A 42822-nucleotide genomic window follows, 5' to 3' on the forward strand; every position below is an offset into this window, starting at 1 on the left:
GGGGAAACACCCGGTCCCATTCCGAACCCGGTAGTTAAGCCCTCCTGCGCCGATGGTACTGCACTGGTGACGGTGTGGGAGAGTAGGTCGCTGCGGGACAATTTTTCCCTCAGGGGGAGTTCCTTTAAGGGACTCCCCCTGAGGGCTTAGTGCGTTCGGCGGGGCGGGGGTCGCCTGGTGGTGAGGGCCCCCCGATTCACAAGTTAGCGGAGGGGTCCGACAGTTTTCGGCTGGTGGTCGTGACGGTCGGTGGTGGGGTGTTGTCGCGGCTGTAGTGGTGGCTTTGCGGCTGGTCGGGTCGTGGGGGAGTAGTCCGTTCGGTCGTCTACCGTTTCGGCATGGAGAGCGAACACCCCGACCCCCGCACGGCTCGTCGGTCCGGTGCTGTGGGCACGTCGCCCGCCGACCTGACGTCCAGCCCGTTCCGGGCGGACCGGGATCGGGTGGCCAGTTCGCCGTTCTTCGCCCGCCTCGGTGGGGTGACGCAGGTCGTCAGCTCGACCGGGTCGGGGTTGTTGGTGCACAACCGGCTCACCCACAGCCTGAAGGTGGCGCAGGCGGCTCGTGCCATCGCGGAGCGGTTGTGCGCTCGGCCCGAGCTGGTCGGGGTGTTGGACAAGCTCGGTGGGTGCGACCCGGACGTGGTGGAGGCCGCGGCTCTGGCGCACGACCTGGGGCACCCGCCGTTCGGGCACCTCGGGGAGCAGGTGCTGGACCGGATCGCGCGGCACCGGCTCGGGCTCGCCGACGGGTTCGAGGGGAACGCGCAGTCGTTCCGGATCGTGACGACCACCGACGTGCGCGGACCCGCCGCCGTGGGGTTGGACCTGACCGTCGCCGTGCGGGCGGCGATGCTGAAGTACCCGTGGACCCGCCTGTCGCACCCGGAGGCGCACCCGCGGGACATGGCTGCCCCGCCGCGCGGCGCGGCCGAACCGTCGGACGGGCCGGGGACCGGGGCGGCGAAGTTCTCCGCCTACGTGACCGAGCTGGAGGACCTGGTGCAGGCCCGCGCCCCCTACGAGGGGCGGGTCGAGGGGTGGCAGCAGACCGTCGAGGCGTCGGTCATGGACACGGCGGACGACATCGCCTACGCCATCCACGACCTGGAGGACTTCCACCGCGTCGGTGTGCTCCAGCACGCGACCGTCGCGGCCGAACTGGGGACGTGGCTGAACGAGGGCCTCGAACTGGCGGGCCTGTCACGGGCCGAGCTGGACCAGCAGCAGCGGAGGCCGGGGCGGTCGCTGGAAGCGCTGCGGCGCAGGCTGCACGCGAAGGACTCGTGGGCGGTCGACGACGACGCGTTCGCGTCCGCCGTGGCGAAGGTCCGGACCGAACTCGTGGACGGACTGCTGTCCGTGCCGTTCGACGGCTCGGTCGAAGCGGAACAGGCCGTGGCCGGGTTCTCCGCGCGGTGGACCCGGCGACTGGTCGACGCGGTCGGCGTCGTCGAGGAACCGACGACCCGGTCCGGGCACGTGGTGCTCGCGGTCCCGCAGTGGCACGAGGTGCAGGTGCTGAAGTTCGTGCACCGGCGGTTCGTCCTGCTGCGTCCGGACCTGGCGCTGCACCAGCGCGGCCAAGCCCGGCTGATCACGGCGCTCGTGGAGGCGCTGGAGCAGTGGGTGACCGACCGGCACGAGTCCGACCGGCTGCCGAGGCGCCTGCACGACCTCGTCGAACTCGCCGAGACCGAGTACGCGACGCTCGCCCGCACCCAGCCCCGCGCCCTCATCGGCGCGACCGGTGAGGCGCCGACCGGGAAGGACGCGGTGCGCGCGCTCGCCCGCGGCCGGGCGGTCGTGGACTTCGTGGCGTCGTTGACCGACAACCAGGCCGCGGCACTGCTCGAAGCGCTGTCCGGCCGGACGGGTCAGCTGTGGACGGACGCCTTCGTCCTGTGAACGGGGAGAACCACCCGGCACACCAGCGGTGAAGTCCCCGTGGGAATTCCCCGTGACGGCGCAAGGCGAACGACCGCGTGCGCCCACTCGTCCGAACGAGCACCGCCGTTCGGGTGCGGCGACGCGCGTCCATCGCGCGGCAATCCACTGTGAACGGTCAACTCTTGGGTGCCCCGCGTACTGAGACGTCCTCCAAACGGACGCTGACCGTATCCGGGCGGGCACAATACGTTGACGCGGCCGGTTCGATCCGGATCACAGGCCGCGTGCGTCGGGGCACGCTCAACTTCGGGGGAGACGCCCGTGCGCTCACCACTGCACCGTTCGCGAAGAAGATCCCTCATCGCCGCAGGGACGGCGATGCTGTTGGCCACGTTGGGTTCCATCACCCCCGCCCAGGCCGCTCCGGCCAAGGCGGGCAAGGACTTCTCCGACGTGACGGCGAAGCAGATCGCCGCACTCCAGGAGATCAAGAAGTCCACCACCAAAGCCGAGTCCAAAGTGGACAGCGCGCTCGTCGTCGAGCAGCGCCGCCGCTCCTCGGTCGGCACGATGTCGGCGCTGCCGGACCTCAAGACCGGGGTCGAGGTGCAGTCCGGTGACACCGTCCTGGTCGACATCCGCGCCGAGAAGGTCGGCGACGAACTGCTGAACGCCATCCGCGGCGGCGGGGGTGGCATCCGGTCGTTCTCCGTCGAAGGCGCCACCGTGCGCGCGCAGATCCCGCTGTCCCAGATCGGCGCGCTCGCCGAGCGCGGCGACGTCAAGCGGGTCGAGACGGCCGTGGGCGCGATGACCGCGCACCTCGACAAGACCAAGACCACCAAGAGCAAGAAGCCGCGCGCCGAGCTGTCCAAGGAGGCCAAGGCCAAGCAGGTCGAGGCCAAGGCGCGCCAGGCGCTCATCTCCGTGCAGGCCGTGAAGACCGGTGAGGGCGACCGCGCCCACGCCGCCGACACCGCCCGCGCGCAGTTCCACGTCACCGGCACCGGCGTGAAGCTCTGCGCCCTGTCCGACGGCATCGGCTCGCTCACCGCCTCGCAGGCCGCGGGCGAACTGCCCGCCGTCGACGTGCTCACCGGCCAGGCGGGCTCCGGCGACGAGGGCACCGCGATGCTGGAGATCCTCCACGACATCGCGCCCAACGCCGAGCTGGGCTTCGCCACCGCGTTCAACGGCGACGCCAGCTTCGCCGACAACATCAAGGGCCTGCGCTTCCAGCTCGGCTGCGACGTCATCGTCGACGACGTCCTGTACTTCAACGAGTCGCCGTTCCAGGACGGCATCATCGCCCGCGCGGTCGACGCGGTCACCGCCGACGGCGCGGTGTACTTCTCCTCCGCGGGCAACGAGGGCAACGTCGCCGAGGGCACCTCCGGCCACTGGGAGGGCAACTTCGTCGACTCCGGCGTCAGCATCGGGAAGTTCGCGGGCTCGGCCCACGACTTCGACCCGAACCCCAACGCCAAGCAGGTGTTCAACCCGCTGTCGAACAACTCGGGCAACGTGCCGGTCACGCTGTTCTGGTCCGACCCGCTCGGCCAGTCCGCCAACGACTACGACCTCTACGTGACCAACGCGCAGGGTGCGGTCGTGGCGTTCAGCCAGAACCCGCAGGAGGGCACGCACGACCCGTACGAGCGGGTCAACACCCCCGCCACCGGCACCGGTCTGCGCCTGGCCGTGGTGAAGTTCCGCGGTGAGGACCGCTACCTCGCGCTGTCCGCGCTGGGCGGCCGGTTCAAGGACTCCTCCGACGGCCTCAAGAAGTTCGCCACCCCCGGCGTGACCCGCGGCCACTCGGCCGCCAAGGGCGCCATCAGCGTCGCCGCGGCCCCGGCCGCCTCCGCGCTCCCGTTCGACCTGGAGCCCGGTGACCCGGCGAACCCGAAGGGCCCGTACCCCGGCACCTTCACCGCCGACTCGAAGCTGGAGCGGTTCACCTCCGACGGCCCGCGCAAGGTGTTCTTCAAGGCCGACGGCACCCCCGGCGCCGAGACCCGGCAGAAGCCGGACCTCACCGCCGCCGACGGCGTCGCCACCAGCGTGAGCGGCTTCAACCCGTTCTTCGGCACCTCGGCCGCCGCGCCGAACGCCGCCGCCATCGCCGGTCTGATCCTGTCCGGCAACCCGACCCTCACCCCGGCCGAGGTCAAGGAAGCCCTCACGGCGACCGCGATCGACATCGCCGAGCCGGGCACGGACAACCGCTCGGGCGTCGGCGTCGTGCTCGCCGACCGCGCGCTGGCCTACACGGGTGCCAGCCCGCAGGCCCTCGCCACGGCCCAGAAGCCGACGATCGTCAACGACGCCGACGGCAGCCAGTACCTGAAGCCGGGCACCACCTCCACGGTCACCGTGCCGGTGCTCAACTCCGGTGACGGCACCGCCGCGTCCACCAGCGTCGTGCTCACCACGCCCACCGCGGGCGTGACGATCGCGCCGAGGTCGAAGTCCTACGGCAACATCGAGGTCGGCCAGACCGTCACCAACACCTTCAAGGTGACCGTGCCGGGCACGTTCGTCCCCGGTGACCAGGTGAAGCTCGACGCCCGCGTCACGTTCGCCGGTTCCACCTCGCCGACGACCAAGTCGTTCCAGATCGGCGTCGGCGAGCCGTCGCGCGAGTTCAAGCACTTCGCCTACAGCGGTGCCCCCATCGCGATCCCGGACAACAGCACCGTCGGTGCCGGCGTCCAGTTCCCGGTGACCGGCGTCGGCCGGGCGTCGAAGGTGACGTTCTCCGTCGACGGCGACACCTGCTCCACCGCCGACGCGTCGCCCACGGTCGGCATCGACCACACGTTCGTCGGTGACCTGGTCGGCACGCTGACCTCGCCGACGGGCGCGACGGCCACGCTGTTCTCGCGCTCCGGCGCGGCGGGCAACAACCTCTGCAAGGTCGTCTTCGACGACAGCGCGGCGGCGTCGTTCTCCACCGTGACGTCGGCCCTGGCGCCGTTCACCGGCTCCTGGAAGCCCGCCTCGGGGACGCTGGGCTCGCTGACCGCCGGTTCGGCGGACGGCACCTGGACGTTCAAGGTCGTCGACGCCGCGGGCACCGACGTCGGCTCCCTGCGCGCCGTGTCGCTGCACCTCGCGGGGTACGTGTCCTAGTTCGCCCGGTGGTGGCCCCTGACGCGTCGGGGGCCACCACACCACCCCTTCACACGTGAACGGCCCCCGCTGCTCAGCGGGGGCCGTTCACGTGTGAAGGGGGACCGGGTTACTTGGGCCACTCCCAGCGGACGCCGAACACGCCGGGACCGAAGCCCAGCGCCACGGCGTGCACGCCACCGGCGTTGTCCAGCGTGAGGTTCCGGCGCCGCGACGGCGTCTCGTCACCCGCGGGCAGGCTGTACTGCTGGCAGCGCGCGGGCAGGTTCGACTGGTCGAACCTGACCTCGATCACGTACTCGCGCACGGGCAGGCGGAACTTGCGCGCGAAGGTGTTGTTGCCCGCGGGGTAGTGCCCCTCGGGGAAGACCAGTTCGTACTCCATGATGATGGTCTCGCCCCGCGCGAGGGGGCGGTCGAACATCATCTCGGCGACCATGATGTTGGCGTCGGTGTCCTCGGCGACCCTGCCGAGGTGGCAGTTGCGGAGGTTCGCGACCTCCGGCAGCACGTCGGACTCCTCGGTCTCGAACACCAGCGCCCAGCGGTCAGGGCCGTCCTGCTCGGCGCGCAGGATCTGCCGCACCCAGATGGAGCGCTGGCCGCCGTCGGCGGCGATGTCGATGCGGTCGTGCTGGCTGATCCGCCCGAGCTTGACGTCGGAGGTCGTGTCCACCTTGCTGAGCAGGTCGGCGACCCGCTCGCGCCGCGCCCAGAGCGCGTCGATGGGCATCATCGTGGTGGGGCGGCAGCGCCGTCCGCGCGGACGAGGTGGCCCGAGGAGGGCCGACAGACCCGCCTGCGGGACGCCCAGGACGGATTCGAGGTGTCGCAGCGCCTCCAGCGACTCCGGCCGCTCGGGTCGACGACGACCCGACTGCCAGTAACTGAGCGTAGCGACGCTGATGGTGACCCCGCGCAGGCCCAATCGGTGCTGGATGCGGTCCAGGCTGAGCCGACTCGCTTTGATCGCGGCTCTCAGGGCCTCGGGAAACGGTCCCGTGGTCAGGAGCTGCGCCAGACTGCCGTGGCCCGTCGAATCGATGTCTTCGACAGACAGAGTAGGTCGACCGGCAGCGTTGGTCATGGTGACTCCCCGCTGTCATTAGATCACGCCCAAGTGACCCTACCCGCCAACGATTGGTGTTGGTGGCGACCGGATGGAGTCAATGGTTGGTCCGTACGGGTTACACGTTTTCTCTGTTGACGCCTATCTGTCAAGTGGTGATCGTTGGTCCTTCGCCCAGTGTGAACCCGTCGGTAACATTGTGCACGAGGCGCTGGATGTGCGGGAAAACCCCCTTCGGTGTCGGTTGTGCCGTCGTGGTGGTCCGGTGCCGACCGTGCCGGGCCACCAGCGACCGCACACCTACTGGCGACGCCTGATCGGGTGGCTCTACTGTGTCCACGGTGACTTCGGGCCAGGACTACGCCACCGGACCCCACGAGCCGGAGGACGTGCTCGTCGAGGTCGCGCGGGCCGTCCTCGGCCCCGGTGACCACCGCATCATCGACCTGATGGACGTCACGCGACAGCCCTACGGCCGCGTGGTGGACGTGGTGCGCGCCAGCGACGACCTGGTGCCGAGGCTCGCCCACGAGGGTGCCCTCGACCAGGCCTTCCTCCTGGCCCGCAAGTGCCTCCGGCCCGGCGGGATCCTCGTCGCCGCCGTTCCCGAGCTGGACCGGCTCAGCAGGCTCCGCCCGATCACGGCACCGCCGAAGGTCCTCGGCCGCGGCGAGAGCCGCCAGGTGACGGTGCAGCTGTGGGACTGGTCCAACGACGGCGAGTCCTACGAGCTGGAGGTCGTGCAGCTGGAGCGCGCGCTGGGGACGTGGCAGATCGCGTCCTCGGTCGCGACCAGGCACCGCGTCCTGACCCCCGAGCAGATGGCCGAGCAGTTCGCGCTCGCGGGGTTCGGCGCCGTGCAGCGGCTCCTGCCCGGTGAGAGCGGCCACCCGCTGCCGGTGTGGGTCGCGGTGGCCCCCGCTTGAGCCGCGTCCGCGCGGTCGCGGGCGGCGGCCGGGCGGTCGAGGTCGAGCCGGAGCGCCTCGCGGGCTGGTTCGAGCGGTTCGCCGCGCGGCACGGCGGGCTGTCCCGCACGGCGGGCGACGGTGACCGGCTGGTGGTCCACGCGGTCGACGGGACGCGCGCCGAGGTGGACGTGCCGTTCCCCCCGCTCGCCACCCCCACCGTCGCCTGCCTGGTCGAGCACGCGCTGCTCCCGCGGCGGATCGGTCTGCTGCTGGTCCGGCTCGGCGGGCACAGCGTCGGGATCGCGGTGAACGGCGTCGTGGAGGTCTCGACCACCGGCAGCCGCCAGGTGCACGGCCGCTCCAGCGCGGGCGGGTGGTCGCAGCGGCGGTTCGCGCGCCGCCGGGAGGGGCAGTCGCGGGTCGCCCTGGAGGCCGCGGCCTCGGACGCGGTCCGCGTGCTGGCCCCGGCCGTGGACTCGCTGGACGCGGTGGTGCTGGGCGGTGACCGGCAGGCGCTGGACGTGCTGCGCGCCGACCGGCGGCTGGCCGCGGTGTTCGCCAGGGCGGGGGAGCGGGTGCTCGACGTCGCCGAACCCCGCCGCGCCGTGCTCGACGAGGCCGCCGTGCGGGCGCGGGCGGTGGAGGTCGTCGTCCGACCGCCCGAGCGGCATGGCCTGTGACCCGTGTCACCGGAGGGTGGATGGAGGGCGGTTCGATCGGGTTCGGGCCCGGTGACCTGGTCGAACGGCCTGGGCCCCGTTCGGTGGGGCCGGAAGAAGTCGGTGCAACCCGCACGGCGGCCCATCGCATGGATAGGGGTGAGGGCGGCGAACGAGCCGCCCGCCCAACCCCCTAGGAGCAGCAAGTGCGCAAACGACTCGTTGTGGTGGCCGCCGTGGCGCTCGGCGGGATCGGCATCGCCGTCCCCACGATCGCGCTGGCGTCCGGTGGCGGTGACAAGGCGCCTGCGCCCACCTCGACCTCCCGCCCGGTGGTCTCGACGTCCCCGCAGAGCTCGATCCCCACGACGCCGAGCGCGACGTCGTCGTCCGCTCCGGTCGAGGTGACGCCGATGCCGTCGACGCCGGTGGAGGTCACGCCCGCGCCGTCCGCTCCGGTCGAGGTGACGCCGATGCCGACCGTGACCACCAGCCCCGGCGCGTCGGTGCCGCCGGTAGCGTCCACGCCCCCGGCCCCGACGACCACGACCACCACCTCCCCCGGCGTCTCCTACCCCGTGACCACGGCTCCGTCCACCACCAACCGCTGAGCGGGAGAGCACGACACGCGTGACCGACCCGACCTGGAACGCCGAGTTCACCCGGCACTTCGACCTCACCGCCGATTCGATGCGCTTCACGGCCTACCTGCTGTGCGGCAACTGGCACGAGGCCGAGGACGTGGTGCAGGCCGCCTTCCTGAAGCTGTACCTCGCGGGGCCCAAGCTGGCCAGGAGGGACGGCTTGGCCGCCTACACCCGCAAGATCGTGGTGCGCACGTTCATCGGCGAACGCAGGCGGATGAGGTGGCGGCGCGAGAAGCTGACGGATTCCCCGCCGGAGATGCCCTCCGGCGGGGAGCACGTCGAGGACCGGCTCGTCGTGTGGCAGGCGATGTCGGTCCTCGGCGCCCGGCAGCGGGCCGTGCTGGTGCTGCGGTTCTGGCACGACCTGAGCGTCGAGGAGACCGCCTCGGCGCTCGGGTGCTCGACGGGGACGGTCAAGAGCCAGAGCGCCCGAGGCGTGGCGACGCTCCGCCACCGCCTCGGACCCCAGTACGCCGACCTGTGGCAGGAGGTGTCTCGCCGTGCGTGAGGACGACCTGAAGAGCACCTTCGAGCAGTTGCGCGCGGCGCCGATGCCGGTGCGGGGGCTCACGGCCGACGACATCATCAGCAGTGGCGAGGCGGTCAGGAAGCGGCGGCGCACGATGGCCGTCGTCGGCAGCGGCGTCGGCACGACCGCGGTCGTGGTGGCCGCCGTGCTCGCGCTGGCGCTCAAGCCGGGGGACGTGCCGAGCGGTCCCGTCGACCCCGCCGGGCCGTCGAGCACCACGTCGGTGTCCGAGCCCGTCGAGGTCCCGCCGTCCACGACCCCGCCGCCCGAGTCCTCGGTCGTGTCCTCGGCCCCGGAGACGTCGCGACCGCCCTCCACGTCCACGACCTCCACCTCTCCCACCGCGTCCCCCAGCAGCACGTCCGTCCCCGAGGAACCGGTGGTGACGACGACCACCGGCACCGAGGTCACGCCGATGGGCAGCACGTCGATCCAGGTGACCCGGACCCCGTAGTCGCCCCGCTCCTCCCCGGTGTTTGCCGCACGCCCGAAATCCGGATACCGTCATCATCCAGATGATCTGATCATCTGGATTCGACGTCCTCGCACCGGGAGAACCCCCATGACCACCACCCCCGAGATCGACCTCAGCGACCCCGACGTCGTGCGCGACCCGTTCACCTCCTACGGGGACGCGCGGGAGGCCTCGCCGCTGGCCAGGATCCTGATCCCCGGCATGAACCCGCTGTGGGCGCTGACCCGGCACGCCGACGCCCGCGCCGTGCTCGGCGACCCGAGGTTCGAGATCAACGCCGACAGCTTCATCCGCCCGCCCGGCATCCCCGAGCACTGCCTGAGGTACATGCGGACCATGTCCGAGATGGACGGCCCCGAGCACACGAGGCTGCGCAGGCTGGTGTCGCCCGCGTTCACCGCGCGCCGCGCCGCCGAGTTCCGCGGGCGGATCGAGCCGATCGTCGACGGCCTGCTCGACGACCTGCCGTCGCACGTCGAGGACGGGTCGGTGGACCTGCTGCGGCACTTCGCGTGGCTGCTGCCGATCGACGTGATCTGCGAGCTGGTCGGCATCCCGGCGGAGGACCGGCCCGCGTGGCGCGAGCACGCGGCGACCATCGCGGCGGGCCACGGCCAGGGGTTCGCCGACGCCATCCCCGCGATCATGGCGGGTGCCGAGGCCGCCGTGGCGAGCCGTCGCGACGCACCGGACGGCGACCTGCTCGCAGACCTCGTCCGGGTGCGCGACGCCGACGGCGACCGGTTGAGCGAGACCGAGCTGGTCACGCTGGTGTGGCACCTGGTGCTCGCCGGGCAGACGCCCGCGAACCTGGTGCCGAACGCCGTGCTCGCCCTGCACGAGCACCCGGACCAGCTGGCGGCGCTGCGGGCCGACGACTCGCTGATGCCGCGCGCCGTGGAGGAGCTGATCCGCTGGTCCGGCCCGACCCTGCTGGCGATCCCGCGCTACGCCACCGAGGACGTCGAGCTGTTCGGCACCCTCGTGCACCAGGGCGACGCCGTCACGGCCGCCGTCGCGGCGGCCAACCACGACCCCCGCGCGTTCACGGCGCCCGAGGAGCTGGACATCACCCGCCCGTCCGGCGCAGGTCACCTCGGCTTCGGCCACGGCCCGCACTTCTGCCTCGGTGCCTCGCTGGCCAAGGTGCAGACCGAGGCGGCGCTCTCCGCGCTGCTGCGCCGCTTCCCCGCGCTCGCGGTCACGTCGGCGCGGCGCGCGCCCGACCCCGGCACCTGGCGCCTGTCGTCCCTGCGCGTCTCGCTCTGACCGGCGGACGCCGAACCTCCGGACGACGGGGGCCGGGGGTTCGGCGCGCGGTCAGCCGAGGGTGCCGGTGGCCAGCAGCCCGCCGTCCACGCGGACGGTCTCGCCGGTGATCCACGCGGCGGCGTCGGAGGCGAGGAACGCCACCAGCCGGGCGACGTCCTCCGGCGTGCCGAGGCGCTTGAGCGGGTACTGCCGGGACGCCTCCTCCTCGCGGCCGGTGTAGAGCGCTTCGGCGAAGCGGGTCTTCACCACGGCGGGCGCGACGGCGTTGACCCGCACGTCCGGGCCGAGCTGCCACGCCAGCTCCTCGGTCAGCCGGATCAGCGCCGCCTTGCTCGCCCCGTACGCGGCGATCACGCCGGTGGACCGGAGCCCGCCCACCGACGCGACGTTCACGATCGAGCCGCCGTGCTCGGCCATCCACGCCTTCCACACGAGCTGGGTGAAACCCAGTGCCGCCACCACGTTCACGTCGAAGATCTTCCGCACGGCCCCGAGGTCGGCCTCCACGAGCGGACCGAAGACCGGGTTGATGCCGGTGTTGTTGACCAGCACGTCGACCCGCCCGAACCGCTCCAGGACCGCGGCCACGGCCGACGCGCGGTCGTCGTCGTCGCCCGCGTTGCTCGCCAGCGCGAGCACCCGGTCCGGCGGCACCCCGGTGTCCTGCGCGAGCGTCCGCGCGGCCCCGGTGATCGCGTCCGGTTTGCGCCCGGTGATCGCGACCGACGCCCCGAGCGTCAGCAGTTCGTGGGCGATGCCGAGACCGATTCCCCGGCTCGCGCCCGTGACCAGCGCCGTCTTCCCTGCGAACGTGTCCGTCATGCGCGCAAATGTATGCCGGTGCCCACATGTGGCGAATTCGTTGGCGCGCAGCCCGTAGACTGGTGCCGTGGTCATCCTGATCGAGTAGGTCCAGCGCGTGTTCCTCCGCCGACCCCTCTGTTCCGCATGACCACCCCACCTGGAGTTCCGCTGTGATCACGGCTACCAACATCGAGCTGCGCGCGGGTTCGCGCATCCTGCTCTCGGAGGCCAACCTCCGCGTCCAGCCCGGCGACCGCATCGGCCTCGTCGGCCGCAACGGCGCGGGCAAGACGACGTCGCTGCGCGTGCTGGCGGGCGAGGGCCTGCCCTACGGCGGCGACGTGCGCCGCACCGGCGAACTCGGCTACCTGCCCCAGGACCCGCGCGAGGGCGACCTCTCGGTGATCGCGAAGGACCGCGTGCTCTCCGCGCGCGGCCTCGACCAGATCCTGCGGGACATGGAGAAGACGCAGTCCGCGATGGCGGAACTGGTCGACGCCAAGGAGTTGGACAAGGCCGTCACCCGCTACGGCAAGCTGGAGGACCGCTTCTCCGCGCTCGGCGGGTACGCGGCCGAGAGCGAGGCCGCGCGCATCTGCGCGAACCTCGGCCTGGCGGACCGGATCCTGGCGCAGCCGCTGAGCACGCTGTCCGGCGGTCAGCGCCGCCGCGTCGAGCTGGCGCGCATCCTGTTCGCCGCCTCCGAGGCCGGTGTGGGCGCGAAGTCCAGCACGATCCTGCTCATCGACGAGCCCACGAACCACCTCGACGCCGACTCGATCTCCTGGCTGCGCGGCTTCCTCAAGTCGCACGAGGGCGGCCTCGTCGTGATCAGCCACGACGTGGAGCTGCTCGACGACGTGGTGAACAAGGTCTGGTTCCTCGACGCCACGCGCGGCGAGGTCGACCTGTACAACATGGGCTGGAAGAAGTACCTCGAAGCCCGCGCCGCCGACGAGAAGCGCCGCCGCCGCGAACGCGCGAACGCGGAGAAGAAGGCGGGCGTCCTCCTGGCGCAGGCCGACAAGATGCGCGCGAAGGCCACGAAGGCCGTCGCCGCGCAGAACATGGCCAAGCGCGCCGAGAAGATGCTCGCGGGCTTGGACGAGACGCGGGTGGCCGACAAGGTCGCGAAGATCCGCTTCCCCGAGCCCGCCTCGTGCGGCAAGACCCCGCTGATGGCGGAGGGCCTGAGCAAGTCCTACGGCTCGCTGGAGATCTTCACCGGCGTCGACCTCGCCATCGACAAGGGCTCGCGCGTCGTGATCCTCGGGCTCAACGGCGCGGGCAAGACGACGCTGCTGCGCCTGCTCGGCCAGATGGAGCGCCCCGACGCGGGCTCGCTGATCCCCGGCCACGGCCTGAAGGTCGGCTACTTCGCGCAGGAGCACGAGACGCTCGACCACGGCGCCAGCGTGTGGGAGAACATCCGCCACGCCGCCCCGGACACCCAGGAGCAGCAGCTCCGGCAGCTCCTCGGCACGTTCCTGTTCAGCGGCGAGCAGCTCGACCAGCCCGCGGGCACCCTGTCCGGTGGCGAGAAGACCCGGCTCGCGCTCGCGGGCCTGGTGTCCAGCGCGGCGAACGTGCTGCTGCTCGACGAGCCGACGAACAACCTCGACCCGGCCAGCCGCGAGCAGGTCCTGGACGCGCTGCGCCGCTACCAGGGGGCCGTCGTCCTGGTCACGCACGACCCCGGAGCGGTCGAGGCCCTTGAGCCCGAGCGGGTGATCCTTCTCCCCGACGGGACCGAGGACCACTGGTCCGCGGACTACCTGGAACTCGTGCAGTTGGCCTGAGCCAAGGGAAGCAGCCCTTTTCGGCAAGCGTGATCAAAGGGGTGGCTGTCCGTGATCATGTGGTCACGGACAGATCATTTTGCATGATCGCCTGGCGTTCTGCCCCGTCGTGTTCGATCATTGCGACGACAGGGGCCCGAAAGCGGCCCGACCTGCTCGGACGGAAGGCGGGACATGGTGGCTGACCTGAAGAAGGGCGCCCGGATCACCGGCGCCACACGGGACAAGCTGGCCGCTGACCTGAAGAAGAAGTACGAAAAGGGCGCGAGCATCCGGGCGTTGGCTGAGTCGACCGGGCGCTCCTATGGCTTCGTCCACCGGGTTCTGTCCGAGTCCGGTGTCACGCTGCGCGGTCGAGGTGGCGCCACCCGAACCAAGAAGAAGTAAGCTACCCTCCGGTAACAACAGGGCGCTGAACACTGGGTGGCGCCTGCCCGGACCCGGAGGTTCCAGCATGTCGGCCACACCCATCGATGCCGGTCTGCTGGAACGTGGCGGTGTGCGGCTCGTCGTGGACGGGCCGCGCGCGACCATCACCCTCGACCGCCCCGATGTGCTCAACGCGCAGACGCCTTCCACCTGGCAGGCGTTGCGGGCGATCGGTGCAGGCCTGGACCCGGACGTCCTCGTGGTGGTCGTCCGGGGTTCTGGTCGTGCGTTCTCCGCCGGACTGGACCGGCGGATGTTCGCGGGCGGGGTGCCGGGGGAGCCGGGGCTCTCGGAGATCGTGGCGCGCGGGCCCGAGGCCGGTGCGGCGCTGATCGCCGAGTTCCAGGAGGGTTTCCGCTGGCTGCGCGACCCGTCCAGGCTGACGGTGGCCGCCGTGGCGGGCCACTCGATCGGGGCCGGGTTCCAGCTGGCCCTGGCGTGCGACGTGCGGATCGTGGCCGAGGACGTCTCGTTCTCCATGGCGGAGACGTCGCTGGGCCTCGTGCCCGACCTCGGTGGGACGCTGCCCCTGGTCAGGGCGGTGGGGTACTCGCGCGCCGCCGAGATCTGCGTGACCGGGCGCCGGGTGGGCGCCGAGGAAGCGCTGCGGATCGGCCTCGCGAACGCGGTCGTGCCCGTCGACGGCCTGGACGCCGCGGTGGACGAGTTCACCGCCCCGGTGCTGCGGGCGATGCCGGGTGCCGTGCGGGAGACGCTCGCGTTGATCGCCGCCGCCGCGGGTGGCGCGTCGGCGGGGGAGCAGTTGGCGCTGGAGCGCGAGGCGCAGCTGCGCAGGCTCGCGGAGTTCGCCGCCCTCGCCCAGTAGCCCCACCGGCGGTTCGCCTGTCGGCGAACAGGGAAGCACGCTGTTCCACGTGGTGTTGACTCACGACGTGGACAGTGGATTCGGTGGTTGGGGCCTGATGATGAGCGCGATGCGCGCGGCCGACGCGCCCAAGGGCGTTCGAGCGGGCACGTTGCGCAGAGTGCTCACGTTCGCCCGGCCGCACCGGGCGAAGTTGATCGCGTTCCTGCTGCTCACCGTCGTGTCGTCGGTGCTGGCGGTGAGCACGCCGCTGCTGGCGGGCCGGGTCGTCGACGCCATCGTGCAGGGCCGCGCGGTCTCGGTCGTCGTGTGGCTGGCCGTCGCCATCGCGGTGATCGCCGTGGTCGACGCCGCGCTCGGCCTGGCCGAGCGGTGGCAGTCGACCCGCATCGGCGAGGGCCTGATCTACGACCTGCGCCGCGCCGTCTTCGAGCACGTGCAGAGGATGCCGGTCGCGTTCTTCACCCGCACCCGCACCGGCGCGCTGGTCAGCAGGCTCAACAACGACGTGATCGGCGCCCAGCGCGCGTTCACCTCGACCCTGTCGGGCGTGGTCACCAACGTCATCCAGCTGTCGCTGACCCTGGTCGTGATGCTCACCCTGTCGTGGCAGGTCACCGTGCTCGCGCTCCTGCTGCTGCCGGTGTTCGTGCTGCCCGCGCGCCGCATGGGCAACCGGATGGCCGACCTCCAGCGCGAGGCGGCGAACCTGAACGCGGGCATGACGACGCAGATGACCGAGCGGTTCTCCGCACCCGGCGCGACGCTGGTGAAGCTGTTCGGGCGCCCGCGCGAGGAGGCCGAGGAGTTCGGCGACCGCGCCCTGCGCGTGCGCGACATCGGCGTGAAGACCGCGATGGCCACCCGGTGGTTCATGACCGGCCTGACGCTGGTGTCCGCGCTGGCCCAGGCGCTGGTCTACGGGCTCGGCGGGTACCTGGCGCTGACCGGGCACCTCGCGGCGGGCACCGTGGTGTCGCTGGCGCTGCTGCTGTCGCGGCTCTACGCGCCGCTGACCGCGCTGGCCAACGCGCGGGTCGACGTGATGACCGCGCTGGTGTCGTTCGAGCGGGTCTTCGAGGTGCTCGACCTCAAGCCGATGGTCGCGGAGGCCGACGAGCCCAAGCGCGTGCCCGACGGCCCGGTCTCGGTGGAGTTCGCCGACGTCCGGTTCGGCTACCCGTCGGCGGACAAGGTGTCGCTGGCCTCGCTGGAGTCGGTGAGCACGCTCGACACCCGCGGCGGCCAGGAGGTGCTGCACGGCATCAGCTTCACGGCCGAGCCCGGCCAGCTGGTGGCGCTGGTGGGGTCGTCCGGGGCGGGCAAGTCGACGATCGCCTCGCTCGTCCCCCGGCTGTACGACGTGGAGTCCGGCTCCGTCCGGCTGTCCGGTGTGGACGTCCGCGAACTCGGGTTCGACGACATCCGCGGCGCCGTCGGCGTCGTGACGCAGGACGGGCACCTGTTCCACGACACGATCCGGGCGAACCTGCTCTACGCGCGCCCGTCGGCGAGCGACGAGGAGCTGCGGGACGCCGTCGCGCGCGCCCGGCTGGAGACGCTGGTCGAGTCGCTGCCGGACGGGCTGGAGACCGTCGTCGGCGAGCGCGGGTACCGGCTGTCCGGTGGCGAGCGGCAGCGGTTGACCATCGCGCGCCTGCTGCTGGCCCGGCCCCGCGTGGTCATCCTGGACGAGGCGACGGCGCACCTGGACTCGGAGTCCGAGTCGGCGGTGCAGGCCGCGCTGACCGAGGCGCTGCGGGGCCGGACCGCGCTGGTGATCGCGCACCGGCTGTCCACGATCCGCGCGGCCGACCAGATCCTGGTGGTGGAGGACGGGGAGGTCGTGGAGCGCGGCAGCCACCAGGACCTCCTCGCCGCCGACGGCCGCTACGCCGAGCTCCACCACACCCAGTTCGACGAGAATCCCCAGGTCAGCGTGGTGACGACGCCGAAGTTCTCCCTCGTCACAGAGCGCCCAGGAACGCCCCTGTGACGGCGACCGCCGCTGTCGACGAGCCGCCGTCCACCACCAGCACCGCGAACGCGACCGTGCCCCGGTAGCCGACGAACCAGCCGTGCGAGCCGGTGCCGTCGCCGAACTGGGCGGTGCCGGTCTTGCCGAACACCTGGCCGTACGGGGCGAGCGCCGTCGCGGTGCCGCTGGTGACGACCTCGCGCATCATCGGCCGCAGGGCCTGGGCGACCCCCGCGGGCAGACCGGTGGGGGCGGTGTTGACGACCGTGGGGATCTCGCGGATCAGCGTCGGCGTCGGGGTCCGCCCGGTCGCCACGGTCGCGGCGGCCAGCGCCATGCCGAACGGCGTGGTCTGCACCGTGCCCTGGCCGATGCCGTTCTCCACCCGCGACGCGACGTCCTGGGCCGGGGGGACCTTGCCGGTGTTGGTGGTGAGGCCCGCGACGGTGAAGTCGGCGCCGATCCCGAACCCCAGCGCCGCGTCCGTCAGCGCCGTGGCGGGCAGGCCTGCCGACAGCGTGCCGAACGTGGTGTTGCAGGACCGGGCGAACGCCGTGCGCAGCGGGACCTCGCCCAGGTCGAACCTCCCCTCGTTGGGGATGCGCCGGGTGCCGATGGTGGCCTCGCCGGGGCACTCGACGGGCGTGTCGACGGTGACGCCGCCGTTCGCCATGGCCGCCGCGGCGGTGACCACCTTGAACGTCGACCCCGGTTCGTGCAGGTAGCCGAGCGCGATCGGTCCGGTGGCGGTCGCGGCCGCGTTCTGCGCCACGGCCAGGACCTCGCCGTTGGTCGTGTCGAGGGCGACGACCGCCGCCTGCCGCGGGACGCCGTCGACGGCCGCCTGGGCCGCGTTCTGCACGGAGGGGTCGAGGGTGAGGGTCGCGGACTTCGTGACGACCGCCGCCTTCTCCTCCAGGGTGGTCACGGGCGCGCCCGCCGCGTCGACCGCCACGACCTGCCAGCCCGGCGTGCCGCCGAGGCCGCCCACGGCGGTGCGGACGCCCGGCATGATCGCGGAGGCGTAGGCGCCGGTGTCCGCGGGGACCGGTTGGCCGTCGCGGTCCAGCAGCGCGCCGTCACCGGACAGCGGGAGGAACTTCAGCGACTGGTCCTCGGCCAGCCGCGGGTGCAGCACCGCCCGCGTCCAGTGCACGCGCCACCGCGTGGCGTCCCGCTCGAGGTCCACCGTCGTCCGGTACGACCACGGGGCACCGCCGGGCAGCGTCCACGCGAGGTCCACCGCGACCGTGGCCGCGGTGTCGTCCGCGGTCGCGGTGGACGCCGAGCCCACCACGGCCGCGACCGTCGCGGGCCCCATCCCGGCCTTGACGCTGTCGAGCACCGGCACCGCGGCCTGCTCGGCATCCGTCTGCGCCGCCGCCGTCGCCGTGTCCCCGGCGGCGAGGGCCACGAAGAAGTCCTTGGCGACCGCGGCGGGCCCGGCCACCGCCGGGGTGGACGCGGTCACCTTGGAGCCCGGTCCACCCGCGGTGTCGGGCCCGGCGCCCGCCAGGACCACGGCACCGCCGACCCCGATCACCGCCGCCGCCGTCAGGCCTCCGGTGACCAGCACGATCCGGCGCGTTCTCGCGTTCATCTACCCGATACCCCCCACGTGCGGCCAACCCCTGCCCCGCAACGTAGCGAGCGGGTGTGGAGGTTCGGTGGCGATTCGGCGGTGAAGTGCCGGATCCCGTCAGCCCAGCTGCGGGATCCGGGTCTGGTAGTGCCGCAGCAGGTCGGCGTTCGCCGCGTCGCCGCCCTCGACGTTGGCGCTCCGCCACAGCGGCAGCTCCACCTTCTGCTCGGCGGCCTTGTCGTGGAGCCGCACCATCAGCAGGTTCCACAGGAACGCCGTGGCGACCGTGGAGATCGCCGCCGTCACGGGCTTGTCGGCGGGGTAGGTGGCGTCGCCGGGCGGCACCACGTTGTCCAGCACCACGGTCGCGACCTCGGCGAGGGTGGTGCCCGCGCGGCGCGGGGCCAGTGCGCTGGCCGCGACCGAGGTGACCGCGACGACCGGGCAGCCCGCGTCGACGGCCTGGATCGCCAGCTCGACGGGGTAGGGGTTCACGCCGGAGGTGGAGAACACGAACAGCACGTCGTGGGCGGCGAGACCGGTGTCGCGCAGCACCTCCGCGGCCAGGCCGGAGCGGCGCTCGGCGGCGGTGCTGCTGATCGCGCCGTGCATCGGCAGCAGCTCGGGGTGGTAGACGGGGCGCACGCACGCGAGGCCACCCGCCCGGTAGAACGTCTCCGCCACCGCGGCCAGCGAGTGGCCCGCGCCCGCCGTGAGGAGCATGCCGTCGGCGAGCACGCTCGCCAGGACCAGCTCGGCCACGTCGTCGAGCGCGGACGCGTTCTGCTGCTCCACCCTCAGCAGGTGGTCGCGCACCACGTTGCCATAGTCGGATCCGGTCACGGTCTCGCTCGTCATGCGGTGATCCTCCATCGTCGCGGGGCGGCAGTGGTCCACACCACTGGGCACGGGTAGTCCTACCTGATGGATGGTCTTCGCGAAAGCCTTGTGGTTCGAACAAGTCATGTGTTCGTATGAACACGTGGAAAGTGCGAAGCGGCATGAGCTGATCCTCCAGAGCCTCCGCCACGGTGAACGGGTGACCGTGGCGGCCCTCGCGGAGCTGATCGGCTGCTCGGAGATGACCGTCCGGCGGGACCTCGACACGCTGGAGCGCGACGACCTGCTGCGCCGGGTGCGCGGTGCCGCCGTGGGGATGCTGACCGGCGAGGAGACCCCGTACGCCGCGCGCGGCAAGCACCGGCTCGACGTGAAGCGGCGCATCGCGCTCGGCGTCGTCGAGCTGATCGACGACGGCGAGAGCATCGTGGTCGACGGCGGCACCACGACGCTGGAGGCGGCCCGGCTGCTGGTCGACCGCAGGCTGACCGTGCTGCCGCTGAACCTGCACGTCGCCAACGCCCTCAAGGGCGCCGACCGCGTCCGCCTGGTGCTGCCCGGCGGAGACCTGCGCCCCGGCGAGCTGTCGTTCATCGGGCCGCTCACCGAGCACGCGTTCGAGGTCATGCGCTTCGACACCATGGTCCTCGGCAGCTGCGGGCTGAGCGTGCGCAACGGCATCTCCTCGCACGACCTCCAGGAGGGCGCCGTGAAGAAGGCCGCCGTCACCGCGTCCGCCCGCGTGATCGCCGCCGTGGACAGCTCGAAGTTCGGTCGCACCGCCTTCGGCCGCGTGTGCCCGATCGAGGCGATCGACGTCCTCGTCACCGACGAGGACGCCCCGGCCGACGAGGTCGCCGCCCTGCGCGACGCCGGAGTGGAGGTCCACCTTGTCTGACGCCCTGCTCACCGCGCGGCCCGGGGTGGCGCGCGTGTCCACCGCGCTGGTGTTCGCGGTGCACGCCGCCGTGTTCGCCGCGTGGACCCCGCACATCCCCGACGTGAAGGACCGCCTCGGCCTCAACGACGGCACGCTCGGGCTCGCCCTGCTGGGCGCCCCCGTCGGGTCGGTGGTCGCGATGCTCGCCGCCGGTGGCGCCATCGCGAGGTGGGGCAGCAGGCGCGTGGTGCTGCTGACGTTCCCCGCCTACGCCCTCGTCTCGCCCGCGCTCGGCTTCGCGCCGTCGCCGGTGCTGCTGTTCGTCGCTCTCGCGTTCTGGGGCGGGTTCCAGGGCGCGCTCGACGTGGCCATGAACTCCCAGGGGATCGCGGTCGAATCCGCCTACGGCAGGCCGATCCTGTCGAGCTTCCACGCCTGGTGGAGCGCGGGCGCGTTCGTCGGCGTCGGGATCGGCGGGGCGGCCGTCGCGTTCGGGGTCGACCTGCGCACCCAGATGATCGTGTTCACGGTGCTGCTGCTCCTGGCCGCGTGGCCGTTGACGCGCGGCATGTTCGGCGACGACCGCGCGGTCGACGAGCACAAGCTCGGCCTGCCGTGGCGCGACCGCCGCGTGCTCGTCCTGGGCGCCATCATGTTCGGCGGCCTGCTCTGCGAGGGCGCGATCGGCGACTGGGCCGCGGTCTACCTGCGCGACACCGTCGGCGTGCCGGTCGGGCGGATCGGGCTCGGCTACGCGGTGTTCGCGGTGATGATGTTCCTCGGCCGGGTCGGCGGCGACGGCTGGGTCGCGCGGTTCGGACCGGCGCGCGTGGTCGGCGTGCTGGCCGCGCTGGGCGGCACCAGCTTCGCCATCGCGCTGATCGCGGGCCAGTTCTGGTTGGCGCTGCTGGGTTTCGCGCTGTTCGGCCTCGGCATCGCGTGCATCGTGCCGGTGGTGTTCAGCTCCGCCGCGGCGCAGTCCGACGCGCACGCCGGGCAGGCCATCGCCGGTGTCGCGACGGCGGGCTGGGCCGGGTTCCTGCTCGGGCCCCCGCTGATCGGCCTGCTCTCGCACGCCACGTCGCTGACGCTCGCGCTCGCCGTGCTCCCGGTGTGCTGCCTGGGGATCGCGCTGGCGGCGAGGTCACTGCGCCCAGCGGGCTAGGTCCTCCACCCGGTCCACGTCCGCGCCGTCCGCGACGTCCTCGCACGGCACGGCGAGCACGTCGTGGGCGCGCAGGTAGTCGCGGGCGCCCGCGTCGCCGGTCGAGGTCGCGAGGACACCCGCCCAGTGATCGCGGCCGATCAGCACGGGGTGACCCGGCTCGCCGTGGAAGGAGGCCCTGGCCAGCGCGTCGGGGGTGGCCAGCGCCGCCAGCCGTCGCACGGCCTCGGCGGTCACCCCCGGTGTGTCCACGGGGAGCACCACGACGGCGGTGGCGGAGGTGGCCGCCACCGCGGTCAGCCCGACGCGCAGCGAGGAGCCCATCCCGGTCGTCCAGCCGGGGTTGTCCAGCACGAGCGCGGGGCCGAGCGACGCCCGTGCCCTGACCTGCTCCGCGGCGGCGCCGAGCACCACGACGACCGGGTCGCACCCCGCCAGCCCCAGCGTGCCCGCCGCCGACTCGACGAACAGGGACCCGCGGTGGGAGACCAGCGCCTTCGGCGTGCCGAACCGGCGCCCGGCTCCGGCGGCGAGCAGCAACCCGGCGATCGACATGCCCTCAGACTAGGGCCTCGTGTCCGATCAGGTCGGCTCTGCGGCCCACGCCGAGCTTCCGGTACACCCTGGTCAGGTGCTGTTCGACCGTGCTCACGGTGATGTGCAGGCGTTTCGCGATCGCTCGGTTGGTGTGGCCGGCGGCGGCGAGGGTCGCGACTCGCCACTCCGAGTAGGTCAACTCCTTCGTCATGCCCTGATCACGTTGTAGAAGCTTCAACGGTTCACGTGTGGCCGACATTCGCCACGGGGGAATTCCCGCCGCGGGGCGGGCGTTCAGCGCACGGACAGGTGGGCGATCAGCAGGCTGCTCAGCAGCTCCGACGCCTCGTCCGGGATCCAGTGCGACACGTCCTCCACCATCTGGAAGTGGTAGGGCCCGCTCACCCAGTTCTCCGTGTCGAACGCCGCAGCCGAACCGAACGCGGGGTCCTCCGTGCTCCAGATGTACATCGTCGGCACGGTCACCTTCTCGACCCGGCTGCCCGCGCGGCTCGCCCGGTACCAGTTGAGCGCCGCCGTCATCGCGTCCGGCTCCGACAGCCGCCGCACGTACTCGTCGACCTTGCTCGGCGACACCTTCCACTCGAACAGCCTGCGCAGGGCCTCGCCGTCGTTGTCGAGCATCCGCTTCTCGGTGTTCGAGTTCCGCCACTCGGTCATGTACGCCGACCGCGCGTGCTGGTCCTCGTCCGTGCGGATCGCGTTCGCCAGCGCCGCCGGGTGGGGCGTCGACACGGCCGTCAGCGACCGCAGCCGGTCCGGGTGGTCGGCGGCGGTGTGCCACGCGACCGCGGCGCCCCAGTCGTGGCCGACGAGGTCGAACACCGGCCACGCCAGCTCGTCCGCGACGGCCAGCACGTCGCCCACGAGTTCGCCGGTGCCGTACTGGGCCACGGTCGTCGGCCGCACGCCGGGGGAGTAGCCGCGCTGGTCGGGCGCGACCGCCCGGTAGCCCTGCGCGCCGAGCACCTCCACCTGGTGGTCCCAGCACGACGCGCCCTGCGGGAACCCGTGCAGCAGCAGGACGGGACGGCCGTCCTCGGGACCCGCGCCGATGGCGTCGAAGGTGCCCGCGGGGGTGGGGATGCTCAGGTGTTCGACCACGGCCGGACTTTAACGCGTGGCTCCCGCGCCCGCGCTCAGACGGGCGCGGCGACGGTCGCCAGGGCGCTCGCCAGCCGTTCGAGGTGCGGCGGCGGCGATTCGAGCAGCGGCAGGCGCACCGACGCGTGCGGGATGATCCCGAGCGCGGCCAGCGCGGCCTTGGCCATGATCGCCCCCTGGGACGTCCTCATGACGGCGTCCACCAGCGGGATCAGCGACCGCTGGAGGGCCCTCGCCGAGTCGAGGTCGCCGCCGCGGACCGCGCGGATCAGCTCGGCGTTGCGGTCGGCGACGACGTTGCCCACGACGCTGACCACCCCCGTCGCGCCGCACGCGAGGTAGGCGAGGTTCAGCTCGTCGATGCCGCAGTAGTAGGCCAGGGGCGTGCGGGCCATGACGGACACCGCCTCGAACAGGTCGCCCTTGGCGTCCTTGACCGCCCGGATCCGGGGGTGGTCCGCGAGGTCGACCAGCGTGGCCTCCTCCATCGCGGTGCCGGTGCGCGCCGGGATGTCGTAGAGCATCACCGGCAGGTCGGTGGCGTCGGCGACGGTCGTGCAGTGCGCCACCACCCCGGCCTGGGTCGGCCGGGAGTAGTACGGGCAGACGAGCAGCAGCGCGTCGGCCCCGGCGGCCTCGGCTGCGCGGGCCCGGTCGGCGCTGGCGGCCGTGTCGTAGGTGCCGACCCCGGCGATCACCCGAGCCCGGCCGTGCGACCGGTCCGCCACGGCGCGCACGAGCCGGGCGGCCTCCGCGTCGGTCAGGGTGGGCGACTCCCCGGTGGTCCCGCCGACGACGATCCCGTCGCAGCCGGTGGCCAGCAGGTGGTCCACGAGCGCGGCGAGCCCCGGCTCGCAGAGCGCGCCGTCGGGGGTCATCGGGGTCACCATGGCGACGACGTTCGAGCCGAAGAGCTGATCGGTCATGGCTCCGATGCTGCCCGCGCCCCACTGCTGCGGTCCAGCGATGGTTTTTTGCCGGTACCGCGTAGCGTTGCTTCATGGTTGACGTCGGCGCGTTGCGCGCGTTGCGGTCGGTGGCCGAGCTGGGAACGCTGTCGCGGGCCGCCGACGAGCTGGGGTTCACGGCCTCCGCGGTGTCCCAGCAGATCAAGAGGCTGGAACGGCAGGTCGGTGTGCCCGTGCTCGCGCCCGCGGGCCGCGGGGTCGTGCTGACCCCGGCGGGCCAGGCCGTCGTCGACTCGGCGTCGGAGGTGTTCCAGGCCCTCGAACGCTGCGTCGAGGCGGCCAGGTCCGCCTCCGAGGGCACACCGAGCGGCGTGCTCCGGGTGGCCGCCTTCTCGACCGCGGTCCGCGGGCTGCTCGCACCCGCCATCCCCCGGCTGTCCGCGCGCCACCCCGACCTGCGCGTCCACGTCGTCGAGCGCGACCCCGACCAGGCCCTCCACGCCGTCGAGTCCGGCGCGGCCGACCTCGCCCTCGTCCACGACGCCGACGGGCTGCCGCCGTCCCCGCCGCCCTCGGTGGTCCAGCGCCACCTGCACACCGACGTCGGCGACCTCGTCGTGCACCGGGAGCACCCGCTCGCACTCGTCGACGAGCCGCTCGACCGCGCCGACCTCGCGGGCCACGCCTGGGTCACCAGCCCGCCCGGTTCGGTGTGCCACCAGTGGTTCCGCCGCCTGATCGCCGACGTGCCGGGGGAGCACGACGTGCGCCACCTGGTCGACGACTTCGCCACCCAGCTCTCCCTGGTCGCCTCGGGTGAGGTGGTCGCCCTGATCCCGCGCCTGGCCCGCCCGCCGCTGGGCGAGGAGCTGGTCTCCCGGAGGCTGCGGCGGCGCCCGGAACGGGCGGTGACCGCGGCCTGGCGGCGCAGCGCCGACGCCAGTCCGGCCGTCCGCGCGGTGCTCGCCGAACTGCGTCCCCCGACCGGACCGCCCGACGGCGTGAAGTCCCTGTGATCTGGATCGCACTGCCCAACCGCGGGGTGGGGCCGTCACGAACATGACGGCATGGAGCCCCAAGTCGACGTGCTCGCGGCCTCGGCCGACGTGCGCGCCGTGGCACTCGTGCTGCACGGTGGACGGTCGCGCGGCCACGGCCGGGTGACCCGCTACCAGCTCGCCGTCCTGCGGATGCTGCCGTTCGGCCGAGCCCTGCACGCCGCGGGCCGCCGCCGCGGCCTGGAGGTGCGGATGCTCCGCTACCGCGTGCGCGGCTGGAACGCCCCCGACCTCGACCCCGTGCGCGACGCCCGGTGGGCGCTGGCCGAGGTCGAGCGCGAGCACCCCGGCGTCCCCGTCGTGCTCGTCGGCCACTCCATGGGCGGGCGCACCGCGCTGCGCGTCGCCGACCACCCCGCGGTGGTGGCCGTGTGCGCGCTGGCCCCGTGGATCGAACCCGGTGAACCGTTCCGGCAGCTCGCGGGCCGGTCGCTGCTCATCGCCCACGGCGACCGCGAGCGGATGACCGACCCCGCCGCGTCCTACCGGTACGCCGTGCTGGCGAAGACGGTCGCCGACCGGGTCGCCAGGTTCTCCGTGCAGGGCGACGGCCACGCGATGCTCAAGCGCGCCCGCGACTGGACCCGGCTCGTCGTGGACTTCGTCCTGGGCGAGCTGGGGTTCGAACCGAGGGCGCCCCACATCGCGAACGCCATGCGGGAACGCGCGCCGGACGGCTTGGACGTCCCGCTCAAGACAGCACACTGACGAGAGGACACACCCGTGGCACAGGAATCCGGGCGTCGACGGGTCGCCGTGATCGGCAGCGGCGTGTCCGGCCTGACCGCGGCCTACCTGCTCCAGCGGCAGCACGACGTGCTGCTGTTCGAGTCGGACGACCGGCTCGGCGGCCACGCGCACACCCACGAGCTGACCACTCCGGACGGCGGCACCGCCCTGGTGGACAGCGGGTTCATCGTGCACAACGAGCGCACGTACCCGAACCTGCTGCGCCTGTTCCGCGAGCTCGGCGTGTCCACCCAGGACTCCGAGATGTCGATGAGCGTGCGCTGCGACGGCTGCGGCCTGGAGTACGCGGGCGCCCGCAAGCTGCCCGGCCTGTTCGCCCAGCCGCGCAACCTGGCCAAGCCCGCCTACCTGCGGATGCTCGCCGAGGTCACCCGCTTCCACCGGCACGCCCGCAGGCTCCTGGACTCCCCGGAGGCCGAGGACGTCACGCTCGGCGCGTTCCTCGCCATCGGCGGCTACTCGCGCTACTTCGTCGACCACTTCGTGGTGCCGGTCGTGTCCGCCGTCTGGTCCTCCGGCCCCGGCCTGAGCACCCGCTACCCGGCGCGCTACCTGTTCGAGTTCCTCGCCAACCACGGGATGCTCGCCATCGGCGGCACGCCGAAGTGGCGCACCGTCGTCGGCGGCTCGCGCAGCTACGTCGAACGCGCCGCCAAGGGCCTGACCGCCGTGCACGTGTCCACCCCGGTCCGCTCGGTCGTGCGCACGGCCGACGGCGTCGAGCTGCGCGACGACGCGGACCAGCGGCACCGGGTCGACAAGGTCGTCGTGGCCACCCACCCCGACCAGGCGCTGCGGCTGCTCGGCGACGCGACCGGCGAGGAGGAGGCCGTGCTCGGCGCGTTCTCCTACTCCCGCAACGAGACCTGGCTGCACAACGACCCGAGCGTGCTGCCGAGGACCAGCGGCGCCCAGGCGTCGTGGAACCTGCTCAAGACCTCCTGCCACCAGCAGGAGGGGCCCGTCGTCGTCAGCTACCACATGAACCGCCTGATGCGGCTGGTCGAACCGCTCGACTACGTCGTCACGCTCAACGCCACCGACCGGGTGGACGAGCGCACCGTGCTGGCCAAGATGGTCTACGAGCACCCGCTGTACACGCCGGAATCGGTCGCCGCGCAACGCCGACTGCCCTCCCTCAACACCGACGTCACCGCGTTCGCGGGCGCCTACCACGGCTGGGGCTTCCACGAGGACGGCTGCGCGTCGGGCGTCAGAGCCGCCGAGAGCCTCGGGGTGCGTTGGTGACGGCTCTCTACGAGGCGCGGGTCAGCCACACCCGGCGCGAGCGGATCGACCGCGCGTTCAGCCACAGCGTCTACCTGTGGCTGGTCGACCTCGACCGGCTGCCCCGGCTCCCGTGGTGGCTCCGGCCGTTCGCCCGGTTCGAGGCGCGTGACCACTTCGGACCGCACGCGGACGCGAGGACCGGCACGATCCGCGAGAACCTGGACCGGTGGCTGGCCGACCGCGGCGTCGACCTCGCGGGTGGACGGGTGCTCATGCTCGCCAACGCCCGCCTGCTCGGCCACGTGTTCAACCCGCTGTCCGTCTACTGGTGCCACCGCCCCGACGGCGCGCTGGCGTGCGTCGTCGCGGAGGTCCACAACACCTACGGCGAACGGCACCCCTACCTGCTGGAGACCGACGGCGCGGGCCGCGCCGAGGTCGACAAGGCGTTCTACGTGTCGCCGTTCCTCGACATGGGGGGCCGCTACCTCATGCGGCTGCCCGAACCGGGCGAGGAGCTGTCCGTGACCATCGCGCTGCGGCAGAACGGGAGGACCCCGTTCACCGCGGGCCTGCACGGCGTCCGCAGGACGGTCTCCCCGGCGAACCTCGTCCGCCTGCTCGTGCGCAGGCCGCTGATGACCCTCCGCGTGTCCACCCTCATCCGGATCCACGGCGTCACGCTGTGGCTGCGCCGCCTGCCCATCACCCCCAGGAGTGACCGATGAGCACCATCGACGTGTCGGTGCCCCGCCCGAACCAGGGTGTGTGGCCGGGGCTGACCACCCCGCCCCGCTCGCCGTTCAAGGCGAAGGTCGCCGAGGCGCTGTTCCGCCGAGCGGTCGCGTCGCTGCCCGTCCGCGTCGTGCTGCCCGACGGCGTCCGCCTCGGCGCGGGCGGCCCGGACACGCCGGTCATGCGCATCCACCGGCCCACCGCGTTCTTCCACCGCCTCGGCGCCGACGCCAAGATCGGCTTCGGCGAGGCGTACATGGTCGGCGACTGGAGCTCGACGGCCCTCGCGGACCTGCTCAGCGCGTTCGCCGCGAAGCTCTCCACGCTGATCCACCCCAGGCTCCAGCTCATGCGCCGCTGGGTCGAGCTGCGCCACCCCGACTCCGAGACCAACTCCGTCGAGGGCGCGCGGGACAACATCCACCGCCACTACGACCTGTCCAACGACCTGTTCGCGACGTTCCTGGACGAGACGATGAGCTACTCGTCCGCCCTGTTCGACCCGGACGGCGACCACGACCTGGTCGCCGGGCAGCTCCGCAAGATCGACGGCGTGCTCGACTACGCGGGGGTCCGCGAGGGCAGCCGCGTGCTGGAGATCGGCACCGGCTGGGGCGCGCTGGCCGTGCGGGCCGCGCAGCGCGGTGCCACCGTGACGTCGCTGACGATCTCCGCCGAGCAGCGCAAGCTCGCCCAGCGGCGGGTCGCCGACGCGGGCCTGTCCGACCGCGTCGACATCCACCTGCGCGACTACCGCGAGGAGCGCGGGGAGTACGACGCCGTGGTCAGCGTCGAGATGATCGAGGCCGTCGGCGTCGAGTACTGGCCGACCTACTTCGGCGTCCTCGACCGGGTGCTCGTGCCCGGTGGGCGGGTCGGCCTCCAGGCCATCACGATGCCGCACGACCGGATGCTGGCCAGCGCGCAGAGCTACACGTGGATCCACAAGTACGTGTTCCCCGGTGGTCTGATCCCGTCCGTCCAGGCGATCGACAAGACCGTCCGCGAGCACACCGGCCTGCGGCAGGAGGCGTCGCGCGCCTTCGGCGCCGACTACGCCGAGACCCTGCGGCAGTGGCGCGAGACCTTCCTGACCAGGTGGGACGACATCAACGGGTTCGGCTTCGACGAGACGTTCAAGCGGATGTGGGAGTTCTACCTCGCCTACTCGGAGGCGGGTTTCCGGGTCGGCTACCTCGACGTGCGGCAGTTCGGGTACGTGAAAGCCTGACGCGTTGCTCCGTTCGGTCGACGTGCGCCCCCGACCGGGTGCCCCCCAGGCCTTTCGGCCCATCTTCGTGGTCAGCTTGAAGAAGGCGGTATCAGCGGCACGACTGGGGACTCCTTCTCCTGTGAGCCGGGCAACGCCGGGACGCTGTGATCGAGGAGGTCGCCGGATGGTCCATCCATCGTCTGTGCGCGCCGGTGTCGGGTTCGGCATCGGTTCGGACGGCGACGAACGCCCGGTCGGTCGGCCCCACGTCCGGTTGATCACGGGGTCCGCCGCCCCCGTCGTGAGCACCCAGTGGCTCGTCGAGGCTGAACTGGTCGACATCGTCGACCAGGCCCTCGCGGGCAACCGCCGCGCCGTCGAGCAGCTGCTGGCACGCATCCAGCCGCTCGTGCTGCGCTACTGCCGCGCCCGCGTCGGCAGCCGTGAACGCACGCTCGTCTCGGCCGAGGACATCGCGCAGGAGGTCTGCCTGGCCGTCGTCTCCGCGCTGTCCAAGTACCGCTACGAGCCCGGTTCGTTCCTCGCGTTCGTCTACGGCATCGCCGCCCACAAGGTCGCCGACGCCCGCCGCCGCGCCGTCCGCAGCCGCTCCGAGGTGGTCCCGGAACTCCCGGACTGCCCCACCCTCGAAGCAGGCCCCGAGCAGCGAGCCGTGAACGGCGAGACGCTGGAGACCGTCGTGCAGCTGCTGCACCGCCTCCCGGACCGCCAGCGCGAGATCCTCGTGCTCCGCGTCGCCGTCGGCCTCACCGCCGAGGAGACCGCCACCGCCGTCGGCTCCACCGCGGGCGCCGTGCGGGTGGCGCAGCACCGCGCCCTGGCACGTTTGCGCGAGATGTTGGCGTCGATGGACGGCTGAGCCCCCGTCGGCCGGCATCGTAGGGGGATGACGACCGCCGAACCGCCCGCCTTCGACGTGCTGTTGTCGGGCACGGTGTTCCTGGACATCATCTTCACCGGCCTGCCCCGCCCGCCCGCCGCGGGCACCGAGGTCTGGGCCGAGGGCCTGGGCTCGTGCCCCGGCGGCATAGCCAACCTCGCGGTGGCCCTGAGCCGCCTGCAACTGCGGACGGCGCTGGCCGCCGCCTTCGGCGAGGACGTCTACGGCGACTTCTGCTGGGAAACCCTCTCGGAGCAGGAGGGCGTCGACCTGACCTACTGCCGCCGCTTCTACGGCTGGCACTCGCCGGTCACGGTGTCGATGGCCATGGAGAACGACCGCAGCATGGTCACCCACGGCCACCGCCCACCGATCTCGGCCGACAAGCTCCTGGAGACCCCGCCCCCGACGCGCGCCGCCTTCGTCCACATCCAACCGGAGGAGGAGCAGTGGGTCGCCCGCGCCAAGGCGCAGGGCGCGCTCCTGTTCGCCGACATCGGCTGGGACCGCACCGAGGTATGGGCACCGTCACTGCTCACCCGCCTGGACGGCTACGACTACTTCCTCCCGAACGACAAGGAAGCGACCCACTACACCCGCAAGGACACGGCGGAGGACGCAGCGGTCGCCCTGTCCGAACACGTTCCGGTGGTGGTGGTCACGAGAGGAGGAGGGGGCGCTTTCGCCTACGACGCCTCAACAGGTGAAAAAGCGGACGTACCGGGCCTCAACGTGGCCCCGCTGGACTCCACCGGAGCAGGGGACGTCTTCGGCGCGGGCTTCGTGCTGGGCACCCTGGCGGGCTGGCCACTGGAACACCGCGTCAGGTTCGCGAACCTCTGCGCGGCCCTCTCGGTGCAGCACTTCGGCGGATCCCTCTCCGCACCGGGCTGGGGAGACATAGCAGCCTGGTGGCGCACGGTGGGAAAGCGGGAAGAAGGCGACGTGAAGGCCTACGGCTTCCTGGCGGACCTGCTGCCGGGCCACGCGAACGCCGAGGTCAGAAGAGCGACGGCGACGATAAAGCTCCAGGGACCGCACTGAAGCGCGAAAACCGATCCCTGGAGGAGTCGACCCGACCGGCCGCGGAACGCGGCCGGTTCGACTCGCGGTCGTGAGCCTCCACTTCGAGGATCGGACAGGCTTCCGCCCCGATCACGGGCTCGCAGGAGGAGCCCCTGGTCACATCGGCCGCACCACGCCGGAACCGGCGAGCACCTCCGAACCGGCGGCCATCCCAGCCGATCACCGGGGGAGCCGCGGCCGCTCCCGCTCCCGTCCCGCGATTCGAACCCGCCACGATCGGGTACTAGCAGCAGGGGCCCGCATCACCGACCACCCGCCCTCACAGGCGCCACAACCCACCAGGAGTACGTTCACCACATCGTCGGTGTGATCGCGCAGAATTTGCCGTTCGTCAAGCAACCTGCACGCGGTCCCGTGCGACTTATAAGGACAAGGGGATCTCCGCCAGTTCGGAAGGGGTTGCGGGTTTCGTGTTCGCGCGTGCGACGGGGCTGGTCAAGTTGGTGGGGTTGTGCCTTGCGGCGGGCGTGCTGCTCGCGGCGGTCATGTTCCCCGTCGTCGGCGGGTTGGGACTTGCGTCCAACCGCGCCGCGGACACGGTCGACCAGACTTCGGGTGAGCTGGCCAAGGGGGAGTTGCCCCTGGTCACCACGGTCCAGGACATGAACGGCGCACCCATCGCGTACCTGTACGACCAGTACCGGATCCCGGTGCAGTACGAGCAGATCGCGGACACGATGAAGGCCGCGATCATCGCGATCGAGGACAAGCGGTTCTTCCTCCACAAGGGAGTCGACTGGCAGGGCATCGCCCGTGCGGCGGCCAAGGCCGGTGCCGACGGCGAGGTGTCGCAGGGCGCGTCGACGCTGACGCAGCAGTACGTGAAGAACTACCTGGCGTTCGTGCTGGGCGGCGGCTCCAACGAGGCGTACGAGAAGGCCACCGAGGCGACCGCGGGGCGCAAGCTCCGCGAGGCGCGCGTGGCGCTCCAGCTGGAGCAGGTGATGACCAAGGAGGAGATCCTCACCGCCTACCTGAACATCGTGCCGTTCGGCAACGGCACGTACGGCGTGGGCGCGGCCGCCAAGGCGTACTTCGGCACGACCCCGGACAAGCTGACCGTGCCGCAGGCCGCGATGCTGGCCGGTCTGGTCAACCAGCCCAGCGTGCTCAACCCCGGCAGGGGTCCGGAGGCGGCGATCAAGCGCCGCAACACGGTGATCGACCGGATGCGCGACAACGAGGCGTTCGGCGCGGACAAGGCCGTCGCCGAGGCGAAGGCGACCGAGTACAAGGCCGCCGAGCCGGGTGTGGTCGCCGACCTCCAGCTCCTGCCCAACGGCTGCGTCGGCGCCGGTGACGGTCCGGTGTACGGCTTCTTCTGCCAGTACCTGCTGGACTACCTCCAGAAGTCCGGGATGAAGAAGGACGACCTGTTCCGCGGCGGGTACACGATCAAGACCACGATGGACCCGGTCGCCACGGTCGCCGCCAAGCAGGCGGCCGAGGGCCAGGTGCCCAAGACGACGGAGGGCGTCGCGAACGCCATGGCGGTCGTCCAACCCGGCTCGGACAAGCACCGCGTGCGCGCGCTGGCCGCGAACCGCGACTTCGGCAACAACGCCGAGGCCGGGCAGAGCGCCTACTCGCTCCCGGCGGAGGTGACGCGCTTCGGCGCGGGCTCCATCTACAAGGTGTTCACGGCCGCCGCGGCGCTGGAGAAGAAGGTCACCGGCATCGACCGGGAGATCGACGTCCCGAACGTCTACACGTCGAGGGTCTACCAGAACGGGGGCAAGCCCTACACCGTTCGCAACTACTCGAACGGCACCGACACGAAGATGACGCTGACCAAGGCGCTGGCGACCTCGCCCAACACCGGCTTCATCATCCTGGAGGAGAAGGCGGGCCTGGACAACGTCGTGGACATGGCCTACCGGCTCGGGCTGCGCGAGACGATGCAGGGGGTCAACGAGGCGGGCGACCCGCTGAAGGCCGACGGCTCGAACGGCCCGTCCCAGGGGGACCAGTTCAAGCAGAACAACAGCGGGTCGTTCACCCTCGGTCCGGGCGCGACCAGCGTCCTGGAGCTGTCGAACGTCGCCGCGACCATCGTCAGCCACGGCGTGTGGTGCCCGCCGACGCCGGTCGAGCAGATCCTGGACCGCGACGGCAACCCGGTGAAGCTCAACGAGCCCGCCTGCGAGCAGACCGTCGCCCCGGAGCTGGCGGACTCGCTGGCGCAGGGCATGAGCCACGACACGCTGCCCGGCGGCACGGCGGCGGGCGCGTCGCAGGGCTTCAACCGGCCGATGATCGGCAAGACCGGCACGACCGAGAACTACTGGTCGGTCGCCTTCATGGGCGCGACCCCGCAGTACGCGGGCGCGGTCATGACGTTCACCGACGGCGTGGCCCCGCAGGTCATCTGCGACGCCCGCTCCCCGAGGCTGTGCGGCAACAACGGCCGGACCGGCCTCACCGGTGGCGAGGTCGCCGCTCCGACCTGGTTCAACGCGATGAAGGTGATCCACGAGGGCAAGCCCGCCGACCCGCTGCCCCCGGCCGCGCCGCAGTACAAGTAGTCACCTGACGTAGCCGTTCACCGACCGCCCCGCCTGCCCTGTGCTAGCGGGGCGGTCCTCGTTCGGGTGTCTTGCACGATCAAGCTGATGACCAGCGGTGATGCTTCTGCCCGGCTATTGGTCTAGGAATCGGTCAACGGTCAAGTCCTGCGCCCGGTAACGGCGAAATTCGAGACTCGACCGTCTATTGTCACTCTGTGTAGTGAGAAGTGGGTTATCTCACCAATATGCGCACTTCGCAGCGCGAGACTTGCCCATGTTCGTCACCTCGGGTTACGTTCCCTGCCGCTTGTCACGGTTCGATAACTAGCAGGACACGGCGTCGTCCCCGAAACGACACCGACTGGATCCCCCGCCAGCCGTCCTGGTCGAACTCCCCGAGGCAGAAAGGCACACTCTTGGCCAGGCACAGCACTGCGCGCGGCCGAAGCGTGTTCACGGCACCCCCGAAGGCCGAAGGCCGCCGTGGAGCGCATCGCGTGGAGATCACCAAACCCACCCTCGGCGGACGCGCCGCCGCCGCCGTCGTCGTGGCCGGCGCTCTCGCCACCACCGCGGGCGTCGCGAACGGCTGGGGCTCGGTCGAGCAGCCCGGCGCCGAACTGGCGGCCAAGCTGGCCGCGGGCAGCTTGGCCCCGCAACCCGCTCCGACGCGGGGCGTGCAGACCGTGCACGTCATCCAGCCCGGCCTCGAGGCCGCGAAGCTCATGCGGGCCCAGCAGATGAACGCGGGCCAGCACGTGGACGAGGCCATCAGGTTCGCCCAGGACGGCTACACCGCGCGCCAGGCCGAGCTGAAGCGTCAGGCCGACGAGCAGGCCGTGGCCCAGGCGGCCGAAGAGGCCAGGATCGCCGCGGAGGAGGCCGCCAAGCGGCCGACGGTCGTGAAGCCCGCCGAGGGCAGCTACACCTCCGGCTACGGCGCCCGCTGGGGCACCACGCACTACGGCGTCGACATCGCCAACGCCATCGGCACCCCCATCGTGTCCGCGATGGACGGCGTCGTCGTCGAAGCCGGTCCCGCCAGCGGCTTCGGCCTCTGGGTCCGGGTGCAGCACGCCGACGGCACCACCACCGTCTACGGGCACGTCAACGAGATCATCGCGGCCCAGGGTGCCCAGGTGAAGGCGGGCGACCTCATCGCCACCATCGGCAACCGCGGCCAGTCCACCGGCCCGCACCTGCACTTCGAGGTCTGGCTGAACGGCGGCCAGAAGGTCGACCCCAGCTCCTGGCTGGCCGAGCGCGGCATCGCGCTGTAGGGCACCGCGAACGGCGGGCCCCCGAGTCCAGCGCCCCGAACGCGCGACTCCTCACCGGGGTATCCCGCACCGGTCCGCCTGAAACCCCCGAGTCGAACGACGGGGAAGCGTGGAACATACCGACTGGTCGGTACCCGAGGTAGGGTATCGGCCAGTCGCGTGTTCTGAGGAGGCGCTCGTGGGTCGTTGGGGAATCACGCTGCCGTTGACCGGTGTCCCGGTGCTGGAGCACCGGGCGCTGGTCTCCGAGCTGGCGGAGCTGGGGTACACCGACGTGTGGTCCGCCGAGACCACCGGAACCGACGCGTTCACGCCGCTGGCGCTCGCGGCGCAGTGGTCGGACTCGATCCGGCTCGGCACGGCGATCACACCGGTCTACACGCGCGGTCCCGGACTGCTGGCCATGAGCGCCGCGACGGCCGCCGAGGTGTCGGGCGGGCGGTTCGTGCTCGGCATCGGGTCGTCCTCGCCCGCCATCGTGAACCGGTGGAACGCCGCCGAGTTCACCGAGCCCTTCAAGCGCACCCGCGACACCCTGCGCTTCCTCAAGGCCGCGCTCGCGGGCGAGAAGGTCGACGAGCGGTACGACACCTTCACCGTGCGCGGCTTCAAGCTGGAGCGCGCGCCGGAGCGGAAGGTGCCGATCATGCTCGCGGCACTGCGGCCGACCATGCTGCGGCTCGCCGCCAAGGAGGCCGACGGGGCCATCACGAACTGGCTGGGCGCCGGTGACGTGGCGACGGTGCGGGCCGAGCTGGGCGACGCCGAGCTGGCGGCGCGCATCTTCGTGTGCCCGACCGAGGACGTCGACTCCGCACGGGCCCTGGGACGGCTGCTGATCAGCAGCTACCTGACCGTGCCCGCGTACGCGGCGTTCCACGACTGGCTGGGGCGCGGCGAGGCGCTGGCGCCGATGCACGAGGCCTGGGCCGCGGGGGACCGCAAGGCGGCCAACAGGCTCGTGCCCGACGCCGTCGTGGACGACCTGGTCGTGCACGGCAGCGTGGAGCAGTGCCGCGCGAAGGTGGCGGAGTACGCGGCGAACGGCGTGGACACGCCGATCATCGCGCTGCTGCCGACCGGCGCCGACCAGTTCGACCTCGTGCGCGCGCTCGCGCCGGGAGCCTGACGACGTGGCGCGCCGGGCGGGCGTCGGCGAGCTGAGCCGGACGGAGAACCGGATCATGGCCGCCGCCGTGCGGCTGTTCGCCGCCAAGGGCTTCGACGCCACGACCGTCCAGGAGGTCGTGGAGGCCGCCGAGGTCACCAAGGGCGCGCTGTACCACTACTTCGGGTCGAAGGACGACCTGCTCTACGAGATCTACCGGTCGCTGATCGGCAGGCAGATGGCGGAGCTGGACCGGATCGTGGCGCTTGACCTCGATCCGGCCACCACCGTCCGCGAGATCGTCGTGAGCCTGGTCGAGACGACGGCGTCGAGCGTCGACGAGGCCGCCGTGTTCATGCGCGAGATGCACCGGCTGGACGCCGACCTGATGGCGTCGTTCCGCGCCGAGCGCAGGCGCTACCACGAGACGTTCCGCGCGGTGGTCGAGCAGGCGCAGGTCAGCGGCCGGTTCAGCCGGGTCGTGCCCGCCGAGACGGCGGTGCTGATCGCGCTCGGCGTCATCAACCAGCTGCCCACCTGGTACCGCCCCGACGGGCCCAAGTCGCCTGCCCGGCTGGGCGGGGAGATCGCGGACTTCGTGCTCGCCGCGCTCCGCGCCACCGGCGGGCGACCGTTGGGCTTTACGGGTGAACACCCGTAGCGGAGAACGCCGAACATCAATTCTCCCCACCCGGCTGCCGATACCGTCCTCGGCGACCGCACGTCCGGAATCGGGGGATTCCGGCGTCTGCGCCGCGTTCCGGCGGATGACCAGGTGTGAGGGGTGTGGGGGACGTGTCCGAACCCGCTGGACGGTGGAGTCCGCGCAAGAAGATCGGTTACATCGCCTTCGCTGTCGGGATGGTCGTGGTGATCACCTCGGCGTCCGCGTACATGGTGACGGCGGTGGACCGGCGGTGGACCCCCGGCTCGATCGCGCTCACGGCGGTCAGCGGGATCATGGTGGTGGTCTCCGGCATCTGCATCAACGTCCTGCCCAGGGCGATCGGCACGATCTGGCGCAGCCCGGAGCGGCTGCCGCGGCTCGGTGACCTGCGGTGGCTGATCAGGCTGCTGAGGAAGCCCCTGCGCGTGGTGCTCGTCCTCGCCACGGTGGCCGTGATCGTCGCGGGCGGCATCGCCGCGATGCCGCCGCCGACCGGCCTGGAACGGGGTGAGATCGTCGTGATGACCGCGTTCGGGGAGGGCGTGACCGACCCCAGGAACGTGCTCTTCCGCCAGTGGAGCCAGTCGCACCCGGACAACCCCGTGCGGGTCGTCGCCGTTCCGGGGGAACCGGACGAGCAGAACGAGCGGATGGTGAACGACGCCGAGCCCGGTGGGAAGCACGAGGCCGACGTGTACGTCCTCGACCTCGTCTGGATGCCGCAGTTCGTCGACAGCGGGTACATCCGGGAACTGGACGGGACGAGCCTCTCCGAGTCCGACGACGAGGGCGACTTCATCCCCGGCGCCCTCGGGACCTGCAAGCGCGGCGGCAAGCTGTGGGCCCTGCCGTTCAACACCGACGCGGGCCTGGTGTTCTACCGCGACGACATCCCCGGCGTCACCGCGCCGAAGGAGTGGGACGACTACTTCGGCCAGACCGCCAAGGCCTCGGCGGTCACCGCGAAGGCGGGCGGGCACGGGATCAAGGCGGCGAACGCGGCGCAGCTCGCCGACGAGGAGGTCCTCACCATCACGGCGCTGGAGGCCATCTGGGCGGCGGGCGGCAAGATGGTGACCGACAGCGGTGACCTGACGCTGAACACGGACGAGAACGAGGTCTACCTCAGTGCTGAGGACCTCAAGGGCATCGAGAACCTCGCCATCGCCGCGAAGGACACCGACCTCGTGCTCACCGAGAACGACACCGCCGCGAAGTCGGCCGAGAACGGGGCGATCGACTCGTTCCAGGCCGGGGCGACGCTGTTCATGCGGAACTGGCCGGTCGCGTCGGACACCCTGCGCGACGACGTCCGCTACGGGGTGACCGCCTGGCGGACGCCGAGCGTGCTCGGCGGGCAGAACCTCGCGATCTCCGCCAAGTCGGGCCCGGAGGGCAAGCCCCGCGCCGCACGGGCGCTGATCGACTTCCTCACCAGCCGGTCGAGCCAGCTCATCCTGTCCGAGATGGGCTCGCTGGCGCCGACCCGGCAGTCGACCTTCCGCGACGGCAAGCGGGCCGACGCCCAGGAGCTCCAGACGGCGGTGAACCTGGCGTGGCAGCGACCGAGGACACCCCACTACACGCACTTCAGCAGGGTGTTCCGCACCGGCATCGCCCGCGCGCTCAACAACGGCGGGAAGGTGGAGCCGAGCTTCGGGCGAGACCTGTACGAGGCCTGGCACGGCCGCTGATCAGTCCCAGGTCAGGCAGAACGTGTGCCCGGCGGGGTCGGTGAACACCTGGAAGCCCTCGCCGCTCGCGTCCAGCCGACGCCCGCCCAGCTCGGTGATCCTCCGGGTGGCCTCGTCCAGTTCGTCGCGCGGTATCCGCAGGTCCAGGTGGAACTGCTGCGACCCCTTCGGGTCGGGGAAGGTCGGCGGTTCGTGCTCCGGGGAGAGCTGGAACGCGAACCGCCGACCCTCGCCGTCGACCACGACGGCCCAGTCGTGGTCGTTGTCGGTGACCTTCCCGCCGAGCAGCTCGGCGTAGAAGGCGGCGAGGGCGCGGGGGTCCCGGGTGTCGACGACGACAGACCTCAGTTGTCCGATCATGCGGCGCGTGTACCCCGGATCAGGCCTCGGCATGCTCCCGCAGCGCGACGAGCGCCTTGTCGGCGTGGGAGTTCATGCCGAACTCGGACTTGACCACCTCGATCACGCGGCTGTCGGTGCCGATCACGAACGTGTGCCGCTTCACCGGCAGCGGCCCGAAGCGGCGCTTCACGCCGAACACCTCCGCGACCTCGCCGTCCACGTCGGACAGCAGCGGGTAGTCGAACGAGTGGGCGTCGGAGAACTGCTTCTGCCTGCTGACGGAGTCGGTGCTGATGCCGACCCGCCGCGCCCCGACCTCCGCGAACTCCGCGGCCAGGTCGCGGAAGTGGCAGCTCTCGACGGTGCAGCCGCCCGACAGCGCGGCCGGGTAGAAGAACAGCACGACCGGCCCGTCCTCCAGCAGGGCCGACAGCGTGCGCGAGGCGCCGTGCTGGTCGGGGAGCGTGAAGTCGGGGACGAGATCGCCGGTCTTCATCTGGTGGTGTCCTTCCGCGTACGACTGGTGTCGTGGGGTGTTCGGCGGAGGCCCACCGTACGGTTCTCAGTAGGCTCGTGATCAGGGAGGTGGACGTGACCAGCATGTCCGACGTGGCACGCGCCGCAGGTGTGTCCGCCGCGACGGTGTCCCGCGCGCTGCGGGGCGAGCCCGGCGTGTCCGAGGCGACGCGGCGGTACGTCACCGAGGTGGCGAAGCGGATGCGGTACGCCATCGCCAGGGACGCCTCCAGCCTCGCGGGCGGGCGCAGGTACGCCATAGCGGTGCTGACCGGCGACGTCGGCCGCGGCGACCTGCTGGCGGGCGCCGAGGGCGCGCTGCGGCAGGCCGGGTTCGACGTGCTGCTCTACGTGCTGGGCGACGACGACGCGCGGACCGGGTTCTTCGAGGACGTGCCGCTGGGCCGCAGGGTCGACGGCGTGCTCGCCCTGTCGATCACCCTGGCCGAGCACGAGGCCGCGGCGCTGGCCGAGCTGGGCGTGCCGGTGCTGACCGTGGACGACGGCGACCTGCGCAGCGCGCTGCGGCTCGCGGTGGGCCACCTGATCGACCTCGGCCACCGCGACATCGCGCTGGTGCTGGCCGTCGGCGTGGACGAGTCCTACGACGAGGTGCTGGTCGCGCTGGGCCTGGAGATCCGTCCCGAGTGGACGCTGTGGTCCTCGCCGACCGTCGTCGGCGGCGAGCAGGTCGCGGACGCGCTGCTGGACGGCGACCGGCTGCCCACAGCGGTGGTCAGCGCGAGCGGTGAGGTGGCGCTGGGCGTGTTCATGCGGCTGCGCCGCGACGGCCGCCGGATCCCCGAGGACCTCTCGCTGGTCAGCCTGGACGGGCAGGACCTCACCCGCGCGGTCGGCATCACCGCCGTCGAGGGCGCCCTGCGCGAGGAGGGTGAGCAGGCCGTGGCGGAGCTGCTCGGCAGCATCCGCGGGAATGGGGAATCATCGGTGCACGAACTGTCGTGGCAGTTGGCGGTCAGGGAGTCGACCGGCAGGGCATGACGCACGGTCACGGAGCACACCACCACCCGTCCGGCCTGACACGACGCACTGAATTAGCTGCGCCCTTCGGGTGACCAGGTCGTGCCGCCCTGGCTTCCGCGGCGCCCTTGAGAGAAAGCTGATCGCGTGGACGACGAGTTGGCCGCACTGGCCGAGGCGCACGGCGTGGCCACCCGTTACGAGGACGCAGGGCAGCGCTGGGTCGACGTCGATCCCCCGGTCGTCGTAGCGGTGCTCGCCCAGTTGGACGTGGACGCCTCGACGCCGGAGGCCGTGCGCGCCGCGCTGGCGGCCGTCACCGCCGCCCCGGACACCCTCCCCGCCACGATCGTCGTCCGCGAGGGTCGCGTGCTCGACCTCGGCCACCCGGCGACCGCGGTGCTGGAGGACGGCACCGAGGTCGAGCTGCCCGCCGAGCTGCCGCTGGGCTACCACCGGGTAGGCACGTCGACGGTGATCGTCACGCCCGCGCGGCTGCCCACCGTGCCCAGGGCGTGGGGCTGGATGGTGCAGCTCTACGCGTGCCGGTCCGAGGAGTCGTGGGGGATGGGCGACTACACCGACCTCGCCACGATCGCCCGCCGCTCCAGCGTGGAGCTGGACGCCGGGGTGCTGCTGGTCAACCCGGTGCAGGCGATCAGCCCGACGCACCCGGTGGAGCGCTCCCCGTACTCGCCCGCCAGCCGCCGCTACCAGAACCCGATCTACCTGCGGGTCACCGCGACCGCCGCCTACTCGAACGCCGACCAGGCCACCCGCGAGGCCGTCGCCGCGCTGCGCCCGGACAACCGCACCGAGCTGATCGACTACGACGCCGTGTGGAGCGCGAAGTCGGCCGCGCTGGAGCTGCTGTGGCCGCACCACCGGGACCGGGTCGACCTCGACGCCGACCCCGCGCTGCGCGACTTCGCCACGTTCTGCGCGCTCGCCGAGCGCCACGGCCCGGACTGGCGGACCTGGCCGGAGGCGCTGCGCGACCCCGCGACGGCGCTGGCCGACCCGGAGCGGGTGGCCTTCCACGCCTGGCTCCAGCAGCTGTGCCGAGCCCAGCTCGACGACGTGCGGCTGGCGGCGCACGAGTCCGGCATGGCCGTCGGCGTCATCCACGACCTGCCGGTCGGCGTGCACCCCGGCGGCGCGGACACGTGGGCGCAGCGCGACACGTTCGCGCCGAACGTCACCGTGGGCGCCCCACCGGACGCGTTCAACCAGCAGGGCCAGAACTGGGGCCTCCCGCCGTGGCGGCCGGACCGGCTCGCCGCGCTGGGCTACGCGCCGTTCCGCGAGATGCTGCGCAGCGTCCTGCGCCACGCGGACGGCATCCGGGTCGACCACGTCGCCGGGCTCTGGCGGCTGTGGTGGATCCCGCCGGGCGAGTCGCCCGGCCGCGGCACCTACGTGCGCTACGACGCCGAGGCGATGCTCGGCGTGCTGGCGCTGGAGGCGCACCGGGCAGGCGCGGTCGTCGTGGGCGAGGACCTGGGCACGGTCGAGGACGAGGTGACCGAGACGCTGCACGAGCGGGGCATGCTCAGCTCCGCCGTGCTGTGGTTCCAGCGCGACTACGACGAGCCGGGCCACCCGCTCGTGCCGCCGGAGAAGTGGACGTCGTCGGCGATGGCGAGCATCTCGACGCACGACCTGCCGACGGTCGCCGGGTTCCTGGCCGCCGAGCACGTCCGCGTCCGCGCCGAACTCGGGTTGTTTGACGGGCCGGTCGACGGGGAATACAGCGCTGCCGAGCTGGAACGCCACCAGCTCGTCGAGCTGATGACCCAGGAGGGTGTGCCCACGGATGACCTCGTCGCCGCGTTCCACACCCTTCTCGCGAAGGCGCCCTCGGTGCTGGTGCTGACCTCGCCGCAGGACGCCCTCGGGGAGGTGCGCCAGCCGAACCTGCCGGGAACGGTCGACCAGTACCCCAACTGGCGGATCCCGCTGCCCGTGACGCTGGAGGAGCTCTTCGCCGACGAACACGTGCGCGCCGTCGTCGCCGCGCTGGCGGGAGGGCAGGGCTGATGAGCCGAAACAAGCGTGTTACCGCGGGTCACCGACCTGCGGAGTATCGTCAAGACGTCACCCGAGGAGCAATTCCGCCCAATGGTTGGAGGTGGCATTCCCCAGTGAACACCGAGGTTGCGTCCCGAACGGGAACCCTGCCCGGAAGTCTGATCACCGCCGTGCACCCCACGGAGGCCCTGGAGATCGCGGTCGAGCAGGTGCTGGCCGCCGTCCGGCCCGCGGTGCTGACCGATCCGGTGTCCGGTGCGCTGCGGGCCGAGGAGTCGCTGCGCAGCGCGCTGCGCGGCACCGAACACGGCACCGACGGCGCCCTGGAGCAGGCCATGGCCTGCGCGGAGGCGGCGTGCGAACACCTCCGCTACTGCGAACTCCAGGAGGCACGACTCCTCCTGGTAGCCGCGCGAGGCCAACTGGTCCGCGCGAACGCCCAGCGGTCCTGAGCGGACTCGGGTAGACGACACCACCAAGACCGCCACGCTCCCCGGCCCTCCCCGTCGACCTCCGTCGACCGGGTGGACCGGGTTGCCTGCTGAGGAGACCTAGTTGCGGCCCTGGCCAGGAACCCCCTACCCACTCGGCGCCACCTACGACGGCGTCGGCACCAACTTCGCACTCTTCTCGGAGGTCGCCGACGAAGTCGAGCTGTGCCTCTTCGACGAGGAGGGCGGGGAGACCCGCGTCAGGCTCCCGGAGGTCGACGGCTTCGTCCACCACGGCTACCTGATCGGCGTCGGCCCCGGCCAGCACTACGGCTACCGGGTGCACGGCCGGTACGAGCCGGAGCACGGACCGCGCTGCAACCCGAACAAGCTGCTCATCGACCCCTACGCCAAGGCGATCTCCGACGGCGTCGAGTGGCACGAGTCGCTGTTCGGCTACCCGTTCGGCGAGCCGGACCAGCGCAACGACCAGGACTCGGCGCCGTACGTGCCGAAGTCCGTCGTGGTGAACCCGTTCTTCGACTGGTCCAACGACCGCGCCCCGAGGACGCCGTACAACGAGACGGTGATCTACGAGGCCCACGTGCGCGGCCTGACGATGAACCACCCGGACATCCCGCACCGCCTCCGCGGCACCTACGCGGGCATCGCGCACCCCGTGGTCATCGACCACCTCACCAAGCTGGGTGTGACGGCGATCGAGCTGATGCCGGTGCACCAGTTCATCACCGACCACGGGTTGGCGGAGAAGGGGCTGCGGAACTACTGGGGTTACAACACGATCGGGTTCTTCGCGCCGCACGACCTGTACGCGG

The 42822-nt window shown here is 71.9% G+C and carries 39 protein-coding genes, 1 rRNA gene and 1 pseudogene; 31 read left to right on the forward strand and 10 right to left on the reverse strand.

Annotated elements, in window-relative coordinates:
- From rrf to AC156L_RS36665, 3 genes are all read left to right on the forward strand, one after another.
- A 5S ribosomal RNA gene (rrf, locus tag AC156L_RS36655) occupies positions 1 to 99 on the forward strand; the annotation flags it as partial.
- A gap of 239 nt (positions 100 to 338) precedes the next feature.
- Positions 339 to 1907 (forward strand): deoxyguanosinetriphosphate triphosphohydrolase family protein, encoded by a 1569-nt coding sequence (locus AC156L_RS36660; protein WP_330878752.1) that lies wholly within the window; start codon positions 339 to 341, stop codon positions 1905 to 1907.
- A 360-nt stretch (positions 1908 to 2267) separates the two neighbouring features.
- Complete coding sequence (locus AC156L_RS36665) at positions 2268 to 5024, forward strand: S8 family serine peptidase (RefSeq protein WP_330878753.1); 2757 nt, start codon at positions 2268 to 2270, stop codon at positions 5022 to 5024.
- A 109-nt stretch (positions 5025 to 5133) separates the two neighbouring features.
- Here AC156L_RS36665 and AC156L_RS36670 read toward each other — a convergent pair whose 3' ends face one another.
- Positions 5134 to 5757 (reverse strand): hypothetical protein, encoded by a 624-nt coding sequence (locus tag AC156L_RS36670; RefSeq protein ID WP_330878754.1) that lies wholly within the window; start codon positions 5755 to 5757, stop codon positions 5134 to 5136.
- A 677-nt stretch (positions 5758 to 6434) separates the two neighbouring features.
- On the opposite strand from AC156L_RS36670, the gene AC156L_RS36675 reads away from it, so the two are divergent.
- The 6 genes from AC156L_RS36675 (at position 6435) to AC156L_RS36700 (ending at position 10580) form a co-directional block, all read left to right on the forward strand.
- Positions 6435 to 7019, forward strand: coding sequence for a hypothetical protein (locus tag AC156L_RS36675; protein WP_330878755.1), 585 nt, complete (start codon positions 6435 to 6437; stop codon positions 7017 to 7019).
- Positions 7016 to 7681: an acVLRF1 family peptidyl-tRNA hydrolase gene (locus AC156L_RS36680; protein ID WP_330878756.1), complete on the forward strand. Its 666-nt coding sequence runs from the start codon at positions 7016 to 7018 to the stop codon at positions 7679 to 7681. The genes AC156L_RS36675 and AC156L_RS36680 overlap by 4 nt, the downstream gene beginning before the upstream one ends.
- 185 nt (positions 7682 to 7866) lie before the next feature.
- Complete coding sequence (locus AC156L_RS36685; RefSeq protein ID WP_330878757.1) at positions 7867 to 8271, forward strand: hypothetical protein; 405 nt, start codon at positions 7867 to 7869, stop codon at positions 8269 to 8271.
- Positions 8272 to 8350: 79 nt separating this feature from the next.
- Complete coding sequence (locus AC156L_RS36690) at positions 8351 to 8815, forward strand: SigE family RNA polymerase sigma factor (RefSeq protein ID WP_484407692.1); 465 nt, start codon at positions 8351 to 8353, stop codon at positions 8813 to 8815.
- Positions 8808 to 9290, forward strand: a complete 483-nt coding sequence (locus AC156L_RS36695; RefSeq protein WP_330878759.1) for a hypothetical protein — start codon at positions 8808 to 8810, stop codon at positions 9288 to 9290. The genes AC156L_RS36690 and AC156L_RS36695 overlap by 8 nt, the downstream gene beginning before the upstream one ends.
- 108 nt (positions 9291 to 9398) lie before the next feature.
- The gene (locus AC156L_RS36700; RefSeq protein WP_330878760.1) at positions 9399 to 10580 is read left to right on the forward strand and encodes a cytochrome P450; all 1182 of its coding nucleotides are present in this window, start codon (positions 9399 to 9401) and stop codon (positions 10578 to 10580) included.
- Positions 10581 to 10631: 51 nt separating this feature from the next.
- On the opposite strand, the gene AC156L_RS36705 is transcribed toward AC156L_RS36700, so the two are convergent.
- Complete coding sequence (locus AC156L_RS36705) at positions 10632 to 11405, reverse strand: SDR family oxidoreductase (RefSeq protein ID WP_330878761.1); 774 nt, start codon at positions 11403 to 11405, stop codon at positions 10632 to 10634.
- 152 nt (positions 11406 to 11557) lie between these two features.
- Here AC156L_RS36705 and AC156L_RS36710 point away from each other — a divergent pair, with 152 nt between their 5' ends.
- The 4 genes from AC156L_RS36710 (at position 11558) to AC156L_RS36725 (ending at position 16437) form a co-directional block, all read left to right on the forward strand.
- Positions 11558 to 13186 (forward strand): ABC-F family ATP-binding cassette domain-containing protein, encoded by a 1629-nt coding sequence (locus AC156L_RS36710; RefSeq protein WP_330878762.1) that lies wholly within the window; start codon positions 11558 to 11560, stop codon positions 13184 to 13186.
- A 177-nt stretch (positions 13187 to 13363) separates the two neighbouring features.
- Complete coding sequence (locus tag AC156L_RS36715; RefSeq protein ID WP_030473247.1) at positions 13364 to 13573, forward strand: helix-turn-helix domain-containing protein; 210 nt, start codon at positions 13364 to 13366, stop codon at positions 13571 to 13573.
- 67 nt (positions 13574 to 13640) lie between these two features.
- The gene (locus tag AC156L_RS36720; RefSeq protein ID WP_330878763.1) at positions 13641 to 14441 is read left to right on the forward strand and encodes an enoyl-CoA hydratase/isomerase family protein; all 801 of its coding nucleotides are present in this window, start codon (positions 13641 to 13643) and stop codon (positions 14439 to 14441) included.
- 97 nt (positions 14442 to 14538) lie between these two features.
- Entirely contained in the window at positions 14539 to 16437 is a 1899-nt protein-coding gene (locus tag AC156L_RS36725; protein WP_330878787.1) for an ABC transporter ATP-binding protein, read from the forward strand.
- Here the strand turns inward: AC156L_RS36725 and AC156L_RS36730 are convergent.
- Both AC156L_RS36730 and AC156L_RS36735 read right to left on the reverse strand, forming a co-directional pair.
- Complete coding sequence (locus AC156L_RS36730) at positions 16409 to 18019, reverse strand: penicillin-binding transpeptidase domain-containing protein (RefSeq protein ID WP_330878764.1); 1611 nt, start codon at positions 18017 to 18019, stop codon at positions 16409 to 16411. The genes AC156L_RS36725 and AC156L_RS36730 overlap by 29 nt on opposite strands.
- 99 nt (positions 18020 to 18118) lie before the next feature.
- Positions 18119 to 18859: an SIS domain-containing protein gene (locus AC156L_RS36735; RefSeq protein ID WP_330878765.1), complete on the reverse strand. Its 741-nt coding sequence runs from the start codon at positions 18857 to 18859 to the stop codon at positions 18119 to 18121.
- 106 nt (positions 18860 to 18965) lie between these two features.
- Here AC156L_RS36735 and AC156L_RS36740 point away from each other — a divergent pair, with 106 nt between their 5' ends.
- Positions 18966 to 19739 carry a DeoR/GlpR family DNA-binding transcription regulator gene (locus tag AC156L_RS36740; protein ID WP_330878766.1) on the forward strand — a complete coding sequence of 258 codons (774 nt, stop codon included), beginning with the start codon at positions 18966 to 18968 and terminating at the stop codon, positions 19737 to 19739.
- Positions 19732 to 20886 (forward strand): MFS transporter, encoded by a 1155-nt coding sequence (locus AC156L_RS36745; protein ID WP_330878767.1) that lies wholly within the window; start codon positions 19732 to 19734, stop codon positions 20884 to 20886. The genes AC156L_RS36740 and AC156L_RS36745 overlap by 8 nt, the downstream gene beginning before the upstream one ends.
- Here AC156L_RS36745 and AC156L_RS36750 read toward each other — a convergent pair.
- The 4 genes from AC156L_RS36750 to dapA form a co-directional block, all read right to left on the reverse strand.
- A complete protein-coding gene (locus tag AC156L_RS36750) occupies positions 20866 to 21441 on the reverse strand; it encodes a nucleotidyltransferase family protein (protein ID WP_330878768.1) in 576 nt (191 codons plus the stop codon). The two genes, AC156L_RS36745 and AC156L_RS36750, sit on opposite strands and share 21 nt — an antisense overlap.
- 4 nt (positions 21442 to 21445) lie before the next feature.
- Positions 21446 to 21634: a helix-turn-helix domain-containing protein gene (locus AC156L_RS36755; protein WP_414720024.1), complete on the reverse strand. Its 189-nt coding sequence runs from the start codon at positions 21632 to 21634 to the stop codon at positions 21446 to 21448.
- An 83-nt stretch (positions 21635 to 21717) separates the two neighbouring features.
- Positions 21718 to 22548 (reverse strand): alpha/beta fold hydrolase, encoded by an 831-nt coding sequence (locus AC156L_RS36760; protein ID WP_330878769.1) that lies wholly within the window; start codon positions 22546 to 22548, stop codon positions 21718 to 21720.
- A gap of 35 nt (positions 22549 to 22583) precedes the next feature.
- Positions 22584 to 23474, reverse strand: a complete 891-nt coding sequence (dapA, locus tag AC156L_RS36765; RefSeq protein ID WP_330878770.1) for a 4-hydroxy-tetrahydrodipicolinate synthase — start codon at positions 23472 to 23474, stop codon at positions 22584 to 22586.
- Between the two features lie 74 nt (positions 23475 to 23548).
- On the opposite strand from dapA, the gene AC156L_RS36770 reads away from it, so the two are divergent.
- From AC156L_RS36770 to AC156L_RS36825, 12 genes are all read left to right on the forward strand, one after another.
- On the forward strand, positions 23549 to 24472 hold the full coding sequence (locus tag AC156L_RS36770) for a LysR family transcriptional regulator (RefSeq protein ID WP_330878771.1): 924 nt from the start codon (positions 23549 to 23551) through the stop codon (positions 24470 to 24472).
- A 51-nt stretch (positions 24473 to 24523) separates the two neighbouring features.
- A complete protein-coding gene (locus AC156L_RS36775; protein ID WP_330878772.1) occupies positions 24524 to 25222 on the forward strand; it encodes an alpha/beta hydrolase in 699 nt (232 codons plus the stop codon).
- 15 nt (positions 25223 to 25237) lie between these two features.
- Positions 25238 to 26512, forward strand: coding sequence for an NAD(P)/FAD-dependent oxidoreductase (locus AC156L_RS36780; protein WP_330878773.1), 1275 nt, complete (start codon positions 25238 to 25240; stop codon positions 26510 to 26512).
- Positions 26506 to 27222 carry a DUF1365 domain-containing protein gene (locus tag AC156L_RS36785; protein ID WP_330878774.1) on the forward strand — a complete coding sequence of 239 codons (717 nt, stop codon included), beginning with the start codon at positions 26506 to 26508 and terminating at the stop codon, positions 27220 to 27222. Before AC156L_RS36780 ends, AC156L_RS36785 begins: the two co-directional genes overlap by 7 nt.
- Positions 27219 to 28460, forward strand: a complete 1242-nt coding sequence (locus tag AC156L_RS36790; RefSeq protein ID WP_330878775.1) for a cyclopropane-fatty-acyl-phospholipid synthase family protein — start codon at positions 27219 to 27221, stop codon at positions 28458 to 28460. Before AC156L_RS36785 ends, AC156L_RS36790 begins: the two co-directional genes overlap by 4 nt.
- Positions 28461 to 28626: 166 nt before the next feature.
- Complete coding sequence (gene shbA, locus AC156L_RS36795) at positions 28627 to 29322, forward strand: RNA polymerase sigma factor ShbA (RefSeq protein WP_330878776.1); 696 nt, start codon at positions 28627 to 28629, stop codon at positions 29320 to 29322.
- A 27-nt stretch (positions 29323 to 29349) separates the two neighbouring features.
- A complete protein-coding gene (locus AC156L_RS36800) occupies positions 29350 to 30387 on the forward strand; it encodes a carbohydrate kinase family protein (RefSeq protein WP_330878777.1) in 1038 nt (345 codons plus the stop codon).
- Between the two features lie 452 nt (positions 30388 to 30839).
- On the forward strand, positions 30840 to 32954 hold the full coding sequence (locus AC156L_RS36805; RefSeq protein ID WP_330878778.1) for a transglycosylase domain-containing protein: 2115 nt from the start codon (positions 30840 to 30842) through the stop codon (positions 32952 to 32954).
- Positions 32955 to 33433: 479 nt separating this feature from the next.
- Positions 33434 to 34216, forward strand: a complete 783-nt coding sequence (locus AC156L_RS36810; RefSeq protein WP_330878779.1) for a M23 family metallopeptidase — start codon at positions 33434 to 33436, stop codon at positions 34214 to 34216.
- Between the two features lie 178 nt (positions 34217 to 34394).
- On the forward strand, positions 34395 to 35345 hold the full coding sequence (locus tag AC156L_RS36815; protein WP_330878780.1) for an LLM class F420-dependent oxidoreductase: 951 nt from the start codon (positions 34395 to 34397) through the stop codon (positions 35343 to 35345).
- A 4-nt stretch (positions 35346 to 35349) separates the two neighbouring features.
- Complete coding sequence (locus AC156L_RS36820) at positions 35350 to 35985, forward strand: TetR/AcrR family transcriptional regulator (protein ID WP_330878781.1); 636 nt, start codon at positions 35350 to 35352, stop codon at positions 35983 to 35985.
- 200 nt (positions 35986 to 36185) lie between these two features.
- The gene (locus tag AC156L_RS36825) at positions 36186 to 37685 is read left to right on the forward strand and encodes an extracellular solute-binding protein (RefSeq protein ID WP_330878782.1); all 1500 of its coding nucleotides are present in this window, start codon (positions 36186 to 36188) and stop codon (positions 37683 to 37685) included.
- On the opposite strand, the gene AC156L_RS36830 is transcribed toward AC156L_RS36825, so the two are convergent.
- Positions 37686 to 38045 carry a VOC family protein gene (locus tag AC156L_RS36830; RefSeq protein WP_330878783.1) on the reverse strand — a complete coding sequence of 120 codons (360 nt, stop codon included), beginning with the start codon at positions 38043 to 38045 and terminating at the stop codon, positions 37686 to 37688.
- A 19-nt stretch (positions 38046 to 38064) separates the two neighbouring features.
- Positions 38065 to 38523 (reverse strand): peroxiredoxin, encoded by a 459-nt coding sequence (locus AC156L_RS36835; RefSeq protein WP_330878784.1) that lies wholly within the window; start codon positions 38521 to 38523, stop codon positions 38065 to 38067.
- Positions 38524 to 38627: 104 nt separating this feature from the next.
- On the opposite strand from AC156L_RS36835, the gene AC156L_RS36840 reads away from it, so the two are divergent.
- The 4 genes and pseudogenes from AC156L_RS36840 to AC156L_RS36855 all read left to right on the forward strand — a co-directional run.
- A complete protein-coding gene (locus tag AC156L_RS36840) occupies positions 38628 to 39545 on the forward strand; it encodes a LacI family DNA-binding transcriptional regulator (protein WP_330878788.1) in 918 nt (305 codons plus the stop codon).
- 126 nt (positions 39546 to 39671) lie between these two features.
- Positions 39672 to 41564, forward strand: coding sequence for a 4-alpha-glucanotransferase (malQ, locus tag AC156L_RS36845; protein ID WP_330878785.1), 1893 nt, complete (start codon positions 39672 to 39674; stop codon positions 41562 to 41564).
- A 104-nt stretch (positions 41565 to 41668) separates the two neighbouring features.
- Positions 41669 to 42007 (forward strand): hypothetical protein, encoded by a 339-nt coding sequence (locus AC156L_RS36850; RefSeq protein WP_330878786.1) that lies wholly within the window; start codon positions 41669 to 41671, stop codon positions 42005 to 42007.
- Between the two features lie 103 nt (positions 42008 to 42110).
- A pseudogene (locus AC156L_RS36855) lies at positions 42111 to 42822 on the forward strand (glycogen debranching enzyme); the annotation flags it as partial.

This window comes from Umezawaea sp., from assembly GCF_057122925.1.

Excerpts from the sequence above, each read along its gene's own strand:
- AC156L_RS36660 (WP_330878752.1), top strand. The coding sequence starts at position 339 with ATGGAGAGCGAACACCCCGACCCCCGCACGGCTCGTCGGTCCGGTGCT.
- AC156L_RS36665 (WP_330878753.1), top strand. The coding sequence starts at position 2,268 with ATGCTGTTGGCCACGTTGGGTTCCATCACCCCCGCCCAGGCCGCTCCG.
- AC156L_RS36670 (WP_330878754.1), bottom strand. The coding sequence starts at position 5,757 with ATGCCCATCGACGCGCTCTGGGCGCGGCGCGAGCGGGTCGCCGACCTG.
- AC156L_RS36690 (WP_484407692.1), top strand. The coding sequence starts at position 8,351 with ATGCGCTTCACGGCCTACCTGCTGTGCGGCAACTGGCACGAGGCCGAG.
- AC156L_RS36700 (WP_330878760.1), top strand. The coding sequence starts at position 9,399 with ATGACCACCACCCCCGAGATCGACCTCAGCGACCCCGACGTCGTGCGC.
- AC156L_RS36705 (WP_330878761.1), bottom strand. The coding sequence starts at position 11,405 with ATGACGGACACGTTCGCAGGGAAGACGGCGCTGGTCACGGGCGCGAGC.
- AC156L_RS36720 (WP_330878763.1), top strand. The coding sequence starts at position 13,641 with ATGTCGGCCACACCCATCGATGCCGGTCTGCTGGAACGTGGCGGTGTG.
- AC156L_RS36725 (WP_330878787.1), top strand. The coding sequence starts at position 14,539 with ATGATGAGCGCGATGCGCGCGGCCGACGCGCCCAAGGGCGTTCGAGCG.
- AC156L_RS36730 (WP_330878764.1), bottom strand. The coding sequence starts at position 18,019 with ATGAACGCGAGAACGCGCCGGATCGTGCTGGTCACCGGAGGCCTGACG.
- AC156L_RS36735 (WP_330878765.1), bottom strand. The coding sequence starts at position 18,859 with ATGACGAGCGAGACCGTGACCGGATCCGACTATGGCAACGTGGTGCGC.
- AC156L_RS36740 (WP_330878766.1), top strand. The coding sequence starts at position 18,966 with ATGTGTTCGTATGAACACGTGGAAAGTGCGAAGCGGCATGAGCTGATC.
- AC156L_RS36750 (WP_330878768.1), bottom strand. The coding sequence starts at position 21,441 with ATGTCGATCGCCGGGTTGCTGCTCGCCGCCGGAGCCGGGCGCCGGTTC.
- AC156L_RS36755 (WP_414720024.1), bottom strand. The coding sequence starts at position 21,634 with ATGACGAAGGAGTTGACCTACTCGGAGTGGCGAGTCGCGACCCTCGCC.
- dapA (WP_330878770.1), bottom strand. The coding sequence starts at position 23,474 with ATGACCGATCAGCTCTTCGGCTCGAACGTCGTCGCCATGGTGACCCCG.
- AC156L_RS36770 (WP_330878771.1), top strand. The coding sequence starts at position 23,549 with ATGGTTGACGTCGGCGCGTTGCGCGCGTTGCGGTCGGTGGCCGAGCTG.
- AC156L_RS36775 (WP_330878772.1), top strand. The coding sequence starts at position 24,524 with ATGGAGCCCCAAGTCGACGTGCTCGCGGCCTCGGCCGACGTGCGCGCC.
- AC156L_RS36790 (WP_330878775.1), top strand. The coding sequence starts at position 27,219 with ATGAGCACCATCGACGTGTCGGTGCCCCGCCCGAACCAGGGTGTGTGG.
- shbA (WP_330878776.1), top strand. The coding sequence starts at position 28,627 with ATGGTCCATCCATCGTCTGTGCGCGCCGGTGTCGGGTTCGGCATCGGT.
- AC156L_RS36800 (WP_330878777.1), top strand. The coding sequence starts at position 29,350 with ATGACGACCGCCGAACCGCCCGCCTTCGACGTGCTGTTGTCGGGCACG.
- AC156L_RS36825 (WP_330878782.1), top strand. The coding sequence starts at position 36,186 with ATGGTCGTGGTGATCACCTCGGCGTCCGCGTACATGGTGACGGCGGTG.
- AC156L_RS36830 (WP_330878783.1), bottom strand. The coding sequence starts at position 38,045 with ATGATCGGACAACTGAGGTCTGTCGTCGTCGACACCCGGGACCCCCGC.
- AC156L_RS36835 (WP_330878784.1), bottom strand. The coding sequence starts at position 38,523 with ATGAAGACCGGCGATCTCGTCCCCGACTTCACGCTCCCCGACCAGCAC.
- AC156L_RS36840 (WP_330878788.1), top strand. The coding sequence starts at position 38,628 with ATGTCCGACGTGGCACGCGCCGCAGGTGTGTCCGCCGCGACGGTGTCC.